At 64.5% G+C, this 54617-nt stretch carries 65 protein-coding genes and 2 pseudogenes (2 of these 67 only partly in view); 28 read left to right on the top strand and 39 right to left on the bottom strand.

Features of this window, described 5'->3' with window-relative positions; translation table 11 throughout:
• Nucleotides 1-196, top strand: the 3' end of a protein-coding gene (locus tag AC51GR_RS04085) for an IS110 family RNA-guided transposase (RefSeq protein ID WP_496323328.1). The gene continues 860 nt to the left of window position 1, outside the view; only the last 196 of its 1056 coding nucleotides appear in the window; the start codon falls outside the window, past its left edge; the stop codon is at nt 194-196.
• Between the two features lie 73 nt (nt 197-269).
• Here the strand turns inward: AC51GR_RS04085 and truA are convergent, their stop codons facing one another.
• From truA to infA, 8 genes are all read right to left on the bottom strand, one after another.
• Entirely contained in the window at nt 270-1214 is a 945-nt protein-coding gene (truA, locus tag AC51GR_RS04080) for a tRNA pseudouridine(38-40) synthase TruA (protein WP_496323327.1), read from the bottom strand.
• Nucleotides 1192-1755, bottom strand: a complete 564-nt coding sequence (rplQ, locus tag AC51GR_RS04075) for a 50S ribosomal protein L17 (protein WP_496323326.1) — start codon at nt 1753-1755, stop codon at nt 1192-1194. The genes truA and rplQ overlap by 23 nt, the downstream gene beginning before the upstream one ends.
• Nucleotides 1756-1808: 53 nt before the next feature.
• Nucleotides 1809-2864 carry a DNA-directed RNA polymerase subunit alpha gene (locus AC51GR_RS04070; RefSeq protein ID WP_020109366.1) on the bottom strand — a complete coding sequence of 352 codons (1056 nt, stop codon included), beginning with the start codon at nt 2862-2864 and terminating at the stop codon, nt 1809-1811.
• A 90-nt stretch (nt 2865-2954) separates the two neighbouring features.
• On the bottom strand, nt 2955-3560 hold the full coding sequence (gene rpsD, locus AC51GR_RS04065; RefSeq protein ID WP_496323325.1) for a 30S ribosomal protein S4: 606 nt from the start codon (nt 3558-3560) through the stop codon (nt 2955-2957).
• Between the two features lie 24 nt (nt 3561-3584).
• Nucleotides 3585-3992 (bottom strand): 30S ribosomal protein S11, encoded by a 408-nt coding sequence (gene rpsK, locus AC51GR_RS04060; protein WP_023955919.1) that lies wholly within the window; start codon nt 3990-3992, stop codon nt 3585-3587.
• Between the two features lie 3 nt (nt 3993-3995).
• Nucleotides 3996-4364, bottom strand: coding sequence for a 30S ribosomal protein S13 (gene rpsM / locus AC51GR_RS04055; protein ID WP_482135384.1), 369 nt, complete (start codon nt 4362-4364; stop codon nt 3996-3998).
• A 180-nt stretch (nt 4365-4544) separates the two neighbouring features.
• Nucleotides 4545-4658, bottom strand: coding sequence for a 50S ribosomal protein L36 (rpmJ, locus tag AC51GR_RS04050; RefSeq protein ID WP_026917227.1), 114 nt, complete (start codon nt 4656-4658; stop codon nt 4545-4547).
• A 137-nt stretch (nt 4659-4795) separates the two neighbouring features.
• On the bottom strand, nt 4796-5014 hold the full coding sequence (gene infA, locus AC51GR_RS04045) for a translation initiation factor IF-1 (protein ID WP_020109371.1): 219 nt from the start codon (nt 5012-5014) through the stop codon (nt 4796-4798).
• A 339-nt stretch (nt 5015-5353) separates the two neighbouring features.
• Between infA and AC51GR_RS04040 the strand changes: the two genes are divergently transcribed.
• From AC51GR_RS04040 to AC51GR_RS04010, 7 genes are all read left to right on the top strand, one after another.
• Nucleotides 5354-5725, top strand: coding sequence for an L-rhamnose mutarotase (locus AC51GR_RS04040; RefSeq protein ID WP_496323324.1), 372 nt, complete (start codon nt 5354-5356; stop codon nt 5723-5725).
• Nucleotides 5726-5835: 110 nt separating this feature from the next.
• A complete protein-coding gene (locus tag AC51GR_RS04035; protein WP_496323323.1) occupies nt 5836-7200 on the top strand; it encodes an MFS transporter in 1365 nt (454 codons plus the stop codon).
• A 1-nt stretch (nt 7201) separates the two neighbouring features.
• A complete protein-coding gene (rhaI, locus tag AC51GR_RS04030; protein WP_496323322.1) occupies nt 7202-8371 on the top strand; it encodes an L-rhamnose isomerase in 1170 nt (389 codons plus the stop codon).
• A 61-nt stretch (nt 8372-8432) separates the two neighbouring features.
• Nucleotides 8433-10469, top strand: coding sequence for a bifunctional aldolase/short-chain dehydrogenase (locus tag AC51GR_RS04025; protein WP_496323321.1), 2037 nt, complete (start codon nt 8433-8435; stop codon nt 10467-10469).
• A complete protein-coding gene (locus AC51GR_RS04020) occupies nt 10466-11947 on the top strand; it encodes a rhamnulokinase (RefSeq protein ID WP_496323320.1) in 1482 nt (493 codons plus the stop codon). The genes AC51GR_RS04025 and AC51GR_RS04020 overlap by 4 nt, the downstream gene beginning before the upstream one ends.
• Complete coding sequence (locus AC51GR_RS04015; RefSeq protein ID WP_496323319.1) at nt 11944-13191, top strand: alpha-hydroxy acid oxidase; 1248 nt, start codon at nt 11944-11946, stop codon at nt 13189-13191. Before AC51GR_RS04020 ends, AC51GR_RS04015 begins: the two co-directional genes overlap by 4 nt.
• A 107-nt stretch (nt 13192-13298) precedes the next feature.
• Nucleotides 13299-14309: a LacI family DNA-binding transcriptional regulator gene (locus AC51GR_RS04010; protein WP_496323318.1), complete on the top strand. Its 1011-nt coding sequence runs from the start codon at nt 13299-13301 to the stop codon at nt 14307-14309.
• A gap of 38 nt (nt 14310-14347) precedes the next feature.
• Here AC51GR_RS04010 and AC51GR_RS04005 read toward each other — a convergent pair whose 3' ends face one another.
• Entirely contained in the window at nt 14348-14563 is a 216-nt protein-coding gene (locus tag AC51GR_RS04005) for a hypothetical protein (RefSeq protein ID WP_496323317.1), read from the bottom strand.
• 14 nt (nt 14564-14577) lie between these two features.
• Between AC51GR_RS04005 and AC51GR_RS04000 the strand changes: the two genes are divergently transcribed.
• Complete coding sequence (locus AC51GR_RS04000; protein ID WP_496323316.1) at nt 14578-16836, top strand: molybdopterin-containing oxidoreductase family protein; 2259 nt, start codon at nt 14578-14580, stop codon at nt 16834-16836.
• Here the strand turns inward: AC51GR_RS04000 and AC51GR_RS03995 are convergent.
• Nucleotides 16820-17629, bottom strand: a complete 810-nt coding sequence (locus AC51GR_RS03995) for an LLM class F420-dependent oxidoreductase (protein ID WP_496323315.1) — start codon at nt 17627-17629, stop codon at nt 16820-16822. The genes AC51GR_RS04000 and AC51GR_RS03995 overlap by 17 nt on opposite strands.
• A gap of 113 nt (nt 17630-17742) precedes the next feature.
• On the opposite strand from AC51GR_RS03995, the gene AC51GR_RS03990 reads away from it, so the two are divergent.
• Both AC51GR_RS03990 and dtd read left to right on the top strand, forming a co-directional pair.
• Entirely contained in the window at nt 17743-18396 is a 654-nt protein-coding gene (locus AC51GR_RS03990; RefSeq protein WP_496323314.1) for a hypothetical protein, read from the top strand.
• Between the two features lie 9 nt (nt 18397-18405).
• A complete protein-coding gene (gene dtd, locus AC51GR_RS03985) occupies nt 18406-18843 on the top strand; it encodes a D-aminoacyl-tRNA deacylase (protein WP_496323313.1) in 438 nt (145 codons plus the stop codon).
• Between the two features lie 19 nt (nt 18844-18862).
• On the opposite strand, the gene map is transcribed toward dtd, so the two are convergent.
• The 9 genes from map to rpsH all read right to left on the bottom strand — a co-directional run bounded on the left by map (nt 18863) and on the right by rpsH (nt 24464).
• Nucleotides 18863-19654 (bottom strand): type I methionyl aminopeptidase, encoded by a 792-nt coding sequence (map, locus tag AC51GR_RS03980; RefSeq protein ID WP_496323312.1) that lies wholly within the window; start codon nt 19652-19654, stop codon nt 18863-18865.
• Nucleotides 19655-19708: 54 nt separating this feature from the next.
• Nucleotides 19709-20254 (bottom strand): adenylate kinase, encoded by a 546-nt coding sequence (locus AC51GR_RS03975; protein ID WP_496323311.1) that lies wholly within the window; start codon nt 20252-20254, stop codon nt 19709-19711.
• Nucleotides 20251-21576, bottom strand: a complete 1326-nt coding sequence (secY, locus tag AC51GR_RS03970; RefSeq protein ID WP_496323310.1) for a preprotein translocase subunit SecY — start codon at nt 21574-21576, stop codon at nt 20251-20253. The genes AC51GR_RS03975 and secY overlap by 4 nt, the downstream gene beginning before the upstream one ends.
• A gap of 186 nt (nt 21577-21762) precedes the next feature.
• A complete protein-coding gene (rplO, locus tag AC51GR_RS03965; RefSeq protein WP_496323309.1) occupies nt 21763-22203 on the bottom strand; it encodes a 50S ribosomal protein L15 in 441 nt (146 codons plus the stop codon).
• Between the two features lie 5 nt (nt 22204-22208).
• A complete protein-coding gene (gene rpmD, locus AC51GR_RS03960; RefSeq protein ID WP_084835423.1) occupies nt 22209-22388 on the bottom strand; it encodes a 50S ribosomal protein L30 in 180 nt (59 codons plus the stop codon).
• 1 nt (nt 22389) lies between these two features.
• Nucleotides 22390-23058: a 30S ribosomal protein S5 gene (gene rpsE / locus AC51GR_RS03955; RefSeq protein ID WP_496323308.1), complete on the bottom strand. Its 669-nt coding sequence runs from the start codon at nt 23056-23058 to the stop codon at nt 22390-22392.
• 37 nt (nt 23059-23095) lie between these two features.
• Nucleotides 23096-23515 carry a 50S ribosomal protein L18 gene (rplR, locus tag AC51GR_RS03950; protein WP_496323307.1) on the bottom strand — a complete coding sequence of 140 codons (420 nt, stop codon included), beginning with the start codon at nt 23513-23515 and terminating at the stop codon, nt 23096-23098.
• 1 nt (nt 23516) lies between these two features.
• Complete coding sequence (gene rplF, locus AC51GR_RS03945) at nt 23517-24053, bottom strand: 50S ribosomal protein L6 (RefSeq protein WP_496323306.1); 537 nt, start codon at nt 24051-24053, stop codon at nt 23517-23519.
• A 12-nt stretch (nt 24054-24065) separates the two neighbouring features.
• A complete protein-coding gene (rpsH, locus tag AC51GR_RS03940) occupies nt 24066-24464 on the bottom strand; it encodes a 30S ribosomal protein S8 (RefSeq protein WP_496323305.1) in 399 nt (132 codons plus the stop codon).
• 366 nt (nt 24465-24830) lie between these two features.
• On the opposite strand from rpsH, the gene AC51GR_RS03935 reads away from it, so the two are divergent.
• A complete protein-coding gene (locus AC51GR_RS03935; protein ID WP_496323304.1) occupies nt 24831-26204 on the top strand; it encodes an AIM24 family protein in 1374 nt (457 codons plus the stop codon).
• Nucleotides 26205-26253: 49 nt separating this feature from the next.
• Here AC51GR_RS03935 and AC51GR_RS03930 read toward each other — a convergent pair whose 3' ends face one another.
• Nucleotides 26254-27075, bottom strand: coding sequence for a type IV toxin-antitoxin system AbiEi family antitoxin domain-containing protein (locus AC51GR_RS03930; RefSeq protein ID WP_496323303.1), 822 nt, complete (start codon nt 27073-27075; stop codon nt 26254-26256).
• A 176-nt stretch (nt 27076-27251) separates the two neighbouring features.
• Here AC51GR_RS03930 and AC51GR_RS03925 point away from each other — a divergent pair, with 176 nt between their 5' ends.
• Nucleotides 27252-27860 carry a DUF4262 domain-containing protein gene (locus tag AC51GR_RS03925; RefSeq protein ID WP_496323302.1) on the top strand — a complete coding sequence of 203 codons (609 nt, stop codon included), beginning with the start codon at nt 27252-27254 and terminating at the stop codon, nt 27858-27860.
• 88 nt (nt 27861-27948) lie between these two features.
• Here the strand turns inward: AC51GR_RS03925 and AC51GR_RS03920 are convergent, their stop codons facing one another.
• The 5 genes from AC51GR_RS03920 to AC51GR_RS03900 form a co-directional block, all read right to left on the bottom strand.
• Nucleotides 27949-28134 carry a type Z 30S ribosomal protein S14 gene (locus AC51GR_RS03920; protein ID WP_023955966.1) on the bottom strand — a complete coding sequence of 62 codons (186 nt, stop codon included), beginning with the start codon at nt 28132-28134 and terminating at the stop codon, nt 27949-27951.
• Nucleotide 28135: 1 nt separating this feature from the next.
• Complete coding sequence (gene rplE, locus AC51GR_RS03915) at nt 28136-28714, bottom strand: 50S ribosomal protein L5 (protein ID WP_495514981.1); 579 nt, start codon at nt 28712-28714, stop codon at nt 28136-28138.
• A gap of 1 nt (nt 28715) precedes the next feature.
• Nucleotides 28716-29030, bottom strand: coding sequence for a 50S ribosomal protein L24 (gene rplX, locus AC51GR_RS03910; RefSeq protein WP_476030133.1), 315 nt, complete (start codon nt 29028-29030; stop codon nt 28716-28718).
• A 1-nt stretch (nt 29031) separates the two neighbouring features.
• Nucleotides 29032-29400, bottom strand: a complete 369-nt coding sequence (gene rplN, locus AC51GR_RS03905) for a 50S ribosomal protein L14 (RefSeq protein ID WP_020109916.1) — start codon at nt 29398-29400, stop codon at nt 29032-29034.
• A gap of 207 nt (nt 29401-29607) precedes the next feature.
• Complete coding sequence (locus tag AC51GR_RS03900; protein ID WP_496323301.1) at nt 29608-29874, bottom strand: response regulator transcription factor; 267 nt, start codon at nt 29872-29874, stop codon at nt 29608-29610.
• Nucleotides 29875-30090: 216 nt separating this feature from the next.
• Here AC51GR_RS03900 and AC51GR_RS03895 point away from each other — a divergent pair, with 216 nt between their 5' ends.
• Together AC51GR_RS03895 and AC51GR_RS03890 are read left to right on the top strand one after the other, a co-directional pair.
• Nucleotides 30091-30606 carry an MTB12 C-terminal domain-containing protein gene (locus AC51GR_RS03895; RefSeq protein WP_496323300.1) on the top strand — a complete coding sequence of 172 codons (516 nt, stop codon included), beginning with the start codon at nt 30091-30093 and terminating at the stop codon, nt 30604-30606.
• Nucleotides 30607-30751: 145 nt separating this feature from the next.
• Nucleotides 30752-31336, top strand: a complete 585-nt coding sequence (locus tag AC51GR_RS03890; protein WP_496323299.1) for a DUF4190 domain-containing protein — start codon at nt 30752-30754, stop codon at nt 31334-31336.
• 18 nt (nt 31337-31354) lie between these two features.
• Here AC51GR_RS03890 and AC51GR_RS03885 read toward each other — a convergent pair whose 3' ends face one another.
• Complete coding sequence (locus AC51GR_RS03885) at nt 31355-32332, bottom strand: alpha/beta hydrolase (RefSeq protein WP_496323298.1); 978 nt, start codon at nt 32330-32332, stop codon at nt 31355-31357.
• Nucleotides 32333-32452: 120 nt separating this feature from the next.
• Here AC51GR_RS03885 and AC51GR_RS03880 point away from each other — a divergent pair, with 120 nt between their 5' ends.
• The 4 genes from AC51GR_RS03880 to AC51GR_RS03865 are packed head-to-tail and all read left to right on the top strand — an operon-like array spanning nt 32453 to nt 38017.
• Nucleotides 32453-33061, top strand: a complete 609-nt coding sequence (locus AC51GR_RS03880) for a TetR/AcrR family transcriptional regulator (RefSeq protein WP_496323297.1) — start codon at nt 32453-32455, stop codon at nt 33059-33061.
• A 38-nt stretch (nt 33062-33099) separates the two neighbouring features.
• Nucleotides 33100-34125, top strand: coding sequence for an endonuclease domain-containing protein (locus tag AC51GR_RS03875; protein ID WP_496323296.1), 1026 nt, complete (start codon nt 33100-33102; stop codon nt 34123-34125).
• Entirely contained in the window at nt 34122-34769 is a 648-nt protein-coding gene (locus AC51GR_RS03870; RefSeq protein WP_496323295.1) for a hypothetical protein, read from the top strand. Before AC51GR_RS03875 ends, AC51GR_RS03870 begins: the two co-directional genes overlap by 4 nt.
• The gene (locus AC51GR_RS03865; RefSeq protein ID WP_496323294.1) at nt 34766-38017 is read left to right on the top strand and encodes a helicase HerA domain-containing protein; all 3252 of its coding nucleotides are present in this window, start codon (nt 34766-34768) and stop codon (nt 38015-38017) included. Before AC51GR_RS03870 ends, AC51GR_RS03865 begins: the two co-directional genes overlap by 4 nt.
• An 81-nt stretch (nt 38018-38098) precedes the next feature.
• On the opposite strand, the gene rpsQ is transcribed toward AC51GR_RS03865, so the two are convergent.
• Genes rpsQ through rpsJ form a run of 11 tightly spaced genes read right to left on the bottom strand, consistent with a single transcriptional unit; the run spans nt 38099 to nt 43419 of the window.
• Nucleotides 38099-38389 carry a 30S ribosomal protein S17 gene (rpsQ, locus tag AC51GR_RS03860; protein WP_495514971.1) on the bottom strand — a complete coding sequence of 97 codons (291 nt, stop codon included), beginning with the start codon at nt 38387-38389 and terminating at the stop codon, nt 38099-38101.
• On the bottom strand, nt 38386-38628 hold the full coding sequence (gene rpmC, locus AC51GR_RS03855) for a 50S ribosomal protein L29 (RefSeq protein WP_482135418.1): 243 nt from the start codon (nt 38626-38628) through the stop codon (nt 38386-38388). Before rpmC ends, rpsQ begins: the two co-directional genes overlap by 4 nt.
• The gene (gene rplP / locus AC51GR_RS03850; protein ID WP_482135419.1) at nt 38628-39044 is read right to left on the bottom strand and encodes a 50S ribosomal protein L16; all 417 of its coding nucleotides are present in this window, start codon (nt 39042-39044) and stop codon (nt 38628-38630) included. Before rplP ends, rpmC begins: the two co-directional genes overlap by 1 nt.
• A gap of 3 nt (nt 39045-39047) precedes the next feature.
• Complete coding sequence (gene rpsC, locus AC51GR_RS03845; protein WP_495514970.1) at nt 39048-39881, bottom strand: 30S ribosomal protein S3; 834 nt, start codon at nt 39879-39881, stop codon at nt 39048-39050.
• On the bottom strand, nt 39881-40282 hold the full coding sequence (gene rplV / locus AC51GR_RS03840; RefSeq protein ID WP_496323293.1) for a 50S ribosomal protein L22: 402 nt from the start codon (nt 40280-40282) through the stop codon (nt 39881-39883). Before rplV ends, rpsC begins: the two co-directional genes overlap by 1 nt.
• The gene (gene rpsS, locus AC51GR_RS03835) at nt 40283-40564 is read right to left on the bottom strand and encodes a 30S ribosomal protein S19 (RefSeq protein ID WP_331883974.1); all 282 of its coding nucleotides are present in this window, start codon (nt 40562-40564) and stop codon (nt 40283-40285) included.
• A gap of 19 nt (nt 40565-40583) precedes the next feature.
• Nucleotides 40584-41420, bottom strand: a complete 837-nt coding sequence (rplB, locus tag AC51GR_RS03830; protein WP_020109931.1) for a 50S ribosomal protein L2 — start codon at nt 41418-41420, stop codon at nt 40584-40586.
• 40 nt (nt 41421-41460) lie between these two features.
• Nucleotides 41461-41766, bottom strand: coding sequence for a 50S ribosomal protein L23 (gene rplW, locus AC51GR_RS03825; RefSeq protein WP_496323292.1), 306 nt, complete (start codon nt 41764-41766; stop codon nt 41461-41463).
• A 5-nt stretch (nt 41767-41771) separates the two neighbouring features.
• Complete coding sequence (gene rplD / locus AC51GR_RS03820) at nt 41772-42443, bottom strand: 50S ribosomal protein L4 (protein WP_496323291.1); 672 nt, start codon at nt 42441-42443, stop codon at nt 41772-41774.
• Nucleotides 42443-43096, bottom strand: a complete 654-nt coding sequence (gene rplC / locus AC51GR_RS03815) for a 50S ribosomal protein L3 (protein ID WP_028463742.1) — start codon at nt 43094-43096, stop codon at nt 42443-42445. Before rplC ends, rplD begins: the two co-directional genes overlap by 1 nt.
• Nucleotides 43097-43113: 17 nt before the next feature.
• Nucleotides 43114-43419 (bottom strand): 30S ribosomal protein S10, encoded by a 306-nt coding sequence (rpsJ, locus tag AC51GR_RS03810; RefSeq protein ID WP_003938093.1) that lies wholly within the window; start codon nt 43417-43419, stop codon nt 43114-43116.
• 560 nt (nt 43420-43979) lie between these two features.
• Here rpsJ and AC51GR_RS03805 point away from each other — a divergent pair.
• The 8 genes and pseudogenes from AC51GR_RS03805 (at nt 43980) to AC51GR_RS03770 (ending at nt 51945) form a co-directional block, all read left to right on the top strand.
• Nucleotides 43980-44474, top strand: a complete 495-nt coding sequence (locus AC51GR_RS03805; protein WP_496323290.1) for a hotdog fold domain-containing protein — start codon at nt 43980-43982, stop codon at nt 44472-44474.
• A 158-nt stretch (nt 44475-44632) separates the two neighbouring features.
• Nucleotides 44633-45016: pseudogene (locus tag AC51GR_RS03800) on the top strand (RrF2 family transcriptional regulator); the annotation flags it as partial.
• 120 nt (nt 45017-45136) lie between these two features.
• Entirely contained in the window at nt 45137-46369 is a 1233-nt protein-coding gene (locus AC51GR_RS03795) for a globin domain-containing protein (protein ID WP_496323352.1), read from the top strand.
• A gap of 103 nt (nt 46370-46472) precedes the next feature.
• Nucleotides 46473-47198: a GntR family transcriptional regulator gene (locus AC51GR_RS03790; RefSeq protein ID WP_496323289.1), complete on the top strand. Its 726-nt coding sequence runs from the start codon at nt 46473-46475 to the stop codon at nt 47196-47198.
• 146 nt (nt 47199-47344) lie between these two features.
• On the top strand, nt 47345-48883 hold the full coding sequence (locus AC51GR_RS03785) for an NCS1 family nucleobase:cation symporter-1 (protein WP_496323288.1): 1539 nt from the start codon (nt 47345-47347) through the stop codon (nt 48881-48883).
• Between the two features lie 96 nt (nt 48884-48979).
• Nucleotides 48980-49729, top strand: coding sequence for an aspartate/glutamate racemase family protein (locus AC51GR_RS03780; RefSeq protein ID WP_496323287.1), 750 nt, complete (start codon nt 48980-48982; stop codon nt 49727-49729).
• A 144-nt stretch (nt 49730-49873) separates the two neighbouring features.
• The gene (locus tag AC51GR_RS03775) at nt 49874-50743 is read left to right on the top strand and encodes a glycosyltransferase family 2 protein (RefSeq protein ID WP_496323286.1); all 870 of its coding nucleotides are present in this window, start codon (nt 49874-49876) and stop codon (nt 50741-50743) included.
• A gap of 284 nt (nt 50744-51027) precedes the next feature.
• A complete protein-coding gene (locus tag AC51GR_RS03770; RefSeq protein WP_496323285.1) occupies nt 51028-51945 on the top strand; it encodes an esterase/lipase family protein in 918 nt (305 codons plus the stop codon).
• Nucleotides 51946-52035: 90 nt separating this feature from the next.
• Here AC51GR_RS03770 and AC51GR_RS03765 read toward each other — a convergent pair.
• Nucleotides 52036-52199: pseudogene (locus tag AC51GR_RS03765) on the bottom strand (IS481 family transposase); the annotation flags it as partial.
• A 99-nt stretch (nt 52200-52298) separates the two neighbouring features.
• Between AC51GR_RS03765 and AC51GR_RS03760 the strand changes: the two are divergent.
• Nucleotides 52299-54062 (top strand): HNH endonuclease signature motif containing protein, encoded by a 1764-nt coding sequence (locus AC51GR_RS03760; protein ID WP_496323284.1) that lies wholly within the window; start codon nt 52299-52301, stop codon nt 54060-54062.
• A gap of 26 nt (nt 54063-54088) precedes the next feature.
• On the opposite strand, the gene AC51GR_RS03755 is transcribed toward AC51GR_RS03760, so the two are convergent.
• Nucleotides 54089-54617, bottom strand: the end of a protein-coding gene (locus tag AC51GR_RS03755) for a non-ribosomal peptide synthase/polyketide synthase (RefSeq protein ID WP_496323283.1). It continues 33386 nt past the right edge of the window; the window shows 529 of its 33915 coding nt (coding positions 33387-33915); its start codon lies off the right edge, out of view; it ends in the stop codon at nt 54089-54091.

Raw genomic sequence — 54617 nt, 5'->3', positions numbered from 1 at the left:
GCACCGCATCGCCCTGACCCAAACCCGACTCGAAGACAGCGACGGCTACACCTACTACCGCAAACGCCGCGCCGCCGGCGACTCCACCACCGCAGCCCTCCGAGCACTCCGACGCCGCCTGGTCCGCACCGTCTATCAACGCCTGATCACCGACACTGCGCCCCAACCACGAGCCATTCAGACCGCCGCCGCTTGACATAGGAGCAACTTTTGGCGAACAAACCCGCAGGTCGCGTACGCCAAAAGGGCACATCATCGGGGTTTGACAGTCAGTCTCCGCAGCAGCCCGCCGGGGCGATCGCGGCCCGGGTCTCCCGGGTGAGGGCATTGCGTTCGGCCAGCTTGCCATCGGGTGGATAGTCCACACCGATCAGGCTCAATCCACAGGCCGGCGCCACCGGGACCTCACTGGAACGCGCGCGTTGCTGCAACAGTCCGGCGCACCATGCCGCCGAGCGGCGACCTTCCCCGACGGTGGCGACCGCACCGACCAGTGATCGAACCATCGACCAGCAGAATGCATCCGCGCTCACCTGTGCGATCAGGACGCCGAAATCGTCACGCATCCAGGTGAACTGCTGAAGATCCCGGACGGTCGTGGCCCCTTCACGCCGCTTGCAGAAGGCGGCGAAGTCATTCAGTCCCAACAACGACGACGCAGCCTCTTCGAGAAGGTCGGCGTTGAGCGGCCGGTTCCACGCCGCGGTGGTACGAGCGACCACGGGTTCGGCGCCCCAGGGATCGTCGGTCAGGCGGTATTCGTAGTGGCGGCGCAGGGCGGAAAAGCGCGCGTCGAACTCCGCAGGCGCTTCTTCGACGTCCTTGACCCGCACATCCGTCGGCAGCATCTTGGCGAGCCGCCGAACGAGTTTGGCCGGATCCCCGTCGATCGACCGGGTGTTCAGGGCCGCTTCTGGCACATCGAAATGTGCCACTTGCCCGGTGGCGTGAACACCGGCGTCGGTGCGGCCGGCGACGGTGAGCGTCACCGGTTCGCGCAGCACGGTGCCGAGGGTCTGCTCGAGCACGCCACATACGGTCCGCTGACCGGGCTGACTGGCCCAACCGGCGAAATCGGTGCCGTCATAACCGATCTGCATCCGCAGCCGGACGAATGGCCCCTCGAAATGACGAGACCCGCCACCGGAAAATCCGGTGGCGGGCTCAGATATTGCCGACTCGTTCAGTCGACTACTTCTCGTCGGCCTTGGCATCAGCAGCGGTCGCAGCGGACGACTCGTCGTCGACTGCTTCGGCCACGGCCTGCGCGTTCTCGACCTCGGCCTCGGTGGCATCGGCTTCGACAGCCTCGACCACGTTGTCCTCGGTTGCGGCTTCGTCAGACTTCTTCTTCGAGGCCGCTGCGCGGGTGGCGCGATCGGCTTCCGACGAAGCGGTCTTGTCCCGGACCAGCTCGATCACTGCCATGGGGGCGTTGTCGCCCTTGCGCGGCAGGGTCTTGATGATGCGGGTGTAGCCGCCATCACGGTCCGCGTAGAACGGGCCGATCTCGGCGAACAGGGCATGCACGATGTCCTTGTTGCGGATGACCTTCAGCACCTCACGGCGGTGAGCCAGGTTACCGGCCTTGGCGTGCGTGATCAGCTTTTCCGCGTACGGGCGCAGACGCTTTGCCTTGGTCTCGGTGGTGGTGATCCGGCCGTGCTCGAAGAGCGAGGTGGCGAGGTTCGCCAACATCGCTTTCTGGTGCGAAGCCGACCCACCGAGGCGGGTACCCTTTGTGGGCTTGGGCATTTCGAACTCCTAGGGTTCGCTCTCGACCTCTCGGCCGTGAGCTGGGGGTCTTGTTAGAGCTGTTCGGTTTCTGCGAAATCCTCGCCGGCATCGGCGTCGGAGAAGGAAGTGTCATCGGTCCAGGTGCCGGTCGCGACGTCGTATCCGGCCACCTGGGACGGATCGAAGCTCGCGGGGCTGTCCTTGAGTGCCAGGCCGAGCGCGTGCAGCTTGACCTTGACCTCGTCGATGGACTTCTGGCCGAAGTTGCGGATGTCCAGCAGGTCCGATTCGGTCCGGGCCACCAGCTCGCCGACGGTGTGCACTCCCTCGCGCTTGAGGCAGTTGTACGACCGGACGGTGAGTTCGAGGTCCTCGATCGGAAGGCTGAACGACGCGATGTGATCGGCCTCGGCGGGCGAGGGTCCGATCTCCACACCTTCTGCTTCGATGTTGAGTTCACGGGCCAGACCGAACAGCTCTACGAGGGTCTTACCGGCCGAGGCCAGTGCGTCCCGCGCGGAGATCGAGTTCTTGGTTTCCACATCGAGAACGAGCCGATCGAAGTCGGTGCGCTGCTCGACGCGGGTGGCCTCCACCTTGTACGTGACCTTGAGAACCGGCGAGTAGATCGAGTCGACCGGGATACGGCCGATCTCGGCGCCGGACGCCTTGTTCTGGACGGCGGGGACGTAGCCGCGACCGCGCTCGACGACGAGCTCGATCTCCAACTTGCCCTTGTCGTTCAGGGTGGCGATGTGCAGGTCCGGGTTGTGCACGGTGACACCGGCCGGGGGCACGATGTCGGCACCGGTGACAGCACCGGGGCCCTGCTTGCGCACGTACATGGTGACCGGCTCGTCCTCTTCGGAGCTCACGACGAGGCCCTTGAGGTTCAGGATGATGTCGGTGACATCTTCCTTGACCCCGGGGACGGTGGTGAACTCGTGCAGGACTCCGTCGATCCGGATGCTGGTGACAGCGGCTCCGGGGATCGACGACAGCAGGGTACGGCGCAGCGAGTTGCCGAGCGTGTACCCGAAACCTGGCTCGAGCGGCTCGATGACGAACTTCGAGCGATCTCCCGAGATGATCTCTTCGGACAGTGTGGGTCGCTGTGAAATCAGCATTGAATCTTCTTCTCCTCTTGGACGCCCGCTATATGACGGCCGATTAGGTGCCGAATGTGCTGCCGGACATATGGATCCGACAACCGGCGATTACTTCGAGTAGAACTCGACGATGAGCTGCTCGGACAGGGGAACGTCGATCTGTGCGCGCTCGGGCTCCGAGTGCACCAGGATGCGCAGCGTGCCGGGCACGACCTGCAGCCAACCCGGGACCGGACGATCGCCCTGGATCTCCTTGGCGATCTGGAACGGAACAGTCTGCAGCGACTTCGGGCGGACATCGATGATGTCGTAGCGAGAGACGCGGTAGCTGGGCACGTCGACCTTCACACCGTTGACGGTGAGGTGGCCATGGCTGACCATCTGACGCGCCTGGCGACGGGTACGAGCGAGGCCGGCGCGGTAGACGACGTTGTCCAGACGGGTCTCGAGCAGGCGCAGCAGCTCGTCACCGGTCTTGCCATTACGACGGTTGGCCTCTGCGTAGTAGAGACGGAACTGCTTTTCCATGACGCCGTAGGTGAAGCGAGCCTTCTGCTTCTCCTGCAGCTGGAGCAGGTATTCGCTCTCCTTGATCCGCGCGCGACCATGCTGGCCGGGCGGGTAGGGGCGACGCTCGAACGCCTGGTCTCCGCCGACGAGGTCGACGCGCAGACGACGAGATTTACGGGTTGCGGGTCCGGTATAACGAGCCATTTTTTAAAGTCCTCTTCTTTCCGATTAGACCCGGCGCCGCTTGGGCGGGCGGCAGCCGTTGTGCGGCTGCGGGGTGACATCGGAAATGGTGCCGACCTCGAGGCCTGCGGCCTGGAGTGATCGGATTGCTGTCTCACGACCCGAACCCGGGCCCTTCACGAAGACGTCGACCTTCTTGACGCCGTGTTCCTGTGCCTTGCGGGCAGCGTTCTCGGCAGCGAGCTGCGCGGCGAACGGGGTGCTCTTACGCGAGCCCTTGAAACCGACATGGCCGGACGAAGCCCAGGCGATGACGTTTCCGGCAGGATCGGTGATCGAGACGATCGTGTTGTTGAACGTGCTCTTGATGTGCGCGCTGCCGTGCGGGACGTTCTTCTTCTCGCGACGACGAGTGCCCTTCTTGGGGCCGGCGCTACGTGACTTAGGAGGCATGGATTACTTCTTCTTCCCGGCGATGGTCTTCTTCGGGCCCTTACGGGTCCGAGCGTTGGTCTTGGTGCGCTGTCCGCGAACGGGCAGGCCACGACGGTGACGCAGACCCTGGTAGCAGCCGATTTCGATCTTGCGACGAATGTCGGCCTGCACCTCGCGACGCAGGTCACCTTCGACCTTGACCGAGGATTCGAGGTATTCACGAAGCTTCAGGACGTCTTCGTCGGTGAGGTCCTTGGCGCGCAGGTCGGCCGACAGGCCGGTGGCAGCAAGGATCTCCTTGGAGGTGGTACGACCAACTCCATAGATGTATGTGAGTGCGATCTCCAGGCGCTTTTCGCGCGGAAGATCAACACCAGCAACACGTGCCATGTGGCGTTTCCTTTGGTTCTCGGAGGTCTGCTCCCAATCCGTCCCCGACTCTTGCAGGGCCCCGGCCTCCGTGCCGGGGGTAGGCGGACTCCTGTGTGAGTCCGCTGGTGTTGAGAGGTCTTCTTTTGTTGCCTGTATGAAGTTGTGTCGCTCTTACAAGCGATCGGGTCGAAGTGCTGATCAGCCCTGACGCTGCTTGTGACGCAGGTTCTCGCAGATCACCATGACGCGGCCGTTCCGCCGAATCACCTTGCACTTCTCGCAGATCGGCTTGACGCTCGGTTTAACCTTCACGTCACTCTCTCCTTTGCCTGTGCTGATTCCGGCCTTGGCCGCTCAGCACGGATCTACTTCAAAGCACAGGGCACAGCCTTATAGCCGCACCCCAGCTGGTTGTCCTACCCGGAGGGGTCCGGGAAGTCTGTTGGGTCTTACTTGTATCGGTAAACGATCCGGCCGCGAGTCAGGTCGTAGGGCGAAAGCTCCACGACCACGCGGTCTTCCGGCAGGATACGGATGTAGTGCTGCCGCATCTTGCCGCTGATGTGGGCGAGTACCTTGTGGCCGTTCTCCAGCTCAATGCGGAACATCGCATTGGGCAGGGGTTCGACAACGCGGCCCTCCACCTCGATGGCGCCTTCTTTGGCCATAGCCTCCACGATTCTGGTGTGTTGACACACCTGAACAGTTGTCTTCGATTACCGTCATGACACGCACGTGACCCGGGCTCTTTCCGCGGCAGTCGGCAGGCGAATCGAGCTGGCTCTGCAATCTGGGCACAAAAACAATCCGGCGCGCGTGCGCACCGTTGATCAACATTACGCTGCCGCGCAGCTCAGGACAAATAAGCGTGTTCCCCGGCGGACCCGAGTGCGTCTGCAGCTCCCCCGATCGGCCCGATTCCGGTCTTGACGCGATCCTTCAGTTCAGTTTACGGTGACCGCACTCACGGATTGAAACGTTTCAAACTATCGATTGGCGACGGGCCCATGCAGCACGAACAACCGGAAACGGTGACCGAGACATCAGCAGACACTCCACGTCAGCGGGTGTGTTTCACCATGAACCTGCGGCCCGACCGCATCGACGACTACCTCGCCGCACACGAAGACGTCTGGCCGGAGATGCTCGACGCATTGCGCGAGACCGGTTGGTCCAACTACTCGCTGTTCCTTGCGCCCGGCACCGGACTGGTGGTCGGGTACGTCGAGACCGAGGACTTCGAGCGGGCGCGCGAACTGATGGCGCAGACCGCTGTGAACACCCGGTGGCAGGCCACCATGGCGCAGTACTTCGCCGATCCCACGGCCGGACCCGACACCACCATGACCCAGCTCGACCACTACTTCCACCTCGCCTGATCGGTTTCATCCGGACCGGATCCATCGGACGTGTCACATCCGGCACACACCCGAGCACTTCGCCCGAGCCGGACCAATTACCCTGCGCCCACACCCCATGAGGAGAAACCATGCAACTCGGGGCCAAGAAGACCACCGGTTGGAAGGCAACGATCTCTGTTGCCATGTCCAACTACATCGAGGCGGGGTCGATCATCGCGATCGCCACCAGCCTCGGGTTCTGGCAAGACGAGTTCGGCATCAGCAACTTTGCTGTCGGCTTGCTGGCCGCACTGAGCGCGAACGCCTTCGGAGCCGCGGTCGGCGCGGCCATCGGCGGCCCGCTGTGTGATCGCTACGGACGTAAGGCGATCTACACCTACGACCTGATGGTGTACATGGTCGGCGTGCTGATCGCGGCCTTCGCCTTCAACTTCGGCATGCTGATGATCGCGTTCGTGATCACCGGCCTGGCGGTCGGTGCCGGCGTTCCGGCGTCGTGGACCTACATCGCCGAGCAGGCCCCGTCGGGCGAGCGGGCCAAACACGTCGGCACCGCACAGCTGGCCTGGTCGGTCGGCCCCCTGATCGGCTTCGCCCTGGCCGCCGCACTCGCACCGCTGGAGTTGCTCGGGTCGCGGCTGATCTTCCTGCACCTGTTCGTGGTGGCCGCAGTGGTCTGGTGGATTCGCCAGGGCCTGACCGAGTCGAAGCTCTGGACCGAGGACAACCTGGAGACCGCCGGCGCGAACACCGGCTCGACACCGGCACCGGTCGCCACCTCCGGAGGCGCCGGCCTGCGTGGCCTGTTCTCCAAGAAGGTGAACATCACCGCGTTGTTGGTGCTCATCGGCATCTACGGCTTTTGGAACACCGTTGCCGGGCAGGCCGGCATCTTCATGCCGCGCGTCTACGAGACCGCCGGCCTCGACAGCGAGGTCCAGCAGAACCTGCTCCAGGTCCTGGTCTGGGGCATGACCGTGCTGTCCACCTACTTCGTGTTCATGCGCCTGGCCGACCACATGTCGCAGCGACTGCTGTTCGCCCTCGGCGCGATCCCCGGCATCTTCGCCTGGGGCGTGCTGGTGATGTTCACCGATGGCGGCATGACGACCATGCTCATCTTCGCGATCTGCTGGGGTATCTCCAGCGGCGTCGGGGCGCAGGCCTTCTACAGCCTGTGGGCCAGCGAGTTGTTCGCCACCCCGTACCGCGCCAGTGCGCAGGGCGTCATGTTCTTCGCGGTCCGTACGGCCACCGGTGCGCTGAGCTACTTCTTCCCCACCCTGCTGGCGGCAGTCGGGCTCGGCTGGGTCGGACTCCTGCTGATCACCTGCCTGACCATCGCGATGATCATCGGCGTCATCTGGGCCCCGGACACCCGCGGCAAGGAACTCAAGGACATCGAGATCGAGCGGTACGGGCGGCCGATCAGCCCCGAACTCGTCACCACAACCACCCTCACACAAACAACCGGCACCGCTGGGAGCAATTGATATGAAGAACTTTGACGCCGCCAGGATTGAAACGTTTCAGAATCTGGCCATCGAGCTGCCCTCCTGGGCATTCGGCAACTCCGGGACCCGGTTCAAGGTCTTCGGAACCCCCGGCACCCCGCGCACCGTGCAGGAAAAGATCGCTGACGCCGCCACCGTCCACCGCTTCACCGGCCTGGCCCCGACCGTCGCACTGCACATCCCGTGGGATCTGGTCGACGACTTCGGTGCGCTGCGCCGCTACGCCGAGGATCAGGGTGTGGGCCTGGGCACGATCAACTCCAACACCTTCCAGGACGACGACTACAAGTTCGGCAGCCTGACCCACACCGACAAGGCCATCCGACAGAAGGCGATCGACCACCACCTCGCCTGCATCGAGGTCATGAACCAGACCGGCTCGCGTGACCTCAAGATCTGGCTCGCCGACGGCACCAACTACCCCGGCCAGGGCGACATCCGCGGCCGCCAGGACCGGCTCGCCGAATCGCTGTCGACGATCTACCAGCACATCGGCGACGAGCAGCGGATGGTGCTCGAGTACAAGTTCTTCGAACCGGCCGTCTACATGACCGACGTCCCGGACTGGGGCACGTCCTACGCACAGGTCAGCGCACTCGGCGAGCGGGCGCTGGTCTGCCTCGACACCGGCCACCACGCCCCCGGGACCAACATCGAGTTCATCGTGGCCCAGCTCCTGCGGCTGGGAAAGCTCGGTTCGTTCGACTTCAACTCGCGCTTCTACGCCGACGACGACCTGATCGTCGGAGCCGCTGATCCGTTCCAGCTCTTCCGCATCATGTTCGAGGTGATCCGGGGCGGTGGGCTGGCCCCCGGTTCGCCCGTCGCGCTGATGCTCGATCAGTGCCACAACGTCGAGGAGAAGATCCCGGGCCAGATCCGTTCGGTGCTCAACGTGCAGGAGATGACGGCCCGCGCACTGCTCATCGACACCGATGCACTGACCGCCGCACAGGAAACCGGCGATGTGCTCGGCGCCAATGGCATCTTCATGGACGCGTTCTACACCGATGTCCGCCCCGAGCTCGCACTGTGGCGCGCCGAGCGCGGCCTGCCCGCGGACCCCATGGCCGCATACGCCGAGTCGGGTCACCGGGAGAAGCTCGTCGCCGAGCGCGTCGGTGGAACCCAATCCTCCTGGGGCGCTTGATTTTCGCCTGAGGGTTTTTCAGTTTTCAGTTTCTGTTTTCTCGATATCTGTAAGGAATGCAATGACCAACCCCACCGTCAAACAACTCATCGAACGTTCCAACCGGCTCGGCGCCGATCCCAAGAACACGAACTACGCGGGCGGCAACACCTCCGCCAAGGGCGTCGACCGTGATCCGGTCACCGGAGCGGACGTCGATCTGATGTGGGTGAAGGGTTCGGGTGGCGATCTCGGAACCCTCACCGAGAGCGGACTCGCGGTGCTGCGCCTGGACCGCCTGCGGGCCCTGGTCGACGTGTACCCGGGCCTCGATCGCGAAGACGAGATGGTGGCCGCCTTCGACTACACCCTCCATGGCCGCGGTGGTGCCGCCCCATCGATCGACACCGCCATGCACGGACTGGTCGATGCCGCGCACGTCGACCACCTGCATCCCGATTCCGGTATCGCACTGGCGACCGCCGCCGACGGCGAGGCGATCACCGCGAAGATCTTCGGCGATCGGGTTATCTGGGTTCCGTGGCGTCGCCCCGGCTTTCAGCTCGGCCTCGACATCTCCGAGGTCAAGAAGCAGAACCCGCAGGCCATCGGCTGCATCCTCGGTGGCCACGGCATCACCGCGTGGGGCGAGACGTCCGACGAGGCCGAGGCCAACTCACTCGAGATCATCAAGGCCGCAGAGGACTACCTCGCCGTCAACGGCAAGCCGGCGCCGTTCGGGCCCCCGCTGCCCGGTTTCGGTCCGCTCAGTCCGGCCGAGCGGGCGGCCAAGGCCGCCGCCCTCGCACCCACGTTGCGTGGACTGGCCTCGACCGACAACCCCCAGGTCGGGCACTTCGACGACTCCGATCCGGTGCTCGAGTTCCTCGCCTCCGCCGAACATCCCCGGCTCACATCGCTCGGAACGTCCTGCCCGGACCACTTCTTGCGCACCAAGGTCAAGCCGATGGTGCTCGATCTGCCTGCGGACGCCTCGATCGAGGACTGCATCGCCCGCCTGAAGGAACTGCACGAGTCCTACCGGGCCGACTACACCGCGTACTACAACCGCCACGCGACGCCGGACTCCCCCGCGATGCGCGGCGCCGATCCGGCCGTCATCCTCATCCCGGGCGTCGGCATGTTCAGCTACGGCAAGAACAAGCAGACCGCCCGCGTGGCCGGTGAGTTCTACCTCAACGCGATCAACGTGATGCGCGGAGCCGAGTCCGTCTCGACCTACCGGCCCATCGACGAGGCCGAGAAGTTCAACATCGAGTACTGGGCCCTGGAAGAGGCCAAGCTCGCCCGGATGCCCAGGCCCAAGCCGCTGGCCACCCGCATCGCGCTGGTGACCGGCGCCGCCTCGGGTATCGGCAAGGCCATCGCCAACCGCCTGGCTGCCGAGGGTGCCTGCGTCGTCATCGCCGACCTCGACGAGGACAAGGCCAAGGCCGCCGCCGCGGAGATCGGATCGACCGACGTGGCGATCGGCGTGCGCGCCGACGTGACCGACGAAGCCCAGGTGCAGGCCGCGGTCGACGCCTGCGTGCTGGCCTTCGGCGGTATCGACCTGGTGGTCAACAACGCCGGCCTGTCGCTGTCGAAGTCACTTCTGGAAACCAGTGCAGCCGACTGGGATCTGCAGCACAACGTGATGGCCCGTGGCTCGTTCCTGGTGTCGAAGGCCGCGGCCAAGGCCCTCATCGATCAGAAGATGGGCGGCGACATCCTCTACATCTCGTCGAAGAACTCGGTGTTCGCCGGGCCGAACAACATCGCCTACTCGGCCACCAAGGCCGATCAGGCACATCAGGTTCGTCTGCTGGCCGCCGAGCTCGGCGAGCACGGGATCAAGGTCAACGGCATCAACCCCGACGGCGTCGTCCGCGGCTCGGGCATCTTCGCCGGCGGCTGGGGCGCCAAGCGCGCCGCGGTCTACGGCGTGCCGGAAGAGGAACTGGGCGAGTTCTACGCACAGCGCACCCTGCTCAAGCGGGAAGTGCTGCCGGAGAACATCGCCAACGCCGCGTTCGTGCTCTGCAGCTCCGACATGTCGCACACCACCGGACTGCACGTCCCGGTCGACGCCGGTGTCGCCGCGGCATTCCTGCGATGAGTTCTGCAACCCGGACCCGGAAGCTGGCGGCGGTCGATCTCGGCGCCACCAGCGGCCGGGTGATGCTCGCCGAGGTCGGCCCGGATCTGCTGCAGATCCGGGAGGTGACCCGATTCGCCAACGGTCCGCTGCCGATCTGGGACGGCCGGCGCAGCGCGCTGCACTGGGACGTCCCCGGGCTCTTCGCGCACATCCGCGAAGGGCTTTCGGCAGCCGGTCGCGCGGCGGGCGAGCTCGCCGCGATCGGCGTCGATTCCTGGGCGGTCGACTACGGACTGCTTCGCGACGGACGCCTGCTGGGACTTCCGTACCACTATCGCGATGACCGGAACAACGGCGGCGTCTCGGCGGTACACAGTGCCATCGACCCGGCGGATCTATACGCCCGCAACGGATTGCAGTTCCTGCCCTTCAACACCGTCTATCAGCTGATGGCCGAGAAGCAGGCCGGGACCCTGGAGCTGGCCGATCGGGCCCTGCTGATCCCCGACCTGATCGGGTACTGGCTGACCGGCGAGATGGCCACCGAACGCACCAACGCCTCGACCACCGGACTGCTCGGTGCCGACGGGCAGTGGGACGACGAACTGCACCGCATCCTCGGATTGCCGACGGACCTGTTCCCCGGTCTGATCGAACCCGGAACCGGGCTCGGCCGGCTGTTGCCGGACATCGCGTCCGGGCTGGGTCTGTCCTCGTCGGTGTCGGTCAATGCCGTCGCCTCGCACGACACCGCCTCCGCCGTGGTCGCGGTGCCGATGCGACCGGAGTCCTCGGCGTACATCTCGTGTGGCACCTGGGGCCTGGTCGGGGTCGAATTGACCTCGCGGGTCACCGACCCCGCGGCCCGGGTCGCGAACTTCACCAACGAGGTCGGGGCCGACGGCCGGATCCGGTTCCTGCGGAACGTGATGGGTCTGTGGCTGCTGAGCGAGTCGGTTCGGCAATGGGAACGCTCCGGCGCCACCATCGACCTCGCAGAGCTGCTCGATCAGGCCGCCGCCGCCAGACCACCGGCAGAACTCTTCGACACCGACGACCCCGAGTTCCTCTCCCCCGGCGACATGCCGGCCCGGATCGCACGGTGGTACACCGCCCGCGGGCTTCCCGCACCGGCGGATCCGGCGACGATGGTCCGCGCCATCCTCGAGAGCCTCGCCGGCGCGTTCGCCCGGCGGGTGCAGGAGGCGGCAGAGCTGTCGGGGACCCCGGTCCAGACCGTCCACCTCGTGGGCGGCGGTGCCCGCAACCGGCTGCTGTGCCAGCTCACCGCAGACCGGCTCGGTATGCCGGTCCTCGCCGGACCCGCCGAGGCGACCGCGATCGGTAATGTCCTGATCACCGCCCGGGCCCAGCAATTGATCGCCGACGACCTCGAGAGCGCACGCGCGACGGTCGCCGCAACCTTCCCACCAGAGCGATACGAGCCACGTCCGACCGGCCGGCATCGCAACGATTTCGTAGGGGTATCACGATGAAACGGCAGCTCCCCAAGGTCCACGACCTGGCGCCACTGATGAAGTTCAAGAAGCCCGAGATCAATGCCAAGAAGCGTCGGCTCGATGCGGCGCTGACCATCGAAGACCTGCGCAAGATCGCCAAGCGGCGGACCCCGCGCCCGGCCTTCGACTACACCGACGGGTCGGCGGAGGCGGAGATCTCGATCAGCCGCGCCCGCCAGGCCTTCAACGACATCCAGTTCAACCCGGCGATCCTGCGTGACGTCTCGAAGGTGAACACCGGCTGGGACGTCTTCGGAGCCCCGGTGGCCATGCCGTTCGGTATTGCGCCCACCGGTTTCACCCGGATGATGCAGACCGAAGGCGAAATCGCCGGTGCCCGCGCGGCGGCCAAGGCCGGGATCCCCTTCTCGCTCTCGACGATGGGCACCGCGTCCATCGAAGACGTCAAGGCCGCCAACCCGAACGGCCGCAACTGGTTCCAGCTCTACATGTGGAAAGAGCGCGAGCGCTCGATGGCGCTGGTCGAGCGGGCCGCCGCCGCGGGCTACGACACCCTGCTGGTGACCGTCGACGTCCCGGTCGCGGGCGCACGCCTGCGCGACAAGCGCAACGGCATGTCCATCCCGCCGGCACTGACACCGGGCACCGTCATCAACGCGCTGCCCCGCCCGCAGTGGTGGATCGACTTCCTCACCACCGAACCCCTGGCATTCGCCTCGCTCGACCGCTGGTCGGGCACGGTGGCCGAACTCCTCGACACGATGTTCGACCCGACCGTCACCTTCTCCGATCTCGCGTGGATCCGCGACCAGTGGCCGGGCAAGGTCGTGGTCAAGGGCATCCAGACCGTGGCCGACGCCAAAGCGGTCGTCGATCTCGGTGTCGACGGCATCGTGCTGTCCAACCACGGTGGCCGCCAGCTCGACCGGGCACCGATCCCGTTCCACCTGCTCCCCGAGGTCGCGAAGGAGGTCGGCAAGGACACCGAGATCGTGCTCGACACCGGGATCATGTCCGGTGCCGACATCGTCGCGTCGATCGCACTCGGGGCCCGGTTCACCCTGATCGGCCGGGCCTACCTGTACGGCCTGATGGCCGGCGGTGAGGCAGGCGTGGATCGCGCCATCGAGATCCTCTCCGAGCAGATCGAGCGCACCATGCGACTGCTGGGTGTGAACGCTCTCGAAGAGCTGACACCGGCACACGTCACACAGCTGACCCGCCTGGCGCCCCGCGCGGTGAACACCGAACGCGGCTGAACCCGCGTTAGCCTGTCCCCCTGGACCCCTTGCTCCGTGGACCCCGCCCGTCACCTGGTGACTGCGGGTCCGCGGTGTCAGGGTTGGAGAGAGAAAGAAGGCGAGCCATGGCGGTGAGCATGCGCGAGGTGGCGGCCAGCGCCGCCGTGTCCATCGGCACCGTCTCGAATGTCCTGAACTCGCCCGACAAGGTCGCCCCGGCGACCGTCGAACGGGTACACAAGGCGATCGCCGAACTCGGGTTCGTCCGCAACGACGCCGCCCGCCAGCTCAAAGCCGGCCGGTCGCGATGTGTGGGATTGATCGTCCTGGATGTGGGCAACCCGTTCTTCACCGACTTGGCCCGGTCTGCCGAACGACAGGCATCGGACAACAATTTGACGCTGCTGCTCGGCACCTCGGACGACGACGCGGATCGTGAACACACCTACCTCGAAACCTTCGACGAGCAACGGGTTTTCGGGGTTCTGGTCTCCCCGGTCGGCGATGATCTGAGCCGTCTCGAAGCGCTGCAACAGCGAGGTACGCCCGTGGTCCTGGTCGACCGCAACGGCGAGCAGACACCTTTTCCCTCGGTGTCGGTCGACGACGTCGCAGGCGGCGCCCTGGCCTGTGGCCACCTGTGCGACACCGGGCGGCGACGGATCGCGTTCGTCGGCGGCCCACCGGCGATCCGCCAGGTCGCCGACCGCCTGCAGGGCGCGCGCGAGGCCATCGAACGCGTGCCCGGCGCCACCCTCGAGGTCATCGAGACCCCTTCGCTCAGCGTCCTGGCCGGACGAGCCGCCGGCGAGGAGATCCGCAGACGACCCGTCGCCGAGCGGCCCGACGCCATCTTCTGCGCCAACGACCTGCTCGCCATGGGCGTCCTGCAGGCCTTGACGATGCTCGCCGACGTCTCGGTGCCCGGCGACATCGCCCTAATCGGGTATGACGACATCGACTTCGCCGAGGCCGCGGTGGTACCCCTGTCGTCGATCAGCCAGCCGTCGCGGCAGCTCGGTTCCAGTGCCATCGATCTGTTGGTCGGCGAGACCACCCGGCGACCGCACGACCCGCCCAGGCACGTGCGCTTCCAGCCGCGGTTGGTCGTCCGGGCGTCCACCGCCCCCGCCTGACCTCCCTCGACCGTGCCCAAAACGCCGTCGACCGTGCCCTAAACGCCGTTGACCGTGCCGAAGTTGCCGGGTGGTTTCGAGCACCGTGCAATTTCGGCCCGCTCGACGGTGATTTCGGCCCGCTCGACGGTGATTTCGGCCCGCTCGACGGTGATTTCGGCCCGCTCGACGGATTGGGCGCGTCGGCGCCGGCAACCCTCTGTGGCGATCGGTCCCAACGTGCAACACTCGTGGTCAGATGTGAAGCCGGTCACCAGGGAGATGAGCCATGGCGCAGGAGAAGACCACCTACTGCCGGATCTGTGAGCCACTGTGCGGGATGATCGCGACCGTCGAGGACGGTCGGCTGCTGTCCCTGCGCCCGGACCCGGACAACCCCCTGTCGAAGGGGTTCGCCTGCCCCAAGGGCATCGCGTTCAGCGAGATCGTCAACGACCCCGACCGCGTCCTGCATCCTCTCCGGAAGAACGCCCGCGGCGAGTTCGAGCAGGTCTCCTGGGACACCGCGATGGGTGAGATCACCACGAAACTCTCTGCCATCCACCGCCGCGACGGCGCGTCGTCGATCGGCTGGTATTTCGGCAACCCGGCAACCTTCAGTGCCGGTCACGTCATGTGGGCGGGCATGTTCCTCAACCTGCTGGGTACGCCTCACATCTATTCGGCCGGCTCACAGGACGTGAACAACCGTTTCGCCGCCAGCCATTTCCTGTACGGCAACCCGCTCACCGCGCCGATCCCCGACATCAACCGGGTGCAGTTCCTCGTCATCATCGGCGCCAATCCCGTTGTCTCCCACGGCAGTGTGATGAGCTCGCCGCGCATCAGGGAAGGCCTGACCGCGATCACCAAACGCGGCGGCCGGGTGCTGGTCATCGACCCTCGGCGAACCGAAACCGCCCGCGAGTTCGAGTGGGCGCCCATCGTGCCCGACACCGACGCGCTCCTGCTTCTCTCCCTCCTGCACGTCATGTTCGACGAACATCTCGCGGACGACGATCGGCTGGCCGCCCGGAGCACCGGTCTGGCGACGATCAGGGATGTGGCACAGGCATATTCGCCGGAGACCACCGCAGAGCACACCGGCATCGACGCCGAGGTGGTCCGCGGGATCGCCCGCGATCTGGTGTCGACCGAGCGGGCCGCGGTGTACGGCCGGATCGGCACCTCACTCGGTCGCACCGGGACCCTGACCACCGCGCTGCTCGACATCGTGAACCTGGTGGCGGGCAACCTCGACGAGGTCGGCGGGTCGATGTTCGGCGATCTCGGCATCCCCGGACAGCGCCTGGGTGTGGCAGCGCTGCAGCGTCTTCCGCGGTTCGCCTGGTCGGGCCGACGGAGCCGGATCGGCGACCTGCCACAGATACTCGGGACCGCTCCGGCGTCGGTGATGGCGAAGGAGATGACCACCCCCGGGCCCGGACAACTCAAGGCGATGTTCATCAGCGCCGGCAACCCGGTGCTCTCGGTGCCCAACGGCGATGAGTTGAGCACGGCGCTCGACGGGCTGGAACTGTTTGTCTCACTGGACATCTACCAGAACGAGACCAACGCGCACGCCGACTACATCCTGCCGGCGACGACCATGTACGAGCGGTCGGACTTCCTGCTGCCGTTCCAGGCGTTGTTCACCACACCGTTCAAGCAGGCCACCGGGGCGGTCATCGCGCCACGCGGGCAGGCCCGCGAAGAGTGGGTGATCATCAACGAACTGGTTGCCGCACTGGCCACCCGGGTCCCGCTGCTCGGTGCGCTGCACCTGTTCAACCGCCTCACCACCCGTATCGGCAAGCCCTTGACGCCGGATCGACTGTCGGATCTGCTCATCCGGGTCGGCACCGGCGGCGATCGTTTCGGACTGCGCAGGGCGGGCCTGAACCTGCACCGGCTGGTCACGGGGTTCCCGCACGGCAAGATCGTCGCCGAACATCTCGAACCGGGACAACTCCGCGGGATCATCACCCACAGAAGCCGCAAGATCCGGGTGGACGGACCCGAATTGATCGCCGAACTCGACCGCCTCGACCACACCCCGGACCCAGCGTTCCCGCTGCGCCTCATCGGCATGCGGGAGATCCGCTCGGAGAACAGCTGGCAGCACAACGCGCCCCTGCTCCTGCGCGGCGGCCGCACCCACGCGGCCAGGATGCATCCGGTTGACGCCCAGGCCCGCGACATCGCCGAGGGCGAACTCGTCACGGTCCGCTCCCGTCACGGTCAGATAGCGCTGCCCGTCATGCTGACCGACGACATCAAGCCCGGCGTTGTTGCGATACCGCATGGTTGGGGCCACAACGGCACCGGTGGCTGGACTCAGGCGAACGCCGCGTCCGCCAATGACCTGGGGAGCGGAGGCGCGAACGTCAACGCCCTGATCTCGTCCGACCCCGACGACCTCGAACGGCTGGCCGGCATGGCGAACATGACCGGCGTGCCCATCGAGGTCCGGGCCCTGGACACGTCCGTTCGCGCGCGTTCGGCCACGCAGACCGCGGAACCGGCCGCGGTCAGATCAACTGGCTGAGGATCTCGACGATATCGACGTCCCCGAGGACCTGGATGGCCACGTGGTCGGCACCCCGACCGAGGTGGGCGTCGAGTTTCTCGCGGACGACCTCGGCGGTGCCGTGGGCCACGAGTTCATCGATCAACGCGTCCGAGCCCCCATCGGCGATATCGGCATCGGTGTATCCGAAACGCTTGAGGTTGTTGGTGTAGTTCTGCAGGTGAAGGTACGGCTGGTCGACGTACGGACGGCCGACTGAACGGGCCAGTTGCGCGTCCTCGGTCAACACGACCTTGTGTTCCGGGGCGAGGAACTTGTCGGGGCCCAGGATCTTCCTGGCGTACTCGGTGTGGGCCGGTGGCACCAGATAGGGGTGGGACCCCAGTGAACGTTCCGCGGCCAGGCGCAGCATGCGCGGTCCGAGTGCGGCGATCACCCGGCGGTCGACCGGCACACCACCTTGGTCGAGCACGTCGAGGTAGGCAACGAGCGACTCATAAGGACTCTTGTATTCGGAGACGGCCTCCGGGTGACTGACCCCGATGCCGAGTAGGAAGCGACCGGGGAAATCGTCCTCGAGCGCGCTGAACTGCTCCGCGATCTGGGCCGGGTCGGTATTCCAGATGTTGACGATCCCAGTGGCCACCTGGATCGAATCCGTGGCCTCGAGCACCATCCGCGCCGGAGTCAGAGACGGGGGCGAACCTCCCAGCCAGATCGTGCCGTATCCCAGCTTCTCGATCTGTTGCGCCTGCTCCGGCGACAACGCCGAGAACCCCACCCATACACCGTGGGTTCCAAAATCGGTCATCCGTCAATTGAACCCGACGCACCCGCCGCAACCTTCCGTCGGGCGTCATTCAATTGCCGCCAATGACCTCAGCGGGCTTCAAACCGGCAGGCGACGGACGTAATGTCGCACCCATGCGGACTGCCGTGGCTCTGGTCGCCATCTCGATCGCGCTGATCTGTGGTTGCGCCACGCAGAACCCCGACCCCGACCGTCCGACGAGATCGAGTGCACCCGCGGCAGCCACCGAGGTCCGCACGATCAACCCGTTCGGGCCCCACCGCGACGGCATGCTCGTCGCCGGATACAGCACCCACGACGTCGCAACCCTGGCTCCGCTGGAGTGCTTCACCGATATCAGCGGAGGCTACCGGTGCTCCGAGGCCCCGGACGGGCCCCGGTTCTGCTGGCAGGCCGCCGAGAACACCGCCGCCTGTCTCGCCGATCCCCGCGATCGGGAGCTGGGCACGATGGGCGCCACGTTCACGATGATGTCCGACGTCAGCCCCTACATCCCCGCCGGACTCGACCTCGCCGACGATTCCCGGTGCACCCTCGGCCGCAACCCGATGGCCGTGGCCACCGGCGATGTCCGCTATGTGCACGTCTACGGCTGCACCGGAGGCCCGACCAAAGGCGTCTACACCGAGCCGCTACCCGGAATCGGCAATCCGGTCCGAGACGTCATCGATACCTCGACCGGACCGTGGACGGTGCAGGGCGGAGACGAGAGCGCTCCCACCGGACCGGTCGAGGTCGTCGTCGCCTATCAACTCGCCACTGATTGAATTGACCGGGTGAAAGCAATCTTGCAACGCGTCACCGCCGCCTCGGTCAGCGTCGACGGCGAAACGGTGGGTGCTCTGTCATTGAGCGACGGCGCACACGGGTTGGTCGCGCTGATCGGCGTCACCCACGACGACACCAGTGCCAAGGCCGCCACGCTCGCCGAAAAGATCTGGCGCCTGCGCATCTTGGACGGCGAACGCTCCGCAGCCGACGTCGGGGCACCGATCCTGGCGATCAGCCAGTTCACGCTGTACGCCAACACCGCCAAGGGTCGGCGACCATCGTGGAATGCGGCCGCGCCCGGGCCCGTTGCGGAACCGCTTGTCGAGCAGGTCATCTCCGGGCTACGGGCGTTGGGCGCGCACGTTGAAACGGGACGCTTCGGCGCCCATATGCAGGTGGCACTGGTCAACGACGGTCCGGTCACCATCGCCCTCGAGGTGTAGGTGCCCAGAACGCCGGGCGCTACGGCCGGGTGGTGAGAATCCGCGGTCCGTCGCCGGTCACCACAACGGTGTGTTCCCAGTGCGAAGCCCGGCTCCCGTCGTTGGTGACGACGGTCCAATCATCTTCGAGCACAGTGGTATCCACCGTTCCCAGCGACAACATCGGCTCGATGGCCAGCGTCGAACCGATCACCAGAACCGGTCCACGTCCTGGTTTGCCCTCGTTCGCCAGGAACGGATCGAGGTGCATCTCGCGCCCGATTCCGTGACCGCCGTAGCCGTCGACGATCCCGAACTCGCGCCCGAACTTCTTCTCCGCGGCGCGGGTGGCGGTTTCGATCGCGTGGGAGATGTCGGTGAGACGACCTCCCTCGACCATCGCCGCGATGCCCGCATCGAGAGCCAGTCGGGTGGCCTCGTTCAGATCGGAGTCGGCCTGGGACAACTCACCGATCCCGAAGGTCCAGGCGGAATCGCCGTGCCACCCGTCGAGGATCGCACCACAGTCGATCGAGACGAGATCGTGTTCGGCCAGCACAACGTCTTTCGACGGGATGCCGTGCACCACGACCTCGTTCACCGAACTGCAGATCGACCCGGTGAACCCGTGGTACCCGAGGAACGACGGGACCGCTCCGGCGTCACGGATGACGGCCTCGGCGATCTCGTCGAGCTCAAGGGTCGTCACACCGGGTTTGGCAGCCTCGCGGACCGCCACCAGGGCGCGTCCGACGATAGCGCCGGCGGCCGCCATGGCGTCCACCTCACCGGCACTGCGGAATGGGACCGGTTTCGGTTTACGAAACCCCATGATCACCTTCTGATTCGTGTTGACCGTGAGATCGGGGCACCACCGGTACTGCGATCAGGCACCAAGGGCGCGCAGCACCCGCTGATGCACTTCGTTCACGTCACCCATGGCGTCGATCGTCTTGACCGCATTGCCGTAGTACTCACGCAACGGCGACGTCTCTTTTTCGTAGACGTGCATGCGGTTGCGGATGACCTCTTCGGTGTCGTCGGCGCGGCCGCGGGCCAGCATCCGTTTGACGACGACGTCCTCGTCGACGCTGAACGACAGCACGGCGTCGAGCTTGGTGTCGAGATCGGAGAGGATCCCGGTCAGCGCGTCGGCCTGCTCGGTCGACCGCGGGAACCCGTCGAGGATGAAACCCTTCGCCGCATCCGGCTCCGCCACCCGTGCCCGCACCATGTCGACGGTGATCTGCGACGGTACGAGATTGCCGGCGTCGAGGTACTTCTTGGCCTCGAGGCCGATCGGAGTCCCCTGTGAAATATTCGCGCGGAACAGATCTCCGGTCGAGATGTGCGGGATACCAATGCTCTCCGAGAGCAGTTCGGCCTGTGTACCCTTGCCGGCTCCGGGCGGGCCGAGAAACACCAGTCTCACTTGAGGAACCCTTCATACTTGCGCTGCATGAGCTGCGAATTGATCTGTTTGACGGTGTCCAAACCGACGCCGACCATAATCAGCACCGCGGTACCGCCAAACGGAATGTTCTGGACACCACCCGAGTTGCCGATCTCCAGGAAGAGGTTCGGCAGAACGGCGATGATGCCCAGGTAGATGGATCCGGGCAGGGTGATCCGGCTCAACACGTAGCCGAGGTAGTCGGCAGTGGGCTGACCCGGACGGATGCCCGGAATGAAGCCGCCGTACTTCTTCATCTCGTCCGCACGTTCCTGTGGGTTGAACGTGACCGCCACATAGAAGTACGTGAAGAAGATGATCATCAGGAAGTAGACGAGGATGTAGACCGGGTTGCTGGGGTCCACCAGGTATGTCTGGATCTGACGCTGCCACCACGAAGGCTCTTCGGTCTGGCTCTGCGTCAGCTGCAGGATCAGGTTGGGCAGGTACAACAGCGACGACGCGAAGATCACCGGGATGACGCCGGCCTGGTTGACCTTCAACGGCAGGTAGGTCGACGAACCGCCGTACATCTTCCGTCCGACCATGCGTTTGGCGTACTGCACCGGGATGCGGCGCTGGCCCTGCTCGATGAAGACGACACCGGCGACGATCGCCAACGCGGCCAGGATCACCAGGAAGAACACCAGGCCGCCACGGGTGTCGAGGATGGTCTTGCCCTCGGACGGGATACGTGCGGCGATACCGGCGAAGATCATCAGCGACATACCGTTGCCGATGCCGCGCTCGGTGATCAGCTCACCGAACCACATCACCACACAGGCGCCGGCCGTCATGACCAGCACGATGATGAGAAGCCCGAAGATCGACTGGTCGTTCAGGATTTGATCGCTGTTCGAACAGTCGGGCAGCAGATTGCCCCGCGATGCCAGGGCGACGATGCCCGTGGACTGCAGGAGCGCCAGCGCCACCGTGAGGTAACGCGTGTACTGCGTCATCTTGGCCTGACCGGACTGGCCTTCCTTGCGCAACTGCTCGAAGCGCGGGATGACCACGGTCAACAGCTGCACGATGATGCTCGCGGTGATGAACGGCATGATGCCGATCGCGAACACGGACAGCTGGAGCAGAGCTCCACCGGAGAACATGTTGATCAGCGAATAGATGCCCGCGGAATCTCCACGCGAGACATCGTCCAGACACTGCTGGATCTCTTGATAGTCGACGCCGGGCGACGGAATGGTCGCACCGAGACGATAAAGGATGATGATTCCCAGAACGAAGAGAATCTTCCGCCTCAGGTCGGGTGTCCTGAAGGCCGATATGACGGCGGAACGCACTAACTCCTCCTGGGCAAAGTCGCTCCGGCAGCAGCGTTGCACCGGGCTACGAACAACTCTTGAACTCTAACAGTCACCGGTTCGGGGAACCGAGCGGTGACCACTGAAGTGACGAACGGCGCGGCAATGATGTCCGCGCCGTCCGCCACTGTAGCGAGTCCGGGTGGTCGATGGACTACGGCTGCCTTACAGGACAGTCGTCGTACCGCCGGCAGCAGCGATCTTCTCGCTGGCCGACGACGAGAACTTGTTGGCGCTGACCTGCACGGCCACCGACAATTCGCCCTCTCCGAGCACCTTCACCAGTTCGTTCTTACGAACCGCGCCCTTGGCGACCAACTCTTCGACACCGATGGTGCCCCCTTCGGGGAACAACCGGGCGATGTCGTCGAGATTGACAACCTGGTACTCGACCCGGTTGCGGTTCTTGAAGCCCTTGAGCTTCGGCAGCCGCATGTGAATGGGCATCTGCCCACCCTCGAAGCCGGCCGGCACGTTCTTGCGTGCCTTGGTGCCCTTGGTGCCGCGACCCGCGGTCTTACCCTTGGAGCCTTCACCACGACCGACGCGGGTCTTTTCTGTCTTCGACCCCGGTGCGGGGCGAAGATGATGCAATTTGATTGTCATTGTGACTAAACCTCTTCGACGGTCACGAGGTGCCGGACCGCTTTGATCAAGCCGCGGTTCTGGGCATTGTCCTCGCGGGTGACGGTCTGGCGGATCTTTCGGAGACCGAGGGTCCGCAGGCTGTCACGCTGATTGCTCTTCTGCCCGATGGTGCTTTTCACCTGGGTGATCTTCAACTCGGCCATATCAAGCTCCCTGTCCTGCTCGGGCGCGCAACATACCGGCCGGGGCGACATCCTCGATCGGCAGACCGCGACGTGCGGCAACCTCTTCGGGGCGCTGCAGCATCTTGAGAGCTGCAACGGTCGCGTGGACCACGTTGATGGCGTTGTCCGAACCGAGGCTCTTGCCGAGGATGTCGTGGACACCCGCGCACTCGAGCACGGCACGCACCGCGCCACCGGCGATCACACCGGTACCGGGGCTGGCCGGACGCAGCATCACAACACCGGCAGCGGCTTCGCCCTGCACGGGGTGGGTGATGGTCGCGCCGATCATCGGGACGCGGAAGAAGCTCTTACGAGCCTCCTCGACACCCTTCTGGATCGCGGCCGGAACCTCTTTGGCCTTGCCGTAGCCGACACCGACCAGTCCGTTGCCGTCACCGACGACCACGAGAGCGGTGAAGGAGAACCGACGTCCACCCTTGACCACCTTCGAGACGCGGTTGATGGCAACCACACGCTCTAGTTGATTCTTGTCTTCCCGGCCGCCACCGCGCTGGTTGTCGCGACGGTCACGGTTACCGCCGCCACCGCGGCGGTCGCCGCCCGCGTTGTTGGCGTTCGGGTCATTGCTGTTACTTCCGGCGGGTCCGCTTCCGGTACCGCCATCACGCCGCTGACGTCCCGGCATCAGATGGTCCTTCCATTGCAAATCGTTGTGGTCGACATCAGAACTCGAGCCCTCCCTCACGGGCGGCGTCCGCCAACGCGGCGATACGGCCGTGGTAGCCGTGGCCACCATGGTCGAACACCACGGCCTGCACACCGGCAGCCTTGGCGCGGGCGGCGATCAGTTCGCCGACCTTCTTGCTCTGTGCCGACTTGTCGCCACCGGTCGCGCGGACATCGGCCTCGATGGTCGAGGCTGCGGCCACGGTGTTACCGGCGAGATCGTCGATGAGCTGCACGTGGATGTGACGTGAGCTCCGCTTGACCACCAGGCGAGGACGCTCAGGGGTGCCGCTGATCTTCTTACGCAGCCGGAAGTGACGGCGTGCGTTGGAGACCCGACGACGGGTCGATGCGTCTTTACCGAGGGGAACGCGCTTGGGCTTTCCCGCAGTTTTAGTCACTGTTGCTTCACTCATGTCACTTACCCGTCTTTCCGACCTTGCGACGGATCTGCTCACCCTCGAAGCGGACGCCCTTACCCTTGTACGGGTCGGGACGGCGCAGGCGGCGGATGTTCGCCGAGATCTGTCCGACTTGTTGCTTGTCGATTCCCGAAACCGAGAATTTGGTGGGCGATTCCACCGTGAAAGTGATGCCGGCAGGCGCCTTGATCGGCACCGGGTGGCTGTATCCGAGCGCGAACTCGAGGTCGCTGCCCTTCAGTGCCACACGGTAACCAACACCGAAGATCTCCATCTTGCGGACATATCCCTCGGTGACACCGGTGACCAGGTTGGCCACCAGGGTGCGGCTCAGGCCGTGCAGTGCACGGTTGCGGCGCTCGTCGTTGGGACGGGTGACAACAATGGTCCCCTCCTCAACGGCGACAGCGATCGGCTCCGAGATCGTCACCGACAACTGCCCCTTGGGGCCCTTGACGTTGACGATCTGGCCGTCGATCTTCACGTCTACTCCGGCCGGAATTGCGACCGGGTTCTTTCCAATACGCGACATAGTTTGTGCCCCTTACCAGACGTACGCGAGGACTTCGCCGCCCACGCCCGCGCTGGCGGCTTGGCGGTCGGTCAGCAGACCCGAGGACGTGGAGATGATCGCCACGCCCAGGCCACCGAGCACCTTTGGCAGATTTGTGGACTTTGCGTAGACCCGCAGGCCCGGCTTGGAGACGCGGCGCAGGCCGGCGATGCTCCGCTCGCGGGTGGGGCCGTACTTCAGCGAGACGACGAGGTTCTTGCCGACTTCAGCATCTTCTGTGCGGTAGTCGGTGATGTAGCCCTCGCGCTTGAGGATCTCGGCGATGTTCGCCTTGATCTTCGACGCGGGCAGCGACACCTCATCGTGATACGCCGAATTGGCGTTACGCAGACGCGTCAAGAAGTCTGCAATCGGATCAGTCATGGTCATAAGAGACCGTCAACCTTTCTCGCAGCGGTTCCCATGCAGCATGCGCGCACCGGTTCCCGTGAACGCCGGGGCATTCGTCGGGCCTTTTACGTCACATCGTGGGCCTACAACGAAGTGAGTTCTGTCCTGACCGACCGTTGCCGGTCAGGGGTGGTGCTCCCCCGAATGCACAGGTGCACTCAGGAGTTTTCAAAGCTCAAGGCCAAGAAAATTCTCAGCTACCTGGGCATTTCGAACCGACCGAAGGCACGGCTCTGCCGAGGCAACTGTCCCAGTGTAAGGAAAACAGCTGCTCAGGCCAAATTGCGCCCTACCAGCTGCCAGATCACCCGCCGAACCAGCCCGCCTGGAACAATGGATGGGGCCATGAGAGAACTTGCTCCAGGAGAAAATACTCCACTGCCCTCGCAGCTGATCAGTGTCTCCGTCACCTGCGCATCCCCGGTCAACACGTCGGCGGTGTTACTGGCGTCGAACGGCCGGGTCCGCTCGGACGACGACCTGATCTTCTACAACCAGTCCCGCGGTCCGGGCGTGGTCTACAGCAGCGACGTCCGCAGCGACATCATCACCATCGACACGACCAGAGTTCCCGGCGACATCGAGACGATCGCGATCACCGCCAGCCTCGACGGCACCGGCCCGACCACGTTCGCCACGGCGGGCACGCTGCGGGCCGAGTTACGCGACGGCTCAGGTCGTCCGACCGTGTCGTTCACCCCGGCCCGCCTGACCTCGGAGTCGGGTGTTGTCTGCATGGAGGTCTACCGCCGCGGCGACGCCTGGAAGGTCCGCGCGGTCGGACAGGGCTACGACGACGGACTGGCCGGTCTGGCAACAGCTTTCGGCATCCAGGTCGACGACGATCCAGCGCCGGCACCCCAGACGCCGGACCCCATGCCGTGGCCACCGGCCGGCCAGGGCGCGCCACCACCGAACCGACCGGCCCCCGCCCAGACATACGCACAGACCCCACCCGCAGCACAGCACCAGGGAGTTCCCGCCATGAACAGTGACCTTTTCGCACCGGCGCACGCCGAGGTGTCCGGCAGCGGCATCCAGAAGCAGGGCAGCAAGATGTGTCGCGTCGGCATGAACGGCGAGGTCATGGCGCGCTCGGGTTCGATGGTCGCCTACCAGGGCAATCTCACCTTCGAGGCCCAGGGCTCCGGCGGTATCGGGCGGGCCATCCGGAACACCCTGAGCGGCGAAGGCGTCCCGCTGATGAAGGTCACCGGCCAAGGCGACCTGTTCCTGGCCGACGCGGCCGCCGACGTCCACCTGATCGATCTCGACGGCTCGGACGGGCTGACCATCAACGGCGCCAACGTGCTCGCCTTCGACTCGACCCTGAGCTACGACGTCAAGCGGGTCCAGGGCGCGGCCTCGCAGAGCAATGCCGGATTGTTCAACTGTGTGTTCACCGGCCGGGGCCGGATCGCGATCACCACCGACGGGAATCCGGTGGTCCTGACCGTCGATCAGCAGACCTTCGCCGATCCGAACGCTGCGGTCGCATGGTCGTCGAGCCTGCAGACCAGCATCAAACGCAACGATTCGTTCAACCTCGGGACCCTGATGGGCCGCAGCACCGGCGAACGGTTCACCCTCGCCTTCAGTGGTCAGGGTTTTGTGGTCGTGCAGCCCTCCGAACTCCCGCCGGGCGGTTTCATCGGCGGCACCGGTGGCGGTAACCAGTCCGGCGTCGCCGGCGGTCTCGGCGGCCTACTCGGCCGCTAGTCCCCAAGTTCATCCCCTGCAGAGGTCGCCAAGGGCACACTTCCCTCGGCTACCCCTGACGGGGACGATCCTGGGGCCGCCCCCGGATTCGATGCCGGTCGGTACGGGTGATCGCCCGAACGTCGGCCAGCACCTCGTCCCAGCCGTACAGAACATCGTCATAGGTGATCCGCATCGTCAACCACCGACCGAGCAGCGCCTGCCGGTCCCGGCGACGATCGTTTTGATAATTCGCCAGACTCGTGTGGTGCGCCTTGCTGTCACACTCGATCAGCAATCGCCCCACGCGTAGGTCAACCCTGCCGACAGCGGGAATCTTCGGTTGCACATGGACAGCGAATCCTGCTGCGCGCAAACGCAATCGAGCCAGCGATTCTGTACCCGACTGGGACGACGAATCGCATTTGGACATCATGTCCAGGATTCGCCGGGGCACCGCTCCGATCTGACCCTGCAAAGTCGGCACATCCACCTCGGTGATGCCCAGGACTGAATCGCATACGACAATCCACTCCTGCTCACCCAGGCACCGGGCGGCGCACCCGAGCGCGATCGGTATCGGATCGACCGCGGTTGTCGCAGGAACCGGTCTGCCGTAGCCCTGGCAGAACCGGCCTCCTTTCTGCTTTCCGTGCTTGCTGACCCGGACGTGAACACGCTTGTCGCCAGGGGGTACCCAGATGCCGTGGTGCCGCAGCGCCGAGACACAACTGAGCACGCCGCCGGCCGTGACCGCCTCGACCACAACCGAATCCGCTGTCGGCGTCGCGTACCACCCGGGGCGCAGCCTGATCAGGGATCCATCCCGGACGTGCTTGCGCAGACCCGACCGGTCGATCCCCCGCCTCGCCAACTCGGCTGCACTGAACACCCCTGTTTCCACCCTGATGGGACGCGCCGAATCCCGTGCCGGCCCCACATCGCCATAAACGACCCCGTGAGCTGGGCCGAAGGGCATAGTGCCCTCGGTGGCACCTGACGGGGACGAAGATGTCTCGTTGTCCGACGGCACTGTTCCAATGTTCCAACTCGAACAAAGGAGCGAACATGTCTGACCATGCATCGGCCATCAAAGGGCTTCCCCGGTGGCACCGCAACCCTCTCGTGCAGTCGGCGATCGGCCGGATCAGAAGACACGGCTGGGCGGTGACGGCCGTGAGCGACAAGTGCGACTGCGACTCCGCCGAGTGCGTTCCACCCGACTGCTCATTCGCCTACACCACCGGCCTGGGACTGCACTCGCTCCCAGAGCTTGCGGTGTACGGACTCGACGCCGCAACCAGTGGACACGTCCTCAACGAACTCGGCGATCTGCTTCACGGGTACGACTGGTGCCGCATCGTCGACGAGTCCGTCGATGTCTCACTGCGATCACTGGACGTCCCGGTCCGGCTGATCGAACTGATCGACAAGCAAGATCTGATCATCACCAACGAGCTGTTCCCGAATTCGCCTGCACTGCAGGTTGTCTGGCCCGACGACCACGGGACATTCCCCTGGGATGAGGGCTACACACTGCAACCGGACCACCAGCAGATCAAGGGCATGCTGTCCGACGTCAGCGGTGGCCCGCGTCCGCCGCGGGCGATCGCACCACCCACTGCCCCCAACCGGGCACAGCGACGTCAGGCGCAACGACGCAAGAACAGACCCTGAAACAGAAACGCTCCACAAACACAAAGACGCTCCACCAATAGGTGGAGCGTCTTTGTAGAAGTGGAGCGTTCAGCCGAGGGCTAAAAGATCACCAGCTGCTCTTCTGCACACCTGGCAGCTCGCCCGCGTGTGCCATTTCGCGCAAGCAGATACGGCACAGGCCGAACTTGCGGAAGACCGAGTGCGGGCGTCCGCAGCGGTTGCAGCGGGTGTAGCCACGCACGGCGAACTTGGGCTTCTTGTTGGCCTTGTTGACCAGCGCCTTCTTTGCCATGTCAGTTGTCCTTCGCGTTTGAGTCTTTGAACGGGAAGCCGAGCTGACGCAGCAGTGCCCGACCTTCGTCATCGTTGGTCGCGGTGGTGACGATGGTGATGTCCATGCCGCGGGGCCGGTCGATGTTGTCGATGTTGATCTCATGGAACATCGACTGCTCATTGAGACCGAAGGTGTAGTTGCCGTTGCCGTCGAACTGGCGATCGCTCAGGCCACGGAAGTCCCTGATACGCGGCAGTGCGATCGAGACGAGGCGGTCGAGGAACTCCCACATGCGGTCGCCACGAAGGGTGACGCGCGCGCCGATGGGCATGCCTTCACGCAGCTTGAACTGCGCGATCGACTTGCGTGCCTTACGGATCTCGGGCTTCTGGCCGGTGATCAGCGCGAGGTCTTTGACCGCACCGTTGATCAGCTTCGCGTCACGGGCGGCGTCGCCGACACCCATGTTCACGACGACCTTGACGACGCCGGGAATCTGCATGACGTTGTCGTAGTCGAACTGCTCGTTCAGAGCGTCTTTGATCTCCGCGCGGTAGCGGAGCTTCAGCCGAGGCTGGATCTTCTCAGTGGTGCTCATGTCAGATGTCCTTCCCGTTCTTGCGGGAAATGCGCACGCGCTTGCCGTTGTCGTCGGTGCGGTAACCGATGCGCGTGGGGTTGCCGTCAGAGTCAACGACCATCACGTTCGAGACGTGGATGGCGGCTTCCTGGGTGACAATGCCGCCCGAGGATGCGCCACGCTCGTTCTGCGAGGCGGAGGTGTGCTTCTTGATCCGGTTGACGCCTTCGACGAGGACCCGGTTGCGCTGCGGGTAGGACTCGATGACCTTGCCCTTTGCGCCCTTGTCCTTGCCTGCGACGACGATCACGGTATCGCCCTTGTGAACCTTCATATCAGAGCACCTCCGGAGCCAGCGAGACGATCTTCATGAACTTCTTCTCACGCAGCTCGCGGCCGACCGGGCCGAAGATGCGGGTTCCGCGCGGATCGCTCTCGTTCTTGATGATGACGGCAGCGTTCTCATCGAACTTGATGTACGAACCGTCCGGACGACGACGCTCCTTGGTGGTGCGGACGATGACCGCCTTGACGACCTCTCCCCGCTTGACGTTTCCGCCGGGGATGGCGTCTTTGACAGTGGCGACGATGACGTCACCAATGCCGGCGTAGCGCCGTGACGAGCCTCCGAGCACGCGGATGCACAAGATTTCCTTGGCACCGGTGTTGTCGGCGACCCGCAGGCGTGATTCCTGCTGGATCACTTTTTCTCCTTGACCTGGCTGGTAAATATGTGTGGCGGATTTCCGTCCCGACACACGCGGTCCGTTGCCATCGGTGGCGCGCCTGCCTGCAGTTATCCACCGCAGGGGGTTCGCTGCTCGACTTGCGGACACAATCGTGCCGCGGGCAACCGGTCAAGCATAGGTGAAAGACCAGGTCGGATACAAATCACCGCTGGTCGCGACCGCTCACCAGTCGTCGAGTGAGGTGAACCCGTCCTGGATCGCGCGGGCGAGCAGCTGCGATTTGGTCCGGGCCGGCCTACCGACGAGCGAGTATTTGGACCGGATCCTGGTGATGTGGGTGTTGACCGTCGCCTGCGAAATATACAGCTTCGCGGCCGCCTCCCCTTTGGAATCGAAGGCGAACCAGGCGAGGAGCACTTCGACCTCCCGGGGCGAGAGAACCGGGATCCGAGCTGCACTCAAGGGGGCTATAGAACTGTCGACAGTCATGGGGCGACTCTTTTCGTCTGCGATGTTGACGTCATTACACAAGCCCCCCGACCCTCACCAAAGCCTAGGAAGTCCAGGCCGGCCCGGTAAGTCCCCAGTTCTGGGGGGACAACCCCACCCGATTCCGAACCCAACGACGGGACCCGGAACGACGCTGGATCAGGCAATTAACTTAGGTTAGTGTCAGCTAACAAAATTGGTCTCCGAGGAGAAAACATGAACATTCGCAAGAGCGTGGCCGGCGCGGCCCTGATCGGCCTGGCCGTGTTCGGCGTGGCCGCCTGCAGCGATGACGATTCCGACTCGTCGACAGCCTCCACCTCAACCGCCGCCGAGACATCTGCGGCGGCGGCTTCGGGCACCACGACCAGTGCCGAAGCCGGCACCGCACTCGAGGTCGACACCGCGCAGGAGGTCCTCGTGGGGGTCCTGTCCCCGGACACCGACCCGGCGACGTACACCGATCTGGTCGACTCGGACGATCCGGCCATCGCCGGACGGCTTTCCGGGCTCGCCAAGGGCTTCTCGGCCGCCGGATACACCCCTGACAAGTTCACGGTGACGGAAGTGACCGCCGACGGTGACACCACCGCGACGGCGACCGTCGAGGTCGACAGCCCCCACACCCCCGAGCCGGTGGCGATGCCGTTGGCCTACGTCTACGCCGACGGCACCTGGAAACTCTCCACCGATGCCGTCACCGCCCTGACGTCGATGGGCGGCGGTCGCTGAGGCTTCACGCCACATCGCCAGAAGGCCCGGCCGCTTCTGCGGCCGGGCCTTCTCGCGCCTTATCGGCCGGATGCACCACAGTTCACGCAGCAGGTCATTTTGATTCCCTTACAGTGGAATCAGCGCGTCTGGCAGAGAGGCAAACATGACCGACAGCAATGGCTTTGCCGATCACCGGCGGATCGATCTGACCAAGGGTCCCGCACCTGGCCCCGGCCACGACACGACACCGTTGCCCACGTCTTCCGGCTACCCCTCGACACCGGATCTACCGTCACCCGGAGCGGAGTTCTGGCAGCCGTACGACCCTCACGCCGATCCACTCGCCGCGCTGGATCCGGCCTATCCGCCGTATCCCGTCGCGTACTCGCCCGCCCAGTATCCGCCCGCCCAATATTCGCCTGGCCAGTATGCCCAGGGGCAGTACTACGCCAATCCCTATTTGATGGCCCCGCAACATCTGGTGGCGCGGCCACGCTCGAACTCGATGGCCACCGGCTCGCTGGTCTCCGCACTCGTCGCATTTCCCGCGATGTTCTTCTGCTTCGCCGGCGCCCTGATCGCTCCGGTGAGCGTGGTCCTGGGCGTCATCGCGCTGGGCCAGCTCAAGGACCGGCCATACGAGAGCGGCGAGAGTCAGGCCTGGAGCGGAATCATCCTCGGCGGTCTTCTCACCGCGCTGTGCGTACTCGCCGCCGGGGCGTGGGTCATGCTCATCGCCGACGCCTGAGGCGCCGGCACACCCGCCTCACATACCGAGGGCTTCGGCGATCGTCGGCCAGGACCGGTGCAGGTCTTCTTTCCAGTAGCCCCACGAATGCAGGCCTTCGCGGTAGTCGTACGTGACCGGAACGCCGGCGGACCTGGCGCTGTCCTCGAAGGTCCGGGTGCATGCCAGAGCCCCTGCCTCGATGGCACCACCCACCGGGCTGGCCAGACCGGCGGGACCCAGCGACCAGTCCGGCAACCCGCTTCCGGTGGCGACGTACAGCGGTTTGCCGCGTAGCGCAGCGATGTTGAGAGCCGGATCGTGGTCCCGCCAGGCCTGGTTGTACGCCGGGCCCCACATGTTGTCGGGATTGCCGCCCCGGGTCCGCACACTCACCGACAAGGCCTGCTGGGAGGTCTGGTCCCGGAAATCCAGGCATCCGCTGAACAGCGCCGCCCCCGCGTAGAGATGAGGATTGCGCACCGCGAGCATCAGGGCTCCGGTCGCACCCATCGACAGCCCCTCCAGCGCATTTCGCCCGTTCCCGGCGAACTCCCGGTCGATCAACGGGGGCAGCTCATCGGTGAGAAAGGTCTCCCACCGGTTCCGGCCCAGGACCGGATCGTCCCGTTGCCAGTCCGTGTAATAGCTCCCGGTACCACCGATCGGCAGCACGACATTGACATTCTTGTCGGCCGTGAAGTCGACGAGGTCGGTGAATTGGGTCCACCCGCTCTGCCGGTAACCCGTGTAGACCCCGGCATCGATCCCATCGAGCATGTACAGCGTGGGACGTTTGTTCTCGGCGCTTCGGTCTTCGGGCAGCAACACGTCCACGCGGATCCCCCGTTGCATGGACGGCGAGTAGACGGTCAGCTTTGCCCAGCGTGGCGACGCCATGTCGACCGCCTGAATCCGCGCTTCGGCGGCGAAGTCGACTTCTGCAGGCGCAGCGGCCACACGTGCAGCGACAGCGAATTCCCCGACAGCGCCGATGATCAGAACCGCGATGATCATTGGTATCCGTTTTCTCACTTTTCGATTCCTCCCCAGGATCGATGGAAGTGCAGCCTCCATTGGAGGAAGTAAAACACGCCGGCGGGTGGTTCACATCTCATGGCTGTAAACTCTGGCCTGATGACCGATACCGGCCTTGACCGTGGCAAACGCGAGTTGCTCGATGCGGCCGAACGGCTGATCGCAACCCGCGGATACGAGGTACCCCTTCGTGACATCGCGGTCGCGGCCGGTCACCGCAACAACTCCGCGGTCCAGTACCACTACGGCAATCGCCAGGGGCTGATCGCAGCGATCGTCGCGCGCCGCCTCGGCCCGATGGAGTCCGAGCGCGCGCGCATGTTGGAAACCTTTGCCGCACAGGGAAAGAAGCCGACGGTTCGTGATCTCATCAGTGTCCTGGTGCTACCGATCCTGGAGATGAAGGGCACCCACTACGCCCGATTCCTCGAGGTGACCCGGCCGTCGTGGCCGGACGAATCCATCCCAACGGGTTACACCGAATGGCCGAAAGTCCTTGAGCAGCTCGATAAATCGCTCGACGGTGACACCACCACCCGGCACCGACGGGTGGCCGCGGTGGCCACCGCGATGTTCGCATTGATCGCCGACTTCGAACGCCGAACCGAGTCCGGCGATCAGGCAGAATCCGAACCGGACGAGATCATCGACATGCTCACATCGATGATGACCACACCGCTGCGAACCCGAACGGACCGCACCGACTAGGACTGCCGCCACGTTCGATTGGCGGTAGGTTCTGGCCCATGGATTGGGCGGCGGCACCAACAGCGGGGATCTCTGCGCTGACCGGGCTGCGCCCGAGCGACCTGGCGCTCGCCTTGGACGACCTCCCCGACGAAGCGCCGGCGGTCCTGCTCATCCGGCTCGACACGGTCACCGATATGTCGCAGGTGCTCGATGACCTTGTCGCCGTGCTCGAGACAACGGCGTACGACCTGTATCCGGCCTGGCTCCCGGGCGCCGCGGCCGCCCCCGGCCGGACCACCGTGGACCGCGTTGCCGGCCGCGCGCTCGCTTCGGAACTCGCCTCGCGGTCCGAGCACTACCGTCCGTTCCTGATGGATCTGACCGCCAATGCGATCGCCGCACAGACCGGCGCCGACCGGCTCCTGCTGGCGCAGAAGTATTCCGACACCACGCGTACGTCGGGGCTGATCCGGGTGATCCGGTCCAGCTTCGCCCGAGACCGGGTCGTCCTCGCGTTGTATTCCCCGACGCCATTGCCAAATGAGCTTCAGAGTCATGTTGCGGCCGTGTGCGATTGGCTGAGCAGTTACGTGGGCATCTGGCTTCTCGATGGCGTCACCGCGGACGTCGACCGGTTCCCGTCGGTGCGGATACCCTCCGGCGGCGCCGTCTCAACCGTCGACGAATCCCCATGGGTCCTGCACCCCGTGACCTTCCCACCGGTCTCGGGACGACCACACCCGGCGAGCGCAGCCGAACAGCGACTCGAATCCCATCTGTCCCGGCTCCCCTGGGCGACCGACCGGAGATGGAATCACCTGGTGCCCACCGGTGATCTTCAACCGTTCGTACGAGCCGATCTGCTGTGGCCGGATGCGAGACTGGTTGTCGAGATAGACGGCGCCGACCATCGGACCGCAACCAAGTATTCAGACGACCGGCGACGGGATATTGCCCTGCAACTCGCCGGTTACATGGTGGCGCGCTTCACAAATGAACAGGTATTGAGCGACAGCACTGCGGTTGTGGACATAATCCACAGACTGCGTACGAGCCGCTTGGCTGAAAAGGAGCTTCTGTGACCGCGTCGGACCTCACCGGTACCGAAATGATCGTCCTTTTGGTCTTGATGGCCGAGTCCCGTGGCCTGACAAACGGAGAAATCCGCGAACGCGGACCGGAACTCAAGGCCCCGAGTCGTCGCAAACTGAACGCACAGGGGCTCATCGACAGCGACACCTCGAAAGTCCCCCACCATCATTCGTTGTCCGACCGCGGCTGGGCCAAGTGCAACGAACTCCTCGGCACGACGCCCCCGGCCGGAACCACACCACAGGGCAAGGCGCTCTTCACCGTGCTCGCCGGACTCGGCCGCCACTTCCGACGATCGAACCTGCGATTGGCGGATGTATTTCTGCCATCAGAAGATTCAGACAGCCAAGAATCATCCGAACAGACGACAACTGACATCGAGACCCGAGTCATCGACACCTATCGAACACTCGCGAGTAAGCCCGGCGCGTGGGTCGGGTTGGCCGAACTCCGGGCAGACCTGCGCAGTGTCGCGCGGCCCGACCTGGACGCGGTGCTTTCGTCTCTGTACAGCCGGCCAGGAATCCGGCTGATCCCGGAAGAGAACCGTAAGGCATTGACGCCGCAAGCCCGCGCCGCAGCCGTCTCAATCGGCAATCAGGACAAGCACCTCATCAGTATGGAGCCGACGTGACATCGGTATCGCAACTCGACGCGCTCGCCAAGGCACGCAGCGGATTCTCCAACTCCGCCCATACCCGGGACGATGTGTGGCTCTCCCACAACGACATCCACGTCGACGGACTGCACGCCAACGCCTGGCGCGCCATCGAACGCGCCGTCGCCGATGCCAAAGAGAGCACCGGTCCGAGCCCGCTCGGTGTGGTGTTGCAGGGACCTGCCGGCTCGGGTAAAACACATCTGCTCGGCCAGGTCCGCGAGTACGTACAGGCCCAGCAGGGCTACTTCGTGATGCTGGATCTACTCGACCCCAGTGACTTCTGGCGCACCTTGCTCAGTTCACTGCTCGACTCCCTGAACCGGCAGATCAAACCGCCGGTGGACAAGACCCAACTCCATGACGTGATGCAGCGGCTGGCAGATCTGGCGGGCACCTCACGCGTTGCCCGCCGCGCGATCTCGGGTGAAACCCTTATCACGCCTGCGATTCTCGATCAGTTCGTCGACAGCCTCCGCAAACCACTGCCTGTTCTCATCCGCGGTCACCACGCCACCCTGCGGGCACTTGTGCTGTCCGCGGCGCCGAGCTCGCGACTGAACGATCTCGGTATCGCCTATCTCGAGAACAACATCGACGAGATCGACCCGGCCGAGCGAACCGAATGGCAGCTACCACCCCGCGCGCTTCCGTACGAGCAAACCGTGCGGGCGATCTCGGAGTACATGGCGGCGACCGGTCCCACTGTCCTTGCCGTCGACCAGATCGACACGTTGCTGGCCCAGGCCCGTTCCGGCACCGACGCCACCACCACCGACTCTTATGCCGACACCGTGGTCGACCAGGTGTCCCACGGATTGATGTCGGTGCGTGAAGTGCTGTTGCGCACCGTGACCGTCGTGTCGTGTCTTCCGTCCGTCTGGACCATCATCGAACTCCAAGCGACGGCGTCGGTACCGGATCGATTCCGCGCCAACTTCATCCTCGAAGGCCTGCCCGACGACACCTTTGCCCGCGCACTCGTCGAGCGGAGGCTGTCCAAATCGTTTGCGGAGTTGGGCTTCACACCGCCTTACCCGACCTGGCCGATCCAGGATTCGGCATTTTCGGCCGCGACCTCACTCAATGCCCGGTTGTTGATCAAACGCGTCGACCGGCACATCAACGACTGCCTCGACACAGAGTCCGTCACCGAACTCGAATCGCTGATCGATCAACGCAACGGCGATGACGTTCCGCCGCGACCGATAAAGCCCGATGCCGACGAGACACCCGCAGGCGACCTCGACGAGGTGTACCAACGCCACATCAAGAACGCACTGACCGCGTCTGCGGTGGATCCGAAGAAAGAAGACGACGTGATACCGGCGCTTCTCAACGCCGGATTACGGGCCTGGGCAGTCGAATCCGGCTCTGATGACTTCACCATCGACCAGGTCGGCGGCCAGTACCGCCTTCATGCCCGCTTGCGCCAGAGCCTCGACTCCGTCACCGACGATGAACATCACTGGGCATTTCGCGCCATCTCGGCCACGCACGCCGGAGCCGTACAGTCCCGCTTGCGGAATGCTTCGATCGATGCCGGCCTGTCCTCGTCGGTCCCCCGGCGTCAACTGTTCATACTGCGGAACATCGACTGGCCGGGCGGACCCAAAACAGCCGACATGGTCAGCGAGTTCACCGCGAATGGTGGCCAAGTACTTGAGATGTCGTACGACGACCTTGCCAAACTCAGTGCACTCAACGAGATGACCAAGGCCATGCACACAGGATTCGACGCCTGGCTCCGCAGTCACCAACCTGCCCACGACATCGAGTTCCTCAGTGCCGCGCTCGGTGACGCCGGGACCAGCCCTGCGCAGCAGCCCACCTCTGTAGACGCCGCGCAATGGAATGCCCCAGGCCTGCCGGTCGAACCTCACGCACCCGAGACCGACGACCCGCCCGCAGCGCCGGCACCGGAGGTGTCCGCCCAGATCACCACCGAGATACCGGCTCCCGACCCCACGGTCCAACCCGACATCACGTCCCCGTCGCCTACTTCCGCGCCGAGCATCACCCTCGGGGTCTCACGCTCGGGCAAGACAGCGACGGTCGAGCTGGAAGCGCTACGCAAACACACGGTCATCTTCGCCGGGTCCGGTTCGGGAAAGACCGTGATGATTCGTCGTCTCATCGAAGAATGTGCGCTCCAGGGTGTTTCGGCCATCGTCCTCGATCCCAACAACGACCTTGCGCGGCTGGGCACCGCCTGGCCCGAAGCTCCCGAGGGCTGGTCCGGCGACGACGCCGCCAAAGCCGCCGACTACATCGCCGACGTCGAGACCGTGATCTGGACACCGCGACTCAACGGCGGTCGTCCGTTGAGCTTTCAGCCACTGCCCGACTTCGTGGCCGTCCAAGAGAACCCCGACGAGTTCGACTTGGCCGTCGATGCTGCAGTATCCGCGCTCAAGCCGTATGCCGGGGTCAGCGGCGCGAAAGCAGCTCTCCAGGAAGCCATTCTCAAGCGATCGATGGCGCTGTACGGCCGACAAGGCGGCGGGTCACTGTCCGGGTACGTCGCCCTTCTGTCAGAGATGACGGACGACATGAGCGGTCTGACCGACACCGAGAAGCTCGCCGGCATTCTTGCCGAGAACCTCAAGGCGGCGATGATCATCAATCCCATGCTGGGCGGCGGTGGAACACCGGTCGACCCATCGGTCCTCCTCACCCCGACCGCCGGCAAACGCGCCCGCATCTCGGTGATCAGCCTGATCGGCCTACCGGACGAAGGCAATCGACAGGGCTTCGTCAATCAGCTCGAACTCGCCCTGTTCGCTTGGATCAAGAAGAACCCAGCCGGCGATCGCCCACTCGGCGCGTTGTTCGTCATGGACGAGGCTCAGACCCTGGTTCCCTCGGGCCGAGTGACCCCGTGCACGCGAAGCACCGTTGCGCTCGCGTCGCAAGCGCGCAAGTACGGGCTGGGCCTGGTCTTCGCGACACAGGCACCCAAGGGCATCGACGCCAAAATCGTCGGCAACGCCTCTACCCAGTTCTTCGGCCGCCTCAACACACCGGTACAGATCAACGCCGCGAACGAGATGGCCTCCGCCAAAGGGAGCCGGATCAATGACATCGGGCGCCTGGGCACCGGCGAGTTCTACGTGGCCCCCGATGGGGGGTCCTTCCAGAAGGTGAACACCTCGATGTGCCTGAGCTTTCACCCGTCGTCGCCGCTGTCCGACGAGGAAGTGGTCGCTCTCAGCAGGCAGTGACCCGACCGAAGTCATCCCGACAACACAAATGCGGCCCGTCCCCTTGCAGGGGCGGGCCGCATTTTGTTGAAAACGTTTGGCTTACTTGGCCTTCTCGAGGACCTCAACCAGACGCCAGCGCTTGGTGGCGCTCGTCGGGCGGGTCTCCATCAGGCGAACGCGGTCGCCGATACCGGCGGTCTCGTTCTCATCGTGAGCCTTGACCTTGCTGGTGGTGCGGATGATCTTGCCGTAAAGCGGGTGCTTCACGCGATCTTCCAGCTCGACCACAATGGTCTTCTGCATCTTGTCCGAGACGACGTACCCGATGCGCTCTTTGCGCCGTGCACGGTCCTCGGCGGACGTTTCTGTCACTTCCTGGTCCTTACTCATGCGTCGTCACCGTCCGTTGCTTCGGGTCCGGCGGCCAGGCCCAGCTCACGTTCCCGCATGACCGTGTACACGCGCGCGATTTCGCGACGCACGGTACGCAGCCGGCGGTTGTTGTCGAGCTGACCGGTGGCCATCTGGAACCGAAGGTTGAACAGCTCTTCCTTCGACTCACGCAAACGTTCGACCAGTTCTTCGTCACTGAGCTCGCGGAGCTCGGCGGCGGCGATTCCGATACTCATCAGAACAGCTCCTCCCTGGTCACGATGCGGGTTTTGATCGGGAGCTTGTGCTGCGCGCGGCGCAGGGCCTCGCGAGCAGTCTCCTCACTGGGGTAACTCATCTCGAAGAGGATGCGACCCGGCTTGACCGGGGCGACCCACCACTCGGGAGAACCCTTACCGGAACCCATGCGGGTCTCGGCAGGCTTCTTCGTCAGCGGGCGGTCGGGGAAGATGTTGATCCACACCTTGCCGCCACGCTTGATGTGCCGGTTGATGGCAATACGAGCTGACTCGATCTGACGGTTGGTGATGTACGCGCTCTCCAGAGCCTGGATGCCGTAGTCACCGAACGTCACCTTGGTACCGCCCGAGGCCTGACCTTTCAGGCTGGGGTGGTGCTGCTTGCGGTGCTTGACCCGACGAGGGATCAACATGCCTCAGCCCTCCTGGTTCTCAGCCTGCGCGGGGGCAGGCGTTGTCGCTGGAGCGTCAGCAGCCGCAGAGGTACCGGCGGTAGCCGCGCGCCCTGCTTCGGTGCTGGTCGCGGTGGTGCCCGACGAACCGCTCCGCTTCGGACGTGCGGGCCGACGCGGACGACGGTCTTCGCTCGGAGCAGCGGCCGAGGACAGAGCCTCGCGCTTGCCACCGACGATGTCGCCCTTGTAGATCCACACCTTCACGCCGATACGGCCGAAGGTTGTCTTGGCCTCGTAGAGGCCGTAATCGATGTCAGCGCGCAGGGTGTGCAGCGGCACACGGCCTTCGCGGTAGAACTCGCTACGGCTCATCTCCGCACCGCCGAGGCGACCCGAGCACTGGACCCGGATTCCCTTGACGTTGGGCTGACGCATGGCCGACTGGATGGCCTTACGCATTGCCCGGCGGAATGCCACGCGGTTGCTGAGCTGCTCGGCGACACCCTGTGCCACCAGCTGAGCTTCCGACTCGGCGTTCTTGACCTCGAGGATGTTCAGCTGCACCTGCTTGCCGGACAGCTTCTCCAGGTCGCCACGGATCCGGTCGGCCTCGGCGCCGCGGCGACCGATGACGATGCCCGGACGGGCGGTGTGGATGTCGACGCGAACCCGGTCACGGGTCCGTTCGATCTCCACCTTGGCGATGCCGGCGCGCTCGAGGCCGGTGGCCAGGAGCTTGCGGATGGCAACATCCTCTTTCACGTACTCCGCGTACTGCTTGTCTGCGTACCAGCGGGACTTCCAGTCCGTGGTGATACCGAGACGGAAGCCGTGCGGGTTGATCTTCTGGCCCACTACTGAGCTCCCTTCCGGCGGTTGCGGCTGGTCGCCGCACCCTTGTCGGCGATGCTCTCGACGACGACGGTGATGTGGCTGGTCCGCTTACGGATCCGGAACGCACGCCCTTGGGCACGCGGACGGAAACGCTTCATGGTCGGTCCCTCGTCGGCGAACGCCTGCGACACCACGAGGGTGCGGCGATCGAGATCGAGGTTGTTCTCGGCGTTGGCAACGGCGCTGGCAAGCACCTTCGCCACCGGCTCGCTCGCTGCCTGCGGCGCGAACTGCAGGATGTCGAGCGCCTCGTCCACGTTCTTGCCGCGAACCAGATCGATGACTCGACGCGCCTTCATGGGGGTCACACGCACAAAACGAGCGGTGGCCTTGGCGGTCGGATTGGTTGTTTCAGTACTCATCTACCGACGCTTCGCTTTCCGGTCGTCTTTGATGTGTCCCTTGAAGGTGCGCGTCGGCGCGAACTCGCCGAGCTTGTGACCGACCATCGAATCCGAGACGAACACCGGTACGTGCTTGCGACCGTCGTGGACGGCGAAAGTGTGTCCGATGAAGTCCGGAATGATGGTGGACCGACGGGACCAGGTCTTGATGACCTGCTTGGTGCCCTTTTCGTTCTGAACATCGACCTTGCCCAACAGGTGGTCGTCGACGAACGGGCCTTTCTTGAGGCTGCGTGGCATTCTCTAACTCCCTCCTGGGTTATCGCTTGTTCTTGCCGGTGCGGCGGCGGCGGACGATGAGCTTGTCGCTCGGCTTGTTCTTGCGGGTGCGGCCCTCGGGCTTGCCCCACGGGCTGACCGGGTGGCGACCACCTGAGGTCTTGCCCTCGCCACCACCGTGCGGGTGGTCGACCGGGTTCATGACGACACCACGGACAGTCGGGCGCTTGCCCTTCCAGCGCATGCGGCCGGCCTTGCCCCAGTTGATGTTGCTCTGCTCGGCGTTGCCCACCTCGCCGACGGTTGCGCGGCAGCGCACGTCGACTCGACGGATTTCACCGGAAGGCAGACGCACGGTGGCGTAGGCGCCTTCCTTACCGAGCAGCTGCGCGCCGGCCCCGGCGGAACGGACCAACTTGGCTCCGCCACCCGGACGCAGCTCCACAGCGTGGATCTGGGTACCGGTCGGGATGTTGCGCAACGGCAGGTTGTTGCCCGGCTTGATGTCGGCGGTCGGACCGCTCTCCACCACGTCGAACTGCTTCAGGCCCTTGGGCGCGATGATGTAACGCTTTTCGCCATCGACGAAATGCAGCAACGCGATCCGCGCAGTGCGGTTGGGGTCGTACTCGATGTGAGCGACCTTGGCGTTGATGCCGTCTTTGTCGTTGCGACGAAAGTCGATGAGACGGTAGGCCCGCTTGTGGCCACCACCCCGGTGACGGGTCGTGATCCGACCGTGCGCGTTACGTCCACCGGTGCTGTGCAACGGACGGACGAGTGACTTTTCCGGGGTGCTGCGAGTCACCTCGGCGAAGTCTGCGCCAGACGAGCCACGACGACCGGGGGTCGTCGGCTTGTACTTACGAATTGCCATGAGTCTTCTTGTCCTCTACTTCTTCTGAGTCCGACCGGCGTCAGCCGACCGGGCCTCCGAAGATCTCGATGGGCTTACTGTCAGCGGCCAGGGTCACGATCGCGCGCTTGGTGTCCTTGCGCTTGCCGTAGCCGTACTTGGTCCGCTTGCGCTTGCCCTGACGGTTGGCGGTGTTAACGCTCGTGACCTGCACGTCGAAGATCTGTTCGATGGCGATCTTGATCTGGGTCTTGTTCGACTCCGGATGCACGAAGAACGTGTACACGTTGTCCTCGATCAGTCCGTAGGACTTCTCGGAGATCACCGGGGCCAGGATGATGTCGCGCGGGTTTGCCTGAACTGTCATGTTCCTCAGGCCTCCTTCTGCTCTTTGTTGGCACCGTCGAGGAACGCACCCAGAGCTTCGCGGCTGAACACAACTTCATCGGCGTCGAGGACGTCGTAGGTGTTCAGCTGATCCGGAGCGATCGGCAGCACGTGCTGCAGGTTCGCAACGCTCTTCCATGCGGCGGTGTCCTCGCGGCCGACCACCAACAGGAACTTCCGGCGATCAGACAACTCTTCGAGGAACAGTCGTGCCGTCTTGGTCGACGGGGTCTGCCCGGCAACCAGTTCGGTGATCACGTGGATGCGCTCGTTGCGTGCCCGGTCGGAGAGGGCTCCGCGCAGGGCGGCTGCCTTCATCTTCTTGGGGGTGCGCTGGCTGTAGTCACGCGGCTGCGGGCCGTGGACGATGCCACCGCCGGCGAACTGAGGGGCGCGGGTCGAGCCCTGACGAGCGCGACCGGTTCCCTTCTGGCGGTAAGGCTTTGCGCCACCACCGCGGACCTCGGCCCGCGTCTTGGTGGAGTGCGTGCCCTGGCGTGCAGCACCCAGCTGGGCGATGACAACCTGATGCAGGAGCGAGATGTTCGCCGGTGCGTCGAAGATCTCGGCGGGCAGCTCGACGGTTCCGTCGGTCTTGCCACCGAAGCTCTTCACGTCGACCGTGCGGGTCTGCTGCTTCTCAGTGTTGACAGTCATTAGCTCGCACCACCCTTCATGGCGTCACGGACGATGACAACCGCGCCCTTGCGACCGGGGATTGCTCCCTTGATCAGCAGCAGGCCCGATTCAGCGTCCACCTTGTGGACCTTCAGGTTCTGGGTGGTGACCTTGTCATTACCCATCCGACCGGCCATCCGCATGCCCTTGAACACGCGACCGGGGGTAGCACAGCCACCGATGGATCCGGGAGAGCGGTGCACGCGGTGCACGCCGTGGCTCGCGCCCAGGCCCTTGAAGCCGTGACGCTTCATGACACCGGCGAAGCCCTTGCCCTTGGAGGTTCCGGTCACGTCGACGAGGGCACCGTCGGCGAAGATCTCCGCCGTCAGTTCCTGTCCGACCGTGTACGGCGAAACGTCATGGACGCGGATCTCGGCAACATGCCGGCGCGGGGTGACCCCGGCCTTGGCAAACTGACCGGCAACCGGCTTGGTGACCTTGCGCGGGTCGATTGCGCCGTAGGCGAGCTGGACGGCGGTGTAGCCGTCGGTCTCCTCGGTGCGGATCTGCGTGACCACGTTGGGTCCCGCCTTGACGACGGTCACCGGGATAACCCGGTTGTCCTCGTCGAATACCTGGGTCATCCCGAGCTTGGTGCCCAGGATTCCCTTCACATTTGTCTGAGTCATCTGATGATTCCCGCCACTCACTGGATGTTGACGTCGACGCTGGCCGGCAGATCGATACGCATCAAGGCGTCAACGGTCTTCGGCGTGGGATCGAGGATGTCGATCAGTCGCTTGTGTGTACGCATCTCGAAGTGCTCGCGCGAGTCCTTGTACTTGTGCGGCGAGCGGATGACGCAATACACGTTCTTTTCGGTAGGCAACGGCACCGGGCCGACCACACGCGCACCCGTACGGGTCACGGTCTCCACGATCTTGCGCGCCGACGCGTCGATCGCCTCGTGGTCATAGGCCTTGAGCCGGATGCGGATCTTTTGTCCCGCCACGCTGTGTCCTCTTCCGTCAATTTCGGCTTCACAGATGAACACCTCGTGGACGCAACTGTCGTCGCATCCCTCGTGACCAATACCTGACGGTGGTGATCGACGCTGTTCATCTGTCATTGTTCAAAACTCGCTTGCACGAGTCGTCGTACTGCGCCCAATCTTGCGGGCCTCCGGTCCACGCACTCGGGTGTGTCGCGGTGGCTACACACACTTATGCGCATGCGCTTACCGCTTGTATCCGACTGCATCTATCTGAACTCGGGTCTATCTTTGCTTGTTGTGCATCACAACGGAAGCTCGAACCAGTTCGCAAGCCGCTTAGTTCGTCCGGTGATGCTCTTCGGTCGACAGGCGCTCTGTCGCTGGTTGGTCGCATAAAGCTTCCAGCCGGGGCATACAGGGCCGCACTGCCAATCAAGGCAACCCGACAAGTATGCAATAGATCCGGCTCAGGACCAAATTCGTCCGGTCAACCTCCTCATGTGCGCCCTGGCATCGGTCCCCACTCCGGCCGAGCACACCGTGCACGACGGATCTTACTGATCGGTAGGATACCGATTATGCCGACCCAGAACGCGCTGACCAGCATCAGCCCCACCTACCGCCTTCGCCAGAAGTTGCCGGCCGGACGTCTGGGCTCAACGCTCTTCTCGGTGGGGATCTGCCTGCGCGTTCCGTACTTCGCGACGATCCTGCCGCACGTGAAGGTCATGAAACCCGGACGATGTGAGGTGACCGCCCCCAAGTGGTACGGCATCCGCAACCATCTGGGCACCTTCCACGCCATCGCGGCCTGCAACCTGGCCGAGACCGCGATGGGGATGCTGATGGAGGCCACCGTCCCCACCACGCACCGCTGGATTCCCAAAGCGATGCACAGTCAGTATCTGAAGAAGGCGACGACCGGACTTCATGCCGTGGCCACCCTGCGCGAGCCCCTCGACTTCGGAACCATCACCGAAGGCCGTGACGTGGTTGTCGACATCGCGATCACCGACACCCACGGCGTCGAAGTGGTCCACTGCGACATCACCACCTGGGTCACCCCGGCGTAACCGACGCCAACCTCTCTGAGTGCGGGCCTGGGTCGAAGGTCCCGGCTCTCGCGGACCTCACCACGTAACCGCAGGTACAAAAACCGCACGTAACAGGGTGTTTGACCGCACAGCGAGAAAATGCGCAGGCAAGGTGCGCAATTACTACGGTCAGTCGTATGCAGCTGACCCGATTCACCGACCTCGGTCTGCGGGCGATGATGTTGCTCGCCGCAGCCGAGGAAGACGGCCGTCGCGTCACCACCGGCGTCATCGCGCACAGCGTTGCCGCATCTGAGAACCACATCGCCAAGGCCGTGTCCCGGCTGGTGGACCTGGGCCTGGTGCACTCCCGGCGGGGCCGGCGCGGCGGGCTGTCGTTGACCGACGCCGGACGCCACGCCTCGGTCGGTCGTCTCGTCCGCGAACTCGAAGGCGACAACGAGGTCGTCGACTGCGCCGGGGACCACCCCTGCCCACTCCTGCCCGCGTGCCGGCTGCGGCGTGCGCTCGCCGATGCCAAGGAAGCGTTCTACGCCGCCCTCGACGAGCACGTCGTCAGCGATCTGGTCAAGGGCACGCAGATACCGCTCCTGCCCCTTCCCCGGCTCCCCCTCATTTCAGACGAACAACTGTTGTCACCCCCCCGAGAGGACACATCCATGACCACTGCCCCCGCGCCCATGCCCGAACGGCTGACCGCAACCCGAGCAGAGACCCTCGAACCGCATCACGCGGAGATGATCGCCGCGACGCTGCCACTGGTCGGCGCGAACATCGACGCCATCACCACCGAGTTCTACCGGCGCATGTTCGCCGATCACCCCGAACTGCTCCGCAACCTGTTCAACCGGTCCAATCAGGCCCAGGGCAGCCAGCAACGTGCACTGGCCGCATCCATTGCGACCTACGCGACGCACCTCATCGATCCGGCGTTGGAGGATCCCGCGGAACTTCTCGGCCGGATCGGCCACAAGCACGCATCGCTCGGGGTCACGGCCGATCAGTACCCGCTGGTTCACACCCATCTGTTCGCCGCCATCGTCGAGGTCCTCGGCGCCGACACCGTCACCGCCGACGTCGCGGCCGCCTGGGACCGGGTCTACTGGTTGATGGCGAACACCCTGATCGATCTCGAACGCCGTCTCTATGCGGACGCTGCGGTCGAAGCCGGTGACGTCTTCCGTCGGGCGCGGGTCACCGCGAGGGCACACGACCCCTCGGGAGCCGTGGTGCTCACCGTGGCCGCCGTGTCCGGATCATTCCCGGAGTTCATGCCGGGACAGTACGTTTCGGTCGGTACGACGCTCCCCGACGGCGCCCGGCAGATCCGCCAGTACAGCCTGATCAACACTCCCGGGTCCGGCAAGCTCACGTTCGCCATCCGGCCGGTGGCCGCGACCACCGACTCCCCGGCCGGCGAGGTGTCGACGCACATCGCCGAACATGTCGTGGTCGGTGACCTGCTGGACGTCAGCATCCCCTTCGGTGATCTGCCCGTGGACAGTCTCGGTACGCAACCACTGGTGCTGATCTCCGCGGGCATCGGGATCACGCCCATGGTCGGCATCCTCGAACACCTCGCGGAGCACGCCCCGGGTTCACGGGTACACGCATTGCACGCCGACAAGTCGCCCGACGCGCATCCGCTTCGACAGCGCCAGCGCGAACTGATCGATGAACTCGCCGGTGGCCGCCTCGACGTCTGGTACGAGACCCGGGCTTCGGACGAGCCGTCGATCCATCACGGTCTGATGCAGGTCGACGACATCAAGTTCGACGAGGACGCCGAGTTCTATCTCTGCGGTAACAACGGATTCGTCCAAGCGGTCCGTGGCCAGTTACTCGGACGAGGTGTGACGCCGAGCCGGGTGCACTGCGAACTCTTCTCACCCAACGACTGGCTTCTGGGCTGACCGGCCCCGGTCGGGGCGGGCACGTTCGAGAAGCCAAGCGCGTCATCGGCGCTTAGAATCCACCGATACCCCCCGCCCCGACCGTCCACCCGCAGAGGCCGCCTTGCCATCACAACCACCGATACGTCCGCTGATCAGCTATCTGAACGGCGAACTCGCGGGCAACGCACAGGCCAGTGTCTTCGATGAACTGCGCCGCGTCATCCTCGACGGCAGCGCCGCCCCCGGGTCGGCGATCCCGGTGGGAAGTGTCGCCGAATTGTTCGGCGTGAGCGCCATACCGGTGCGAGAAGCACTGAAAACGCTTGTCGGCGAGGGCTTGGTCGTCCACCGGACCGGCGGTGGCTACTTCGTCGCGCAGCTGACGCTGACCGAACTCCGCGAGATCTACTTCGTCCGTGGCGTGCTCGAACAGGCCGCTCTGACCCGGGCCTGCGCGGTGGCCACCGAGGCCGACCTCGACCGCGCCCGCGCCGAACACAAAGCGCTGCAGGAGGCCACCATTGCCGGCGACCGCAAGGCCTATCACGTGCATTCCCGCCGTTTCCACCAGGCGCTGGTCGGCCCCTGCGGAATGCACCGGCTCCTCAACATGTTCGACTCCACCTGGGACATCACCGAACCTTTCCAGGTGATGCAGCGGGCCACCGGACCCACGCAGCTCCAGCTGCACGGCGACCACGAGAAGATGATCGGTGCCATGGCCCGGCGCGATGCGACCGAGCTCGTCGCCGTTGCGCAAGAACACCATCGCCGCCTCGAATCGGTGATCATCGAAACCGCCGCCGAACTGAACGTGGCCGTCGAAGAATCCGCACCGAGCGCATAGCCCCCGCAGAATATATCGATTTCCCTGGGCCGGACCCGCACCAATTGTCACGTACGTAATCCGCGGGAAATATCGCGATCTTAAGTTTTTCTCAGCCCCACTCCGAGCCCGAATCCAGGTTCCGTTCCGACGCTGAAGGAAAGCCCATGACCGATGTTCAATCCCCAGACTCAGAGGTCCCGACAAGTCACCACAACGCCGCCGGCGAGAGCGTCATCAAGCTCAGCTACGACCAGCGGCTGACCAACGAGGATCTGGCTCCGCTTCGGAACCAGACCTGGACCTGGTACAACATCTTCGCGTTCTGGATGTCGGACGTGCACAGCGTCGGCGGATACGTGTTCGCGGGCAGCCTGTTCGCCCTCGGCATCGCCGCCTGGCAGGTTCTGGTCGCACTCGTCGTCGGCATCGTGATCGTCAACGTGCTGTGCAACCTGGTGGCCAAACCCTCTCAGCAGGCCGGCGTGCCCTATCCGGTCACCACCCGCATCGCCTTCGGTGTCCGCGGGGCCAATGTTCCCGCCATCATTCGCGGCCTCATCGCCGTGGCGTGGTACGGCATCCAAACATACCTGGCCTCAGTGGCTTTCGGATTGCTGGCCCTCAAGTTCTGGCCGTCGCTCGACAAGTACAGCGAAAGTGGTGACATGTCCTTCCTCGGGCTCTCACCACTGGGCTGGGCCGGCTTCATGCTCATGTGGGTACTGCAGGCCGTGGTCTTCTGGAACGGCATGGAGACGATCCGCAAGTTCATCGACTTCTGCGGTCCCGCGGTCTACGTCGTCATGGTCATCCTCGCGGGCTATCTGATCTGGAAGGCCGGCTGGGACAACGTCAGCTTCGATCTGTCGGTGGGTGAATCGAAGACCGGCTGGGCGTCGATCACCGCACTCATCTCGGCGATAGCCCTTGTGGTGTCGTACTTCTCGGGTCCGATGCTCAACTTCGGCGACTTCTCGCGGTACGGAAAGTCGTTCAGCGAGGTCAAGAAGGGCAACTTCTGGGGCCTGCCGGTGAACTTCCTGTTCTTCTCGATCCTGGTGGTGTGCACGGTTTCTGCCGGTGCCACCGTGATCGGCAAGGACGACGCGGGCAACATCATCACCGACCCGGTCCACATCGTGGACAAGATCGACAACACCACTGCCGCAGTGCTCGGTGTGCTCACCTTTGCCATCGCGACCATCGGCATCAACATCGTGGCCAACTTCGTCTCCCCCGCATTCGACTTCTCGAATGTGGCACCGACCAAGATCACCTGGCGCACCGGCGGCATGATCGCCGCAGTCGGATCGATCCTCATCACGCCGTGGAATCTCTACAACAATCCCGACGCGATCCACTACACGCTGGACACCCTCGGTGCGGTGATCGGACCCCTGTTCGGCATCCTGATCGCCGACTTCTACCTCATCAAGAAGCAGAAGATCGACGTCGATGATCTGTTCACGATGGATGAGAACTCGCAGTACTACTTCCGCGGGGGCGTCAACCCGGTGGCGGTCTTCGCCACGGTCATCGCCGCGCTCGTCCCGATCGGTGTGGTCATCTGGGGTACCGCGTACCAGGCAAGTTTCACGTGGTTCATCGGTGCCGCGATCGGATTCGTCCTGTACATGGTGGGCATGAAGTACCTGCCGCAACATCTGATCTATGGGACCCGTCCGGCACCCATCGAGGCCTGACAACCCCGATGATGTGGCCTTTTGGCGGCCGCGACCTGCGGTTTTGTTCGCCAAAAGGCCACATCATCGGTGAGCACATTTCGATCAGGAGAAGTTATGCGCATCTGCGCCATCAACCCGAACACCACTGCGTCGATGACCGACCGGATCGCGGTCGCCGCCCGTTCGGTGGCCGGACCTGACACCGACATCGTGGCGGTCACCTCCGCCATGGGGCCCGCCTCGATCGAATCGCATTACGACGAGGCCCTCGCGGTGCCGGGGTTGCTCGACGCGATCCTCACCTCGCAGCGCAGCGAGAGCCCCGCGGACGCATACCTACTCGCCTGCTTCGGGGACCCCGGTCTCGATGCCGCCCGCGAGATCGCGCCCGTCCCGGTCATCGGTATCGCCGAGGCCGCCATGCACACCGCATCCCTGCTCGGTCGCAGGTTCTCGGTTGTCACCACCCTGTCCAGGACCATCGGACGGGCCGAAGAACTCGCCGAGCGCTACGGGATGGCGAAGCACTGCCGGGGATTTCATGCGTGCGAGGTCCCGGTCCTGGAACTCGAGACGAACCCGGACACCGCGGCGATCCTCATCGAGGCGTGCGGATCCGCCGCGGAATCCGACGGCTCCGACGCCATCGTGCTCGGATGCGCCGGCATGGCCGACCTGGCTCAGACCATCAGCACGAAGATCGGTCTACCGGTGATCGACGGCGTTGCCGCCGGGACCGTGTTGTTGCAGTCGCTGATCACCCTCGGGATGGCGCCGTCGGGGACCGGAGAGTTGGCGCCACCGGGGCCCAAGAACTACGCGGGCCTCCTGACCCGCTTCGGCGTCCCCGGCGCGGGGATCTGATTCGCCGCCCGGTCTCGATAACCGGCCGTCGACGAAATCCAATTGCCGTCGACAATTCAGGATAAAACGTCTCTACCTGAGCAAATCCGGAAATATCGACCTTGAATTTCAATTGCCCAACCGGTGCGCGCATAATCGGTTGGGATGAATAGACCAACATTGTCACTGGTAATACCCGCCTACAACGAAGCCGAGACCATCGGCTGGTTGTTGAGTTCGCTGGAGACCGAACTCGACGAGCTCGACGAAATCATCGTTGTCGACAACAACTCGACCGATGACACCGCGGCAATCGCCGCCTCGTTTTGCGAGCGGATCCCCCGATTACGGCTCGTCAAGGAGACGAAGCGGGGTGTCATCGCGGCCCGGAACGCCGGATTCGATGCTGTCCGCAGCGACATCATCGGGCGCCTCGACGCCGATACGCGCGCCAAGCCCGGCTGGGCGGCCGCCGTCCGCGACTTCTTCGCCACGGCCGATCCCACCATCGGGGCCGGCACCGGTTTCTTCGACCAATACGACATGCCATTGCAATGGATTCATCGCCGCCTGGTCACCGTGGCGATGTCGAACGCCGACCGCAACGGTGGAGATGTCTCGTCGCTCTTCGGTGCGAACATGGCGATCCGCCGACAGACCTGGGAGAAGATCCGGCCGAACCTGCTCGAGCAGGACGGGATCTTCGACGATCTCGACATCACCCTGTGCACCAAGGAGTCCGGTCAGCGCAGCGTGTTCATCCCGAACATGGAAATCTCTGCGTCCGGACGTCGCATGCTCTCGGACACCGAGGTCTACCGCCAGTTCACCGCGTACATGCCGGCGACCCTGCAGGCCCGCGGCATGCCGGAGGCGGCCAAGCGTTCCTGGGCGAACGTACGCACGATGCGCCTACTGCACCGGATCTTCTGGGTGCCCGTGCGGGCCTGGGATCCCGTCAAGCGCCGGTATTCGCCCCGCCTGCTCTTCTCCGAGCGCCAACAGCGCGTTCTGCCGTACGGGACCGCCGGCTGAGCCGGAGTCGGTCTCGTTCGTCGACGCAGGACGACGCCATCGGCCCCGGCCGGAGCCGAGAAACATGTCAATTGGACAACGGTTTCACCGGGGACGGGCGAAAAAGATTGACAGTAGAAATTCAGTGGACGCCTGTACCCGGAGAAACCCAAAATTCGCACGCAGAGAATACACGACAGTAAATCTGCGACGCAGCTGGTGACAATCGAGAATGCGCGGCATGCGACCATGAATTACCGGGACTAACTAACCCGAAGTCGAATCGCAGCAGGAGGTTGCAGATAATGCCTGATTGGCGTCGCCGGGCCGGCGGATCAATTGTTACGGCGCTGCTCGTTGCCGGCACCTGCCTCGGATTGGCGGCACCCGCCCAGGCCGCACCGGTCCAATCACCGCCGGGCGCCAACGACGACTCGTGCGTTCCGTCCGCCGAGCACCCTCGTCCGGTTGTTCTCGTCCACGGCACGTGGGCCGACATGAGCACCACCTGGCAGGCCCTGTCCCCCGCCCTGAAAAGCGAGGGTTACTGCGTCTACGCCCTGAACTACGGTGCGGGTGTCCCGGGATCGGGCCAGAACCTGCTCGACCTGGTCGGCGGCGACTCCGTCGTCCGGTCCGCACAGACGCTGGCCGAGTTCGTCACGCAGGTCCGGCGGCAGACCGGCGCCGCCCAGGTCGATCTGATCGGCCATTCTCAAGGCGCCCTGGTGGCACGCGAGTACCTGAAGAACGCGGGCGGCACCAACAACGACGATCCGGCACAGAACGCGGTGCACACGCTCATCAGCCTGGCCGGCACCAACCAGGGCACCAGTTTCCATCTGAACCAGGGACTCGGCGCCATCGCGCAATCGCTCGGGATCCCGGTGATCGAACTGTTCAATGCCGCAGTCGGTCCCTCGTATGTCGAGCAGATGGCGGGATCACCGTTCCTCGGCGACCTGAATGAAGGTGGCGACACCCGGCCCGGCGTCGAGTACGTCGCCATCGCGACGCGCGACGACATGATGGTCACACCGGCCGAGAACGCTTTCCTCGTCCCCTCCCCCGGCCACACGGTGCGCAATGTCTGGGTCCAGGACGGCTGCGCCGCAGCGAAAGTCGACCACATGCAGGTCACCAGCGATCCCCGCGCGATGTGGCTCACGCTCGACGCGTTGGATCCGGGATACGGCGCAACACATCCCGCCCCCTGCCCCTGAGCGATGACGTGATCGCTGCAACCGAATTCGGTGTCATACCAGTGATGTATCGGGACATCGGCGACAGTTCTGCATCAAGACATTGGTGACAGTTACTGTGAATTCGTTGGCATCGAGTTGCCAGCATGCGTTCGGCGCCGGATCGACAAACCGCCGCCACGCGGCCAGGGCTTTTTCTTGGGCTCGAGGCGGGCAACGCCGGCTTGGCGAAAGATCCGCGCCAGCGATGCCGTGGACGGATCTGGTCCAATCCCATCGCGCGCAGAAGTGTTACCGATGGCCTGAGACAGAACTGTCACCGATGTCCTGAGACTTCAAATTGTCTGTCGTACCCCCCGCCTAGAATCAAATGTATGTTCGAGGGGGAGATCGAAGATGCAGGTGGGGACGATGAAATCGGTCCTGTCGAGTCGCTGGGTGTCAACGAGTTGTTGCGTAACACCGAGCTCGCGATGGCCCAGCAGTCGCGGATGGAGTGGGAACGGTACGCCGCTGCGGCGATGCTGCACCGACATCTCGTCGAGCCGACCGCCGGGTCTGAGGCGGAGATGCGCGCCCTTGATCCGTTCGCGCAGTGTGCGGCGAGATTATCTGCCGCACAGGGCCTGACGCAGCGGACTGCGGAGTTGCAGATCAATCGCGGGGTGGCGTTGCGCGATCGCTTGCCTGCGGTCAATGCGTTGCTGAAGGCCGGCCGGATCGCCGCGCACCATATTCCGGACATCATCGCCCGCACCGAGTTGATCGAGGGCTCAGCCCATATGGCCGATATCGATCGGGGGATCGCCGAGGCGCTGGGTCGGCGGGGGTCGTGGTCGAAGGGCCGGATGCGAGACATGGTCGATACCATCATCTTTCGCCGCGACCCCGACCTGGTGCGCAGTAACCGGGAAGACGCGAAAAACAACCGTGGGGTGTGGGCCAACAACGCCGACCACGGGATGGCCGTGATGGACGCACACGGCAGCGCCGAAGAGATGACCATGATCATGGCCCGCCTGGAAAAACTGGCCATGTCCACCTGCAAAGCTGACCCACGCCGCAAAGCCGACCGGATGTCCGATGCCCTGTTCGCCACGGTGATGGCCCGCGAGTTCTACTGCCAGTGCCCGAATGACCCCAAACATCCGTGCACCGCCGAGATCGTCACGATGCCTGCCGGACAGGTCATCTCCGGCGTGGACGTAAAGATCGTGCTGCATGTGATCGCCGACCAAGCCACCCTCGACGGTCGCGCCGAGAATCCAGGCTTCATGGACGGCCATGGCGTCGTCTCCGGCGACCATGTTCGCGATATCGCCAAACGACCAGAGACCGTGCAGCGGCCCATGGGCAACACGACCACGCCCACCACATCTGCCGAACCTGAACACGCAGAACCGGAACCCGCACAGCCACAACCACATCCGGACCCTCAGCCCCAGCCTGCCTCGGAGCCCCAGCCTGCGCCGACACCTCGGCCGGACGATGATCCAGATGCCACACCGAATAGGCAAAACGTCTACATGCGGGCTCCAGCGGACATGACCGAAGCGCCATTCCCGCACGTGGTACCGATGCCGGCCACCCAACCCGGTGACCAGTACCGGCCCTCGGTCGTCCTGGACACCTACCTCCGGATCCGGGACATCTACTGCATGTGGCCCGGCTGTGAACACAAAGCCTGGGGCGCCGACCTCGACCACACCCGCGAGTACAACCACAACGACCCCGAGAACGGTGGCTGCACCCATCCCTCAGAGATGAAGACACTGTGCCGGTTTCACCATCTACTCAAGACGTACAGCGACTGGCTCGACGATCAATACCCCGACCCAGAGACCGGACAGCCCCGACTGATCTTCACCACACCCGAACACCGCAACTACCACGGCCCGGGATGGACCGGCGACGACCTGTTCCCAACATTGCGGTTGATCGTCTTCGACAACCAACGCGGCTCACCGAACCGGCCACCGCCGGGACCACCGTCAAGAAGTAAACCGCGCACCGCTGCCAAACACGCACGCCGCCAACAAGAACGACTACTCAACCGCCGACAACGTGGATGCGAAGAGCAGCGCGCACGGACAGCCCGCGAAGAGCGAGGAAGGAACAGCCCACCACCGAGCTATTAGGTGTCCTTCCCCGCGCGGAAGTCTGCTCAGCGCGCGGCGCGCTCGGCCAATGCCCGCAGCGCCAACATCCAGTGCTGGATCAACTCGTCGAGATCGTCGCGGTCCATGACATCCGGCAGATACGTCACGTACGCCCGGACCACGGTCCCGTCTGGGCCGGCGGTGGCCATCGACTGGATGTCGATTTCGGCCTGTGCCGGCATCCGGTTGCCGCGCGCGATCACCTCGGCATCATCGCTGCTGCCCAGATCCGGCCCGTTCACATCGGGGAACCACGGCGCACGAGCGACCTCGGCAGGCACATCGCGGCCGGGGATCGTCCCGATGTAGTTGAAGACGATCTGCGGGTCGGCGAACCCTGAGAGGGCCTGGGCGCCTTCGGCATCGAGATAACGCAGCATTCCGTAGCCGATCCCGCGCTCCGGGTTGGCCGCCATGGCCTCCTGGGTGCGGGCGAGTACGTCGTCGGCGACCTCTGTCCGGGCGTACAGCTCCTCGATGTCGATGCCGTCGAGGTCGATCCGGGTCGGGAACATCGACGTGAACCAGCCGACG

The sequence above is a fragment of the Williamsia sp. z71 genome (genome assembly GCF_059553375.1).
The sequence above is the reverse complement of the archived record's forward strand: the minus strand, read 5'-3'. Positions and strand labels throughout refer to the sequence as shown.

What these genes read in the sequence shown, in the direction of transcription:
- AC51GR_RS03900 (WP_496323301.1), bottom strand. Translation starts at nt 29,874, where the DNA reads ATGACTGTCGACAGTTCTATAGCCCCCTTGAGTGCAGCTCGGATCCCG.
- rplO (WP_496323309.1), bottom strand. Translation starts at nt 22,203, where the DNA reads ATGACAATCAAATTGCATCATCTTCGCCCCGCACCGGGGTCGAAGACA.
- rpsS (WP_331883974.1), bottom strand. Translation starts at nt 40,564, where the DNA reads ATGCCACGCAGCCTCAAGAAAGGCCCGTTCGTCGACGACCACCTGTTG.
- AC51GR_RS03875 (WP_496323296.1), top strand. Translation starts at nt 33,100, where the DNA reads ATGGATTGGGCGGCGGCACCAACAGCGGGGATCTCTGCGCTGACCGGG.
- rpsK (WP_023955919.1), bottom strand. Translation starts at nt 3,992, where the DNA reads ATGCCTCCTAAGTCACGTAGCGCCGGCCCCAAGAAGGGCACTCGTCGT.
- AC51GR_RS04040 (WP_496323324.1), top strand. Translation starts at nt 5,354, where the DNA reads ATGCAGCACGAACAACCGGAAACGGTGACCGAGACATCAGCAGACACT.
- AC51GR_RS04015 (WP_496323319.1), top strand. Translation starts at nt 11,944, where the DNA reads ATGAAACGGCAGCTCCCCAAGGTCCACGACCTGGCGCCACTGATGAAG.
- AC51GR_RS03760 (WP_496323284.1), top strand. Translation starts at nt 52,299, where the DNA reads ATGTTCGAGGGGGAGATCGAAGATGCAGGTGGGGACGATGAAATCGGT.
- AC51GR_RS03885 (WP_496323298.1), bottom strand. Translation starts at nt 32,332, where the DNA reads ATGATCATCGCGGTTCTGATCATCGGCGCTGTCGGGGAATTCGCTGTC.
- rpsQ (WP_495514971.1), bottom strand. Translation starts at nt 38,389, where the DNA reads ATGAGTAAGGACCAGGAAGTGACAGAAACGTCCGCCGAGGACCGTGCA.
- AC51GR_RS03780 (WP_496323287.1), top strand. Translation starts at nt 48,980, where the DNA reads ATGCGCATCTGCGCCATCAACCCGAACACCACTGCGTCGATGACCGAC.
- AC51GR_RS03775 (WP_496323286.1), top strand. Translation starts at nt 49,874, where the DNA reads ATGAATAGACCAACATTGTCACTGGTAATACCCGCCTACAACGAAGCC.
- AC51GR_RS04000 (WP_496323316.1), top strand. Translation starts at nt 14,578, where the DNA reads ATGGCGCAGGAGAAGACCACCTACTGCCGGATCTGTGAGCCACTGTGC.
- rplC (WP_028463742.1), bottom strand. Translation starts at nt 43,096, where the DNA reads ATGACTCAGACAAATGTGAAGGGAATCCTGGGCACCAAGCTCGGGATG.
- infA (WP_020109371.1), bottom strand. Translation starts at nt 5,014, where the DNA reads ATGGCCAAAGAAGGCGCCATCGAGGTGGAGGGCCGCGTTGTCGAACCC.
- AC51GR_RS03890 (WP_496323299.1), top strand. Translation starts at nt 30,752, where the DNA reads ATGACCGACAGCAATGGCTTTGCCGATCACCGGCGGATCGATCTGACC.
- AC51GR_RS04010 (WP_496323318.1), top strand. Translation starts at nt 13,299, where the DNA reads ATGGCGGTGAGCATGCGCGAGGTGGCGGCCAGCGCCGCCGTGTCCATC.
- rplD (WP_496323291.1), bottom strand. Translation starts at nt 42,443, where the DNA reads ATGACTGTCAACACTGAGAAGCAGCAGACCCGCACGGTCGACGTGAAG.
- map (WP_496323312.1), bottom strand. Translation starts at nt 19,654, where the DNA reads ATGGGGTTTCGTAAACCGAAACCGGTCCCATTCCGCAGTGCCGGTGAG.
- AC51GR_RS04035 (WP_496323323.1), top strand. Translation starts at nt 5,836, where the DNA reads ATGCAACTCGGGGCCAAGAAGACCACCGGTTGGAAGGCAACGATCTCT.
- rplR (WP_496323307.1), bottom strand. Translation starts at nt 23,515, where the DNA reads ATGAGTGAAGCAACAGTGACTAAAACTGCGGGAAAGCCCAAGCGCGTT.
- rplF (WP_496323306.1), bottom strand. Translation starts at nt 24,053, where the DNA reads ATGTCGCGTATTGGAAAGAACCCGGTCGCAATTCCGGCCGGAGTAGAC.
- AC51GR_RS04025 (WP_496323321.1), top strand. Translation starts at nt 8,433, where the DNA reads ATGACCAACCCCACCGTCAAACAACTCATCGAACGTTCCAACCGGCTC.
- AC51GR_RS03920 (WP_023955966.1), bottom strand. Translation starts at nt 28,134, where the DNA reads ATGGCAAAGAAGGCGCTGGTCAACAAGGCCAACAAGAAGCCCAAGTTC.
- rplE (WP_495514981.1), bottom strand. Translation starts at nt 28,714, where the DNA reads ATGAGCACCACTGAGAAGATCCAGCCTCGGCTGAAGCTCCGCTACCGC.
- AC51GR_RS03995 (WP_496323315.1), bottom strand. Translation starts at nt 17,629, where the DNA reads ATGACCGATTTTGGAACCCACGGTGTATGGGTGGGGTTCTCGGCGTTG.
- AC51GR_RS03785 (WP_496323288.1), top strand. Translation starts at nt 47,345, where the DNA reads ATGACCGATGTTCAATCCCCAGACTCAGAGGTCCCGACAAGTCACCAC.
- rpsD (WP_496323325.1), bottom strand. Translation starts at nt 3,560, where the DNA reads ATGGCTCGTTATACCGGACCCGCAACCCGTAAATCTCGTCGTCTGCGC.
- AC51GR_RS03990 (WP_496323314.1), top strand. Translation starts at nt 17,743, where the DNA reads ATGCGGACTGCCGTGGCTCTGGTCGCCATCTCGATCGCGCTGATCTGT.
- AC51GR_RS03795 (WP_496323352.1), top strand. Translation starts at nt 45,137, where the DNA reads ATGCCCGAACGGCTGACCGCAACCCGAGCAGAGACCCTCGAACCGCAT.
- AC51GR_RS04020 (WP_496323320.1), top strand. Translation starts at nt 10,466, where the DNA reads ATGAGTTCTGCAACCCGGACCCGGAAGCTGGCGGCGGTCGATCTCGGC.
- AC51GR_RS03895 (WP_496323300.1), top strand. Translation starts at nt 30,091, where the DNA reads ATGAACATTCGCAAGAGCGTGGCCGGCGCGGCCCTGATCGGCCTGGCC.
- AC51GR_RS03880 (WP_496323297.1), top strand. Translation starts at nt 32,453, where the DNA reads ATGACCGATACCGGCCTTGACCGTGGCAAACGCGAGTTGCTCGATGCG.
- truA (WP_496323327.1), bottom strand. Translation starts at nt 1,214, where the DNA reads ATGCCAAGGCCGACGAGAAGTAGTCGACTGAACGAGTCGGCAATATCT.
- AC51GR_RS04070 (WP_020109366.1), bottom strand. Translation starts at nt 2,864, where the DNA reads ATGCTGATTTCACAGCGACCCACACTGTCCGAAGAGATCATCTCGGGA.
- rpmD (WP_084835423.1), bottom strand. Translation starts at nt 22,388, where the DNA reads ATGGCCGAGTTGAAGATCACCCAGGTGAAAAGCACCATCGGGCAGAAG.
- rplB (WP_020109931.1), bottom strand. Translation starts at nt 41,420, where the DNA reads ATGGCAATTCGTAAGTACAAGCCGACGACCCCCGGTCGTCGTGGCTCG.
- AC51GR_RS03805 (WP_496323290.1), top strand. Translation starts at nt 43,980, where the DNA reads ATGCCGACCCAGAACGCGCTGACCAGCATCAGCCCCACCTACCGCCTT.
- rplW (WP_496323292.1), bottom strand. Translation starts at nt 41,766, where the DNA reads ATGACAGTTCAGGCAAACCCGCGCGACATCATCCTGGCCCCGGTGATC.
- AC51GR_RS03935 (WP_496323304.1), top strand. Translation starts at nt 24,831, where the DNA reads ATGAGAGAACTTGCTCCAGGAGAAAATACTCCACTGCCCTCGCAGCTG.
- rpsH (WP_496323305.1), bottom strand. Translation starts at nt 24,464, where the DNA reads ATGACCATGACTGATCCGATTGCAGACTTCTTGACGCGTCTGCGTAAC.
- rplV (WP_496323293.1), bottom strand. Translation starts at nt 40,282, where the DNA reads ATGAGTACTGAAACAACCAATCCGACCGCCAAGGCCACCGCTCGTTTT.
- rpsM (WP_482135384.1), bottom strand. Translation starts at nt 4,364, where the DNA reads ATGGCACGTGTTGCTGGTGTTGATCTTCCGCGCGAAAAGCGCCTGGAG.
- rpmC (WP_482135418.1), bottom strand. Translation starts at nt 38,628, where the DNA reads ATGAGTATCGGAATCGCCGCCGCCGAGCTCCGCGAGCTCAGTGACGAA.
- rplQ (WP_496323326.1), bottom strand. Translation starts at nt 1,755, where the DNA reads ATGCCCAAGCCCACAAAGGGTACCCGCCTCGGTGGGTCGGCTTCGCAC.
- rhaI (WP_496323322.1), top strand. Translation starts at nt 7,202, where the DNA reads ATGAAGAACTTTGACGCCGCCAGGATTGAAACGTTTCAGAATCTGGCC.
- rplP (WP_482135419.1), bottom strand. Translation starts at nt 39,044, where the DNA reads ATGTTGATCCCTCGTCGGGTCAAGCACCGCAAGCAGCACCACCCCAGC.
- rpsE (WP_496323308.1), bottom strand. Translation starts at nt 23,058, where the DNA reads ATGCCGGGACGTCAGCGGCGTGATGGCGGTACCGGAAGCGGACCCGCC.
- AC51GR_RS03925 (WP_496323302.1), top strand. Translation starts at nt 27,252, where the DNA reads ATGTCTGACCATGCATCGGCCATCAAAGGGCTTCCCCGGTGGCACCGC.
- AC51GR_RS03770 (WP_496323285.1), top strand. Translation starts at nt 51,028, where the DNA reads ATGCCTGATTGGCGTCGCCGGGCCGGCGGATCAATTGTTACGGCGCTG.
- rplX (WP_476030133.1), bottom strand. Translation starts at nt 29,030, where the DNA reads ATGAAGGTTCACAAGGGCGATACCGTGATCGTCGTCGCAGGCAAGGAC.